Source organism: Brevundimonas pishanensis (assembly GCF_022750635.1).
GTDB classification, from domain to species: Bacteria; Pseudomonadota; Alphaproteobacteria; order Caulobacterales; family Caulobacteraceae; genus Brevundimonas; species Brevundimonas pishanensis.
Genome location: NZ_JAJKBG010000005.1, coordinates 223,389 through 281,059 on the forward strand (window position 1 = coordinate 223,389; position 57,671 = coordinate 281,059).

Consider the following 57,671-nt stretch of genomic DNA (forward strand, 5'->3'; position numbering starts at 1 on the left):
ACATGTCGTCCCACGACACATTGGTCAGCTGGTTGCCGAACCATTCGTGCGCCAGTTCGTGTTGCAGCAGCCAGTCATAGCCCTTGCCGTCCAGCTTATAGCCATTGCCATAGGCGTTGATGGTCTGGTGCTCCATGCCCAGATGGGGGGTCTCGACGACGCCCAGTTTCTCGTCGGCGAAGGGGTAGGGGCCGACCCATTCCTCGAAGAAGGCGAGCATGGACGGGAGTTGGTCGAACAACCCTTGGGCCTTTTCGGGCGGGACGGTGTTGAGTGCCCAGAAGTTCAACGGGATATTGTTGCCGTAACGGCTTTGATACTGGCCCGACAGTTCCTGATAGGGGCCGACGTTCAGCGTGATGGCATAGGTGTCGGGATCGCGCGTGGACCAGTGCCACGTCGTTGAGCCGTCGCCGTGTTCGGTCTTGTTAATCAGGCGGCCATTGGCGGGCGCGGACAGGCCCTTGGGCACGGTGATGTGCATATCCACGCGGGCAGGCTCGCCCATCGGGTGGTCGATGCAGGGCCAAATCAGGTCACAGCCTTCGCCCTGAACGGCGGTGGCGATCCACGGCTTGCCACCTGACTCGCTCCAGACCCAGCCGCCGTCCCACGGGGCGCGTTTTGCAGGGTGTGGCGAGCCGCCATAGGCAATGTTGACGATGACCGATTCTCCAGCGTCCAGCGATTCTGGAAGCGGGATGGTCAGGCGGCCCTCGGGGTTGGTCCAGTTATCGATGCTCTGGTCGCCGACCTGGATGCCGTCGATGGAGAATCGGGTGTCCAGTTCGAGCACGATGGACGCGACAGGCGCGGTGGCCGTGAAATCGAGGCGGGCGTGGGCCTGAACGGTCTTGGTGTCGGGCTTGATATCGAATGCCAGATTGGCAGCGTCGAACCGGACGGCTTCCTGTTCAGGTGTGCGCGGTGTGCCGCTGGACAGGGTGAAATCGGTTGTCGTGGCGCTCTGGGCCCACGCGCTTGCCGCCGATAGGGTCAACGCCGTCGCCATAACGGCACAGCAGGAGGAGGTGAGGCGGCGCAGGGTCATCGTCTAAGTCCACTGGAGGCTGGATAACGACGAGCTTTACGGGCGTATGGGCAAAAGAAAAAGGCCGGTGTTTCCACCGGCCTCTTCCAGAACTTCAAATCAGCAGGGCCGATTAGGCAGCGGCTTGTTCAGCCAGCTTGGCCTTGACCTGACGCTTGATGCGCAGGGCATCAGCCGACAGCTTTTCATCGCGAGCCTTCACGATGAAAGCGTCCAGACCACCCTTGTAGTCGAGCGTGCGCAGGGCAGCGTTCGAGATACGCAGGGAGAAGGTTTGGCCCAGAGCGTCCGAGGTCACCTTGACCGTCTTCAGGGACGGCAGGAAACGACGCTTGGTCTTGATGTTCGAGTGGCTCACATTGTGGCCGACCATCGGGCCGATACCCGTGAGTTCGCAACGACGCGACATCTTAAGATCCTCAAGGTCACATCCGCGCAAACATTGCGGACGCATGAAAACAGGTTGCGCGTCAGGCTTGGAGGCCCACGCGAGAGGGGGCCGTATAGAGGAAGGACTCACTTCCCGTCAACCCGAGTCTGGGCCGGAGTCGGACTTGAAAGCAGAATCTGGCGATAAATATGAGGGATCGAACCCGTTCACCCGCCGTTCAAACCCGTATCACTATATCGGAGCCTATGATGAGCCGTTCAAAAATCAAAACCGCTTCCATTGCTCCGGCCAAGGGATTTCGCCTGGCTGCCGTGACGCTGCCGCTTGTTGCGGGTGCTGTTCTGTTGGCGGCACCGGCTTCGTCGCCGCAGGCTCAGGGCTCGCAGAGCCAGGTGCTTCCCGGCTATTGGGAATACACCACTAGCGTGCTTGGTGTGCGCGATACCGAACAGAAGTGTGTGCGACCTTCCGAGATCAACCGCTTCTTCGGCGGCATGTCGACGCGCAAATGGCAGTGCACCTATTCGGTGCGCGAGGCGTCTGGCGGTAATGCGCGCTTCCAGGGCGTCTGCACCGACCGCAAGAACCGCCGCGTGAATGTGCGCCTGAGCGGCACCTATCAGCCGGAATCGTTCCGCTTTAACGGCGGAGCCCAGCTGACGCGCGGTACCCCCTATATTCCGGCTACCATCACGGCCCGCCGCCTGTCGGCACAGTGCCCCGCCAACGCCGAGTATTTCTGATCCACCGATCAGAGCGACATAAAGAAAGGCCCGCCGGATCGCTCCGGCGGGCCTTTTGCTTTTCGACGTTTGCGTCAGATCACATTGTGCTGTTGTCGATGACGAAGCGGTATTTGACGTCCGACTTCAGCATACGCTCATAGGCTTCTTCGATCTGCTCGGCGCGGATCAGTTCGATTTCGGAGGTGATGCCTTTTTCGGCACAGAAATCGAGCATCTCCTGCGTTTCCTTGATGCCGCCGATCAGCGAACCGGCGATCGAGCGGCGACCGCCGATCAGGACGCCGACGCTGGGCGACGGGTGGGCATGTTCCGGCACACCCACGAGACACATGGTGCCATTGACCTTCAGCAGCTTGGTGAAGGCATCCAGATCATGGCTGGCGGCGACAGTGTTCAGGATGAAGTCGAAGCTGCGGCTGTGGGCCTTCATCTGGTCCTTGTCCTTGGACACGACTACTTCGTCAGCCCCCAGATCGAGCGCGGCCTGAACCTTGGATTCGGAGGTGGTGAAGGCAACAACGTGTGCGCCCAGTGCGTGGGCCAGTTTGACGCCCATGTGGCCAAGGCCCCCGATACCGACCACGCCGACCTTTTGACCCGGACCGACCTTCCAGTGGCGCAGCGGCGACCACGTGGTCACGCCGGCGCACAGCAGCGGGGCTACGGCGGCCAGTTGCTCGGTCGGGTGGGTGATTTTCAGGACGAAGTCGTCCTTCACGACGATCCGTTGCGAATAGCCCCCCAAGGTGTGGCCCGGGGCATCGGCGGTCTTGGAATCGTAGGTGCCGACCATGCCGTTTTCGCAATACTGCTCCAAGCCGTCGTCGCACGAATGGCAATGCTTGCAGCTGTCGACCATGCAGCCGACGCCGACAACGTCGCCTTCTTTAAAGCGGCTGACCGAGGCACCGACAGCAGACACACGGCCAACGATTTCGTGGCCCGGCACGCAGGGGAATTTCACCGCACCCCATTCGCCGCGTACGGTGTGCAGGTCCGAGTGGCAGATGCCGCAGTATTCGATCTCGATCTGGACATCGTGGGCACCGACGTCGCGGCGCGGGATTTCGATGGCTTCGACCGGACGGTTGGCGGCAGTTGCGCCATAGGCTTTGACGTTCATGAACTTGTTCTCCGGCAGGGATACGCACGCGAGGGCACGTTGGATGTCGCCGCAGTCTAGTGCCGTTGATGGCTGTGACCCAAGCGGGAATGGCGCGGGGGCGCGACATCATGTGCACCTGCGCGTCGTTGCCAGACAAAACCCTGCGGTTGAATATCTGTTGTATCCGTACCTTGCAGGGGAGGGCGGGCCTTAAGTTCAACCCGATAAGGACTTCGTATGACGGACCCTCAGCCCGCGCCCGAACAGGCCGTTGCCAAGCGCAATGCCTTCACACGCTTTTTGGATACGGTGGAATGGCTGGGCAATCTGTTGCCTCATCCTGTGACGCTGTTCTTCTTGTTGGCGGCGGGCATGGTCCTGCTTTCCGGCCTGTTTGGATATCTGGGAGTGGCAGTTGAAGACCCTCGCCCTGCGGGGGCTTCGGGGCGTGCCGATGACGGCATGATCCGTGCGGTCTCGCTGCTAAGCGCCGATGGCGTTCGCCGAATCTTCAGCGGTCTGGTCACCAACTTCACCAGCTTCGCGCCGCTGGGTGTGGTGCTGACGGCCATGCTGGGGATCGGGGTAGCGGAAAAATCCGGTGTGCTGTCCGCAGCGGTGCGAGGCATGGTGCTGGGGGCGTCCAAGAATATGGTCACCGTCGTCATCGTGTTTGCGGGCGTGATGTCCAACACGGCATCGGAGTTGGGCTATGTGGTCCTGATCCCGCTGGCGGGCGTGGTCTATTATTCGCTCGGGCGTCACCCATTGGCGGGTATGGCGGCGGCGTTTGCCGGTGTTTCGGGTGGCTATTCCGCGAACCTGCTGATCGGGACCATCGATCCGCTGCTGGCCGGTATCACCGAAGAGGCGGCACGGCTGATCGATCCGACCTATTCGGTCACGGCGACTGCGAACTGGTACTTTATGGTGGTGTCGACCGTGATGGTGACGGTCGTGGGCTGGGCGGTCAGCACCTATATCGTCGAGCCGAAACTCGGGGCCTATAATGTCGAAGACGCAGACCCGACCGCGCTGGCCGGTGCGACTGCCGATCCCCTCACGCCGGTCGAGAAGAAGGGCCTGAAGGTTACTGGGCTGGTACTGATGGGCGTGCTGGCGGTGATGCTTTTGACGGTGGTGCCGTCGTGGGGTGTCCTTCGTGATCCCGAGACGGGGGACGCGATGCGTTCGCCGTTCTTCAGCGGGTTTGCCGTCTGGATTTTCCTCTTCTTCCTCGCCATGGGCTGGGCCTATGGCAAGGTCGTTGGAACGGTGAAGAACGACCGCGACGTCATCGACGGTATGGCCAAGGCCATGAGCTCGCTGGGCCTGTATCTGGTGATTATCTTCTTTGCCGCCCAGTTCGTGGCCTTCTTCAACTGGTCCAACATCGGCTCGATCACGGCGGTGAAGGGGGCGCAGACGCTTCAGGCCATGGGGCTGACCGGTCCCGTGATCTTCATCGGTTTCATCCTGATTTGCTGTCTTGTGAACCTGATGATCGGCTCGGCTTCGGCGCAGTGGGCGATGACGGCCCCGATCTTCGTGCCGATGCTGATGTTGCTGGGTTATTCGCCTGAGCTGATCCAAGCTGCTTACCGGATCGGCGATTCCACTACCAACATCATCACACCGATGATGAGCTATTTCGGCCTGATCCTCGCGTGGGCGGTTCGATACGATAAGAAGGTCGGGATCGGCACAATGATCGCGATGATGCTGCCGTATTCGATCTTCTTCACCATCGCCTGGACGATACTGTTCTTCGTCTGGGTGTTTGGTCTGGGTCTGCCGGTGGGACCGGGGGCTCCGACCTTCTACAGCGTCGGCTGAGAGTGACCGGACAAGAGAAAAGGGCCGCCCGGTGGGGTGGCCCTTTTTGTTGCGCCTTAATCCGTGCGGACCATTATCAAAGGCTCGGATGCAAAGCTTTCGTCGGCGTTCGGGTCGGCTTCAAGGGCAGCAGCCATCATGGCTTCGCCCTCGGCCTCCTGCCCGGTGTCTTTAAACATCTTACCCAAACCGTATCGGGCTATCTGGTTATCCGGGGCTAGTTCGATGGCTTTGCGATAGACGCCCATGGCCTCTTCCTCGCGGTTTAGGATGTAGAGGAGGTAGGCCCTGCGGACATGCAGACCGGCGTCGTTCGGCTTTTGGGCGACGGCCTTGTCGCAGACCTCAAGAGCCGCCTCGCGACTTTGGGCCATCAAGGCTTTGGAGACGCAGGCTGCGGACAGGTTATCCAGATCGATGCGGGTCAATTCCTCGAAGCGGGCGCGGTCTGCGGCCGCGCCGCGTGTGTTGCCGCGCAGTTCGCGAATGCTCGCCCGGTCTATCAGAAGGGACGGGAAGTCCGATTCCACGCTCAAAGCATCGGTCAGTATAGCTTCTGCCTTGGCAGGCTCTGCTGTTTTGAGCTCGGCAGCGGAAGTTCTGGCCATGGCGACGAAGAAGGATGTCGTGGCATCCGGATAGCCAACGGCTTCGGCAAAGGCGGCGGTTTGTGCCATCGCCTCTTGTGGTCGCCCTATGCGCAGGAGCAGGCCGGCCAACTCAGATTTGAGGCCACTCTCATCCGGCTTGATCGTGGCGATCCGCTCCAGATCGGCAAGGGCGCGCGCGTGCTGGCCCATCCGCTCATAGGCTGCCGACCGACGATAGAGGGCATGCGTGTTCTGCGGCCATTTGTTGAGCGCGCCGGTAAAGGCCAGAACAGCCTCCAGATCGTCCTTCTCGATTTCGGCCAGCCGTCCCTTGGCATGGAACAAGATCGTGTCGGTGGGATCGGCAGCTTCGGCGGCGGCGATATCTGCGCGCGCCTTGTCGAACTCTTCGAGCGCAAGATAGGCCAGGGCGCGGTTGGCCAGTGCATTGGCGTGGGGCGCAGAGAAGCCCGCGATAGCGGCGTCGAACTGGCCGATGGCACCAGTATAATCGGCCGCATTAAAGAGGGCGTAGCCGCGTCGCAGGGTTGCTTCCGGATTGTTGCCGTCGGCCGTGTTCAGCGTCTCGCGGTCCGAGGCGGTGAGGCTGTAGCCCGACCGCAGCCGCATGGTGGCCCTCATCTCCTTGAAGGTGTCCATATTGGCTTGTTCGCTTGCCCTTTCAGCGGGGGTCGCAAACGGACGCAAATTGATGGAGCCGCGGTCGGTTTCGAGACGGTTGCCGTTGCGCTCGACGGTGCGGAAGAACCGGGTGGCACCGGCGTCCACTTCATACGGCTCAACGGAAACGTCCAGCACATCGTGGTCTTCGGGCAGGATCAAGCTTGTGCGGAAGGAAGATGAACTGGGGAAGGAGACGGCGTAATCGGCATCTTTGAACCGCGGATTTGCGTGCGGCTCGATCCCCTTCCATGTGACGTGGGCCAGCGGGATGCTGACGGGGCCGTTGGTCCAGTCAAATGTGATGCGGGCCGTGGCTGTAGCGACGAACTCGTGGGTGTCCTCACGGTACTTCCACTGGCTCTTGAGGTCCGAAATCGTGCCGTATTCCTTGAGGAATTCGGTCCAGCGGTCGTCGTACCAGCGGGTCATCTCGGCTGCCGAGGCCATGCCGGTTGCCGCCTGCATCTCGGTGGCCCTGTCCCCGCGATCGGTATCCGTCAGCGTCAATCGGGCAGGGCTATAGATCCCGTCCGACAGGTCGATCTCCATTTGCATCAAGCTCATCGGGCGCGGCGGAAGCTGAAGGGGGATATGTTCGAGCTGGGCACGTTCCACCACCGGTAGAATGTATTCGTGCGCCAGCGGAACGTCCGGCCTCAGGCTGCGGTCTCCGATGCGGGTGCCGTCCAACAGGTGGGTTTCGCCGTTGATCCTGGCTTTGACGATGACGTGGTCAAAGGCACTGACCATCGGCAGGTATTTGTCGAGCGGCAGGTTTTCCGAACTAACAAGGGCGGGCACGGCGTCGATGCCCAGTTCCTTCAGGATGGCGACGAGCAGCACCGTCTTGCCCTTGCAGTCACCCTGTCGGCTGGCCCAAACCTCGCTGGCGGAGCTTGGCAGCCAGCCGCCCTCGCCCAGCGTTACAGCCAGATAGCGGACCTCGTCCTGAACCAGTCGCAGGGCGGCCACAGCGCGCGCTTGTGGCGTGGTGTGCTCGGCTCTGATCCGCGCAATATGGGCTGCCAGATCGGCGGCGTCCGGCAGGGTCGCCGCCTGCTGATAGGCCGGGCGGATATAGTCGGTAATGACGCTCCATTGTGGAATGCTGCTGATCTGCCAGGCGTAGTCGGGGATAGAGCGGGCGGCGAACCTTTCCGGATAGCTTTCGGCCTCGGCGTCGACAAGCCGTTCGGTGATGATCTTGAACCCGCCCTGCTCGGTGGTCGGCGGCACGGTGCTATAACGGCCCGCACGGGTTTGCACCCTCATTGAGGACGGCCAGCTTATCGTCGAGAGCGCCAGATCAATCGGCGCGGGCAACACCGGCACGGATAGGGACTCAATTGGATTGCCGAACACATCGAACTGGGTGCGGACCGAATAGGCAAAGTCGATGGTGTCGCCGATGCGAACGTCCGGGACAATGAGGACGCCGGTCAGGATGCCATTGATCTGTCGCGACTGTTCCAGCCCAGCCTCGCGCCTCAGGATGGTGAAGTCGCCCTTGTCGAGGATGTCCAGCGTCTCGCCGTTGCGGATCAGCTTGGCGGAGTGAACGGTGGGGCTTTGTAAAGCGGGATTCCAGTTGAGCGCGAGTTGTGACCCTGACTGGAGTCCCAGCGGCGACAGGATCTTTACCCTCGCCCGCAGATAGGTCTCGGTATGGGTGCCAAAAGCCCGCGTATGGCTTTCGATCCTTTCATACCTAACGTGCTGCGAGGGGACATCGGGGCGGTTCGACAGGTGCGGTGCATCGGCCGGAAGCCATTCGGGCGCGGGGGCGCGAAGGATGACCTCTCCCGCCATCGCTGAGGTGCTCAGCAGCCATGCTGCCGTCGCCAATGCCAGTTTCTTCACGCACACGCCCTTTGTCGATATTCTGCCATAATTCGATTAGCAGAGCGGCGGGGCGGAAAATAGGGGAAAACCCTTATCTGGGCGCGCGTTTGCGGATGAGGCCTTCCTGCGCGACGCTGGCGACAAGTTTGCCGTCGCGGGTGAAGATTTGGCCGCGGTTGAAGCCGCGTCCGCCCGAGGCAGAAGGGCTGTCCGTCACGTACAGCAGCCAGTCGTCGGCGCGGAAGTCGTTGTGGAACCAGATGGCGTGGTCGAGGCTGGCGATCTGGAAGTTCGGATCAAAGAAGCCGATCGCGTGTGGCAACCCGCAGGTGCTGAGCAGGGTCATGTCCGACGCATAGGCCAGCACAGCGCGATGCATGGCCGGATCGTCACCCAGGGGGCTTGAGGTGCGGAACCACGAAGCGTGGCGGGGTTCCTCCGGTGTCGGCGCAATCGGGTTGCGGACATAGACGTGTCGGAACTCGATCGAGCGAGGACGAAGAGCATAGTCGCGCAAGGCTTCGGGCAGGTGATCGACGACGGCGCGCCACAGGTCGATCTCGGGGATCAACGCCTCGGGCGGTGGCACGCTGGGCATGGTGTCCTGATGCTCGAGGCCGGTTTCGGGCACCTGGAACGACAGCAACATGTTCAGGATAGGCTCGCCGCCCTGCGAGGCGATGACGCGGCGGGTGGAGAAACTGCGCCCGTCATGGTCGCGGGCGACGCGGAAGATGATCGGGCGGCCTTCCTGACCGGGGCGCATGAAGTAGCAATGCAGCGAGTGGCAGGTCCCGCCCTCGACGGTTTGCTGCGCCGCTTGGAGGGCCTGTGCCACAACCTGCCCGCCATAGACCCGTCCCTTGCCGCCCGGCAGCGGGATGCCGCGGTAAAGATCGGTATCCAGCGTCTCGACCGTCAGTAGATCGACCAAACCGTCAACACGCGCTGGCGCGGAAGGAGAGGAGGGATCTTTGGGAGAGGGCAGTTCGGTCATGATGTCCGGTGATGCGTCTATCAGGGGAGGGCCATATCATCAGCCTTGGCGGGCACAGGTGCAAGCAAAAGCGCTTAGTTTGCCTAGGGTCAACGACCGTGCGCTTGTCTGTGATGCGCAACCTCTAGTAGCGGTCGGATTGAGCAAGAACTTTCCAATATCGAAAGCCGTGGTGCACTTGCGGTTGAGTTTTGCTTACGCACAACTCGTGCGCGACATTGCTGGAATATTTCTCCCATATGTCGGCCTTGGAGAGAATATTAAGCATTATATTCTTTTCGATTGGCGAAAATAGAAACCTTTTTGCTCTACTGGCTTGAATTTATCTGTTCGCTGAACGACCATTTTTCCCATGCGGCAGGCGAGGGGTTTGCCGCGAGTGCAATGCTGTTTGTCAGAGTTGTATGTGATGGGGGAGACGCGAATGCGCCTCGGTGGACGTTTTTCGACGGGCCGTTTGGCTCACCGCACCTTGCTGGCGGGGGCTTGTGCCTATGCCGCGCTTTCGGCAGGAGCGGCGCTTGCGCAAGAAGCGCCGGAGGGCGGCGAAGAGACAGTCGCGCAGGTGAGCGAAATCGTCGTCACCGGCTCGCGCATCGCGCGGCGCGACTATGCCTCCAACAGCCCGCTGACGTCTGTGACCGCCGAGGCGATTGAAAACACCGGTCAGGTCACCGTCGAAAAAGCCCTGACGCAGATGCCGCAGTTCGCAGGGGCCATGGGGCAGAGCACTTCGGGCTCGTCCTCGACCTCCCTGAACGGTGGTCAAGCCTATGCCAGCCTTCGTGGTCTCGGCTCCAAGCGCACGCTGCTGCTGCTGGACGGCAAGCGTCTGCAACCGTCGAACCCGGACGGTTCGGTAGATTTGAACATCATCCCCGAAGCGCTGATCGGCAATGTCGAGGTGATCACCGGCGGTGCCTCGACCGCCTATGGCTCCGACGCGACCGCTGGCGTGGTCAACTTCCGCCTGAAGCGTGATGTGCAGGGCGTGACTGTCGCATCGCAATACGGCATTTCCGACTATGGCGACGGCGAGAGCTTCCGCATTTCGGTGACCGCGGGCGACCGTTTTGCCGATGATCGCGGGCGGGCGGTGATCTCGCTGGACTATTCGATGCGCGATGTCGCGCTTCAGGCCGAGCGTGACTACTACTACCGCCGTAACCGCCAATCGAGCACGGCTATCATCGCGCAGGGCACGGCATGGTTCGGCACCAACCGTCCGAGCATCGCGGCGGTAAACGACCTGTTCGTGGGTCAGTATGGAACAGCACCGATTGTAGGTGCGGGCGGTTTCTATAATGGCCAGATCGGTTTCAATACTGGCGACCAGACCCTGTTCAATCTGGGTACCTCTTCGCCGGTTTCGAACCTCAAGGACCCCGAGACCGATGGCGCGTTCCTGAACGCTTCCGGCACCAACATGCTGTGGGGCTGGGCGCACAACAGCATCCAGAACGACAACGAGCGCTATTCGCTGTTCACGCGCGTCGACTATCAGCTGACCCCCAAGGTGGATTTCTTCCTGCAGGGAACGCTGACCAGCTATGAGTCCGAGGGTATCTACAACCCGACGCTGGCGGGTCTGGCCTATGCGCTGAGCGTGCCGGTCACCAACCCTTATATCGGCGCGGATTTCGCCAGCCTGCTGGCCTCGCGTCCCGATCCGACGGCCGATTTCTCGTTCTGGAAGGATCTGGATTTCGCGGGCACCCGTCTGCAGAAATATGCCTATGACGTCTATCAGTTCATCGGAGGCTTCTCGGGGCAGGTTGGCTACAAGGACTGGACGTGGGAAGCCTATGCCAGTGTGTCGCGTTCGGACTTCGAGAACGTTCAGGCCGGCGGCGTATCCCGCACGGCCATCAGCAAGCTTCTGTACAGCCCGACGGGCGGCAGCGACCTGTGCGCGGGCGGCTTCAACCCGTTCGGTGCCCACGCGCCCTCGCCGGAATGCGTGAACTACGTCACACGTCGTACCAAGAATACCAATGAACTGAGCCAGCGTATGGCCGAGGCCAGCGTAACCGGCGGCCTGTTCAACCTGCCTGCGGGCGAGGTGCGGTTCGCGGCGGGTGTCGGCTATCGCTACAACGACTTCGTTTTCGAGCCGGACTCGCTTCTGGCGCAGCCGGACGGCACCAGCGACATTCTGGGCTATTCGGAACTGCGTCCGTCGTCGGGCGATGTCGACTCGACCGAGATCTTCGCCGAGTTACTTGTTCCTCTGCTGAAGGACCTGCCGTTTATCAAGACGCTGGAAGTCGATCTGGGCTATCGCTACTCCAACTATAGCTCGGTCGGTGGCGTTCAGGCCTACAAGGCCGATGTGAACTGGGAAGTGAACGATCTGCTGCGTCTGCGCGGCGGCTATAACCGCGCCGTTCGTGCGCCGAGCGTGGGCGAGCTTTATGCTCCGGTCTCCACCGCGACGGTCAACGTCGGCACGGCCACCGCGGCCAATACCGACGGCGATCCGTGCGATACCCGCTCGTCTTTCCGTCAGGGCGCAAATGGCCAGCGGGTCGCCGATCTGTGTGTTGCGCTGGGCGTGCCGTCCAGCATCATCGACACCTACCAGTTCGGTGCCGCTCAAGTGTTCGCGCTGACCGGCGGTAACCCTGATCTTGAAGAAGAAACGGCCGACACCTATTCGATCGGCGGCGTGATCCAGTCGCAGTTCCAGTCGCCGTGGCTGAGCAATATCTCGGCCTCGCTGGACTGGTACCAGATCAAGGTGGCAGACGCGGTTGGTACTCTGGGTGTGGGCAATGCCATCCGCTACTGCTTCAATGACGGCGGCAACAACCCGACCTACGATCCGAACAACTACTATTGCCAGCTTCAGGACCGCAGCACGGTCGACGGCAATATGGTCAATCCGCTGCAGCCGCTGTTGAACCTCGGCGCGTTCAATGTGACGGGCGTGGACGTGCAGTTCGACTGGCGTCTGCATCTGGCCGATCTGGGCTTTGGCGACAGCGGTACGATCACGCTGGGCTCGGCCATCTCCTATCTGCAGAGCTTCGAGATCCAAGCGCTGCCGGGCGCGCCGGTTTATGACTATGCCGGCACCTGGGGCACGGCCATCGAGGCCAACGCCGGTCAGGCCCACCCCGAATGGAAGGCTGTCAGCAGCATCGGCTATTCGCGCGACAAGTGGAATGTCGGCCTGCGCTGGAGGCACACCTCCGAGATGATCAACTCGGCACGCGTGACCTCGCCGAACAGCACCACGCGCGGTGTGGACGCCTACGACGTGTTCGACCTGAACGCCCGTGTGGACCTGCCGTGGGAGACCTCGGTGCGGTTCACCGTCACCAACCTGTTCAATGAGGAACCCCCGCAGGTGGGCGACGTGCGCGGCACCTATGACCCGCAGAACTACGACGTTCTGGGTCGCTACTATTCGGTCGCCGTCACCAAGAAGTTCTGATGCCAATCGGGGGCCTCCTTCAAAGGAGGCTCCCTTCACGCTTTTCCGGTGGACGAAGCTTCACCGGCAAGGCGACAGTGAAAGCTCATGGGGCAGTGCCTTCGGCGCTGCGGAGGAGGAAAGCATGAAAGTATCGTTGAAGAAGGGTCTAGCCGCCGGTGTGGTCGCTGCCCTGCTGGCCTCGGCTGGCGCAGCCTTTGCGGGCGAAGTGTCGTACGTCCACGCCGGTCGCGTGCTGGCCGATCCGGCAACGGGCCGTGTCGCCGAGCGCCAGACGCTGGTGATCGAGGACGGCAAGGTCAAGGAAATCCGCGACGGTTTTGTTGGCGAGGGCAATGTTGTTGACTTGTCCAGCAAGTTCGTTCTGCCGGGCTTTATCGACAGCCACGTCCACCTGAGCAGCCAGCAAGGCGACGGTGACCGCGCTTCGCGATACACCAACACCTCGGCCGACGCGGCTCTGAATGCGGCCTATTATGCCCGCATCACGCTGGAAGCCGGTTTCACCACCGTCGCCGATCTGGGCGGGCCGGGCGAGTCGGCTGTGGCCCTGCGCCGCAGCATCCAGCAAGGCCGCACCGCAGGCCCGCGCATTCTGGCTGCCACCGGCATGGTGACCCCGCACGGCGGTCACGGCGATGCCAACGGCGTGGCCGAACAGTTCGTGCCGATCCTGCGCTCGACCGCGGTCTGTTCGGGGCCGGATGACTGCCGTCGTGCAGTGCGCGAGCGCGTTCGTAACGGCGCGGACATCATCAAGATCTCGGCCACCGGCGGCGTTCTGTCCGACACCGGTGCCGGCCTGAACCAGCAGTTTTCGGATGACGAACTGAAGGCCATCGTCGAGACTGCCCACTTCATGGGCCGTCAGGTCACCGCCCACGCCCACGGAACCGACGGTATCGCCAGCTTCCTGCGCGCCGGTGGTGACTCCATCGAGCACGGTACCTTCATCGACGAAGAAGGCATCCGTCTGCTGAAGCAAAACGGCCGCTATCTGGTACCGACCCTGCTGGCCGGTGACTTTGTCGCCCGCGAAGCTGTGCGTCCGGGCAACCAGTTCACCCCGTTCCAGCGTCAGAAGTCGCTGGAAGCCGGTCCGCTGATGCTGGACATGGCCCGCCGCGCCCACCGCGCCGGTGTGAAGATCGCCTTTGGCACCGACAACGGTGTGGCACCGCACGGCACCAATGCCCGCGAGTTCCAACTGCTTGTCGAGGCTGGCCTGACCCCGCTGCAAGCCATTCAGGCGGCGACCATCAATGCGGCTGACCACTTCCGTCTCGGTAACGAGATCGGCCGTATCACCGCAGGCTATAGCGCCGACATCATCGCTGTTGACGGCAACCCGCTGGAAGACGTCACGACCCTGATGGACGTCGACTTCGTCATGCGTGCCGGTAACGTCTACAAGAACAAGTAAGCCCTAACAGGCTTGGGGCAGGGGCCGTCCTCCGAAAGGAGGGCGGCCTTTTCCTTTTGGCGGGGGCGCAATCGCCCCCGATTTGCTGTAGGGGGAGCGCCCCCTGTTTCTGCCTGCCGGATCAAGCCTGTGACGCATCCCACCATCGGTATCGACTTTGGAACTACCAATACGGTGGTGGCCATCAGCCAGCCGGGGGGCGACACCCATGTCATGACGCTGGAAGGACCTGAGGGGCCGGAGAAGGGCTGGCGCTCGGCGCTGGGGTTCCAGCTGGTGCACAATGCGGGCGGCGTGGCCGAGCGCGTGATCACCGCAGGTCCGTGGGCCATCGAGGCTTACCTGGAAGACCCGATCGAGACCCGCTTTATCCAGTCGTTCAAGAATTTCGCTGCCAGCAGCGCCTTCACCGAGACGGTGATCGACAGCAAACGATACAAGTTCGAGGACCTGTTGGCCGCCTTCCTGAAACAGGTGAAGCAGTATGGCGGCGAGGCGATGCAGAACCTGCCGCCGCGCGTGATCGTGGGTCGTCCGGTGACGTTTGCAGGGGGCAATCCGAAGGAAGGTCTGGCGCTGGAACGCTATCAGGCAGCGTTCGAGCAGCTGGGCTTCGAAGACATTCGCTATGCCTATGAGCCGGTTGGTGCCGCGTTCTATTTCGCACGCAATCTGACGCAGGCGGCGACCGTGTTAGTGGCCGACTTTGGCGGCGGTACGTCGGACTTTTCCATCATCCGTTTCGAGCCGACGCCGGAAGGGCTGCGCTCGACCCCGCTGGGACGGGCGGGTGTGGGCATTGCAGGCGATGCCTTCGACTACCGTATCATCGACCAACTGGTGTCGCCGGAGCTGGGCAAGGGCACGGAATACACCAGCTTGGGCAAGGTCCTGCCGATCCCGCAGCGCTATTACACCGCCTTCGCCAAATGGGAGCAGCTGGCCCTGCTGAGAGCGTCGCGCGATATGAAGGATATCCGCTTGCTGGTGCGCGATGCCGAGGAGCCGGAAAAGGTCGAGCGTCTAGTCGAGGTGCTGGATGACAACCACGGCTATGCCCTTTACCGCGCCGTGTCGGACCTGAAGGTCGCGCTCTCATCGCAGGAATCAGCCGAGTTCGTTTTCGCTGTCGGCGATATCGATATTCGCGCCCATGTGACCCGCGCCGATTTCGAGGGCTGGATCGCAGCCGATCTGGAAGCAATGGAAAATGCCGTCGATCGTGCCTTGGACGAAGCGGCTATTGCAGCGGACGGTGTGGACCGCGTCTTCCTCACGGGCGGCACATCTTTTGTGCCTGCGGTTCGCGATATCTTCCTGCAGCGCTTCGGGGCGGAAAAGATCGAAAGTGGTAGCGAGTTCGAATCTATTGCCTCGGGTCTGGCTATGATCGGACAGGAAACGGACCTCGATCTGTGGAGCGAGAGTAAATCCTTCTAAGGATAAAACTTGCACCCAACGCTCCTTGCGGGATTTGATTTCCAAGATGGATTGCTAAATCCCGCTTTGGGGGTGGATTTTTGCGGTGCGGTATATTAGTGACCGCCCCCATGGTTGAGATGAAGTTCCAACTCGGACTCGCCCTTGGGCGACTTATGCGCGGCCGCCGGGGTTAACGGCTGCCTCGGTGGCGACGCGCTGTTCGCCGCACATCTCCCGATAAAAATCTGCACATCCAAGAGAGGCGCATCCCATGCTGCGCGACCCCTCGGTCAAATACCGTCCCTTCCCGCAAATCGACCTGCCGAACCGTCAGTGGCCGTCCAAGACGATCACCAAGGCTCCGCGCTGGCTGTCCACCGATCTGCGTGACGGGAACCAGTCGCTGATCGACCCGATGAATGCGGAAAAGAAGACCCGCTTCTACGAGATGCTGCTGAAGATCGGCGTGAAAGAGATCGAGGTTGGCTTCCCGTCGGCGGGCGCGACCGAGTTCGACTTCATCTCGGGTCTGGTGCGCGAAGACCGCATCCCCGAGGATGTGATGGTGCAGGTGCTGACCCAGTCGCGCCGTGACCTGATCCAGAAGACTTTTGAGTCGCTGGAAGGCGCGCGTACCGCGACCGTCCACCTGTATAATGCCGTCTCGCCCGCTTGGCGCGAAGTGGTGTTCAACATGGACCGCGCGGGTGTGAAGGCGCTGGCCATCGAAGGCGCAAAGATGCTGCGCGAAGAGGCCGAGAAACGTCCCGATACCGACTGGCGCTTTGAATATAGCCCCGAGACATTCTCCACTGCCGAACTGGATTTCAGTCTGGAAGTGGCCGAGGCCGTTCAGGACATTCTGGAGCCGACGGTCGAAAAGCCGATGATCCTGAACCTGCCGGCGACGGTCGAATGCTCGACGCCGAACATCTATGCCGACCAGATCGAATGGATGATCCGCAACCTGACGCGCCGCGAGGCGGTGATCGTTTCGCTGCACCCGCATAACGACCGTGGCACGGGCGTAGCGGCGGCGGAACTGGGCCTGATGGCCGGTGCAGACCGTATCGAGGGCTGCATCTTCGGTAACGGCGAGCGTACCGGCAACGTCGACTTGGTGACGCTGGCGCTGAATATGTACACCCAAGGCGTCTCGCCGGAGCTGGACTTCTCCAACATGGAGGAGATCGTCCAGACGGTGGAATACTGCAACCAGATCGACGTGCATCCGCGCCATCCCTACGCGGGCGAGTTGGTGTTCACAGCCTTCTCGGGCTCGCACCAGGATGCGATCAAGAAGGGCTTTGACGCTCAAGAGAAGCGCAACGACCAGATCTGGAACGTGCCCTATCTGCCGATCGATCCTGCCGATATCGGTGCCAGCTATGAGGCGGTCATTCGAGTCAACTCGCAGTCCGGTAAGGGCGGCATGGCGTGGGTGCTGCAACAGGACAAGGGCTTGAAACTGCCCAAGGCCATGCAGGCCGATTTCAGCCGCGCGGTCCAAAAACTGGCCGATCAGACCAGCCGCGAACTGACTAGTGCCGACATCTGGGATGCCTTCCAGAAGACCTATCGCACCGAAGGTCCGCAGCAGTTCGAGCTGATGACCTTTGCCGAGCACGGCATTGCCAAGAGCGACGGCCAGCGTGTCTTCACCGGCGATGTGAAAATCGGCCACAAGGTGCAACAGATCACGGGGCGCGGTAACGGCCTGATCTCTGCCCTGTTGGACGGTATGCGCGAAGCGGGCGGTCCGGCGTTCGAGATCGTCGACTATCAGGAACACGCCATCGGCGCGGGCTCGGACGCCAAGGCCGCCGCCTATGTCCAGTGCAGAATGGAGAATGGCCAGACGGTATTCGGCTTCGGCATGGATTCCGACGTGGCCACCGCCTCGGCCCGTGCGGTCATCAGCGCAGCCAACACCGCATCCATCCGTCAGGAACAGACGCTGGCGGCCTGATCAGTGCATCCTTTCGGGATGTTCAACACTTGAGAGTGACGTAGCGGACCTGTGTGCTAGGCATGGGTCCGCTTTCGTTTGCGCATGGGTGCCTGGTTGAAATCGAATTCTGCGAAGCGCCGCTGGGCGTGGGGAAGCCTGTTTGTCAGCGTGCCGTTTCTGGCTTGGACGTTTTTGGCCGTTCACTTCCAACTTGGGGCGTTGGGATGGTGGGTCTATGCGCTTCCGGTGCTGATTGCGGGGATGGTGCTGTGGGCCTCCACCATGGGTGCCAAGCGGGCGTGGGCGGTGCTCGGGATTATGGTGGTTATGGTCGCGGTCGGGTGGGCGCAGGTGCATCCGCTACAAAACCGTGACTGGGCACCGGAGCTGTCGCGCGGTGTGCAGGCGAACATAGACGGCTCGGTCGTGCAGTTGAAGAATGTGCGCGACTTCCGCTGGCGTACGCGTGATGATGGCAAGGCTCGCTGGATCACCAAGACCGTTGATCTGGACAAGTTGGAGCATGTGGATTTCATCCGAACCACTTGGGCCAGTGAAGCCATAGCCCACACCATGATCAGCTTTGGTTTTAGCGATGGGCAGTATGTGGTGTTTTCGGCGGAAATCCGCCGCGAGAAGCATGAGAAGTTTTCCGAACTAGGCGGCTTCTTCAAGAAGTTTGAACTGGTGCTGATCGGCGCGACCGAGGAGGACATCGTCAAACTGCGCACCCATGCGCGCAACGAGGATGTGTCCATCTATCGCCTGACTATGACGCCGGAACAGCGTCGCAGTCTGTTCCTGTCCTATGTGGGCTTGGGCAACGATCTGGCGGCTCAGCCGCGTTGGTACCAGACCATAACCACCAACTGCACGACCGTGATCTGGAAGCTGGCGCGGGCGGTGGCTCCGGGCTTGCCGATGGACTGGCGCATTCTGTTGTCGGGCTATACGCAGGACTATCTGTACGACCTCGGTGTCATCGCCCACGACCGTCCGCTGGACGAGATCAAGGCCAAGGCGCACGTGACCGAAAAAGCTCGCGCCCTGCCGGATGGCGCAGACTATTCGGTGGCAATCAGACAAGGGTTGTAGCGGGACCTAAAGGTCGGTGACCAGATCGGCGTGACCCTCGGTGCCGAGGTGTTCCAGACGCGGCTGTTTGCCCTTGGCCCACAGCGCGACGCGGTGGGCAATTCGATAGGATACCTCGATACCATCGGGTGTGGTGGCGGGGTGGTCAGGGCGAACTGTTCCAATGAACTCGACGCGTAGGTCATCGGGCGTGGCGGTCAGGATTGCAAAGCCGTGGCCGCCCTGATCCGCAAACGCGAGATGTGGGGCGACGTCCGGATTACGCACGGACTTGGCTGCTTCGATGTCGCCGGAGCGGGCATATTCCCGACAGGACTCGACGCCATAACGCACCGCCATGTTCATGGCGGGCAGGACTGGGCCTTCGCCGTTCTTGCGCGCCAGATAGAAGGGCGAGAGCGGGCGATCCAGCGGCAGGGCCGCCTCCGCCGCCTGAAACACGGATGGCGTGGAAATGGAGCCGACCACGAACTCCACGGCGACGGGCGCATAGTCCTGTGGCGGAAGGTCCGGCGACAGATAACCCGCGAAGAAGGCGTGGCGGTCACCTACCAGCGACACCAGATTGGTCACGCCCTGATCCTTGGCAAAGTTTAGCAGCTCGCGCCGCTCTGCGGGATAGCCGCACCAGTCGTCGGTTCCGGAAAGGGCATAGCCTGCCGATGGCCATTTCGGCTCGAAACCGTCGGGCAGGTTCCGGAAGTCGGTGCGGCGGTGCAGCATGCCGAACGAGTTGCCCCACAGCTTCCAGCGGGCCGTTGATCCGGCAAGGCGTTCCTTGAACCACTGTTTCTGACGCTGACCCAGAATGCTTCCGGCGGGCTTGTCGCGGGCCGGATTGGGGACCGCTTCGCCGTTATAGGTCAGGGTGTCGGGCGCACCGCCCGGATAGTCGCGGCCTGCGTCCAGCACCTCGATCACATCCTGCGGCGCATACCATGGGAAGCCGCGCGGCATGAATGGCGCGGCGATGTCCTGCTCGGCGACGGATTGAGACTTGAACGAGCGGTTGTCGGTCAGGATCAGTTCGACGTTCGCGCCCCAGCGTAGGGCGCGATAGACGCTCAGACTGTTGATGGCGGCCAGATTGTTCGGCTCGTGCGAGAGGCCGTGGTCGTCGATATCCACCAATGGCGTGTCGCTGACCTCTGGCGGCAGGAAGCGGCGAAGGCCGTCTGTCGTTCCGGTGACGCGCGCGGGGATGTACTCGAACCACGCCTGATTGGCCGCGACCTTTAGCGACTGCGCGGGGACTGGGTCGTCATAATTGATCTGGCTCTGGAAGCAGCGGTTCGAGAACTCGTGATTGTCCCAGATGCAGATGAAGGGCCAGCGCGCGCGGGCGTCCTGAATATCGCGGTCGGCCAGATAGGCGCGATAGACGTGGCGATAGTCTTCGATTGTGGTGGGGACCTGGATAGTGCCGACACGGCGGCCTGTTGGTAGTGGTCCGATTTCGTTAACCGTGCGGCCCTGCACCTGTGGCTGATCGGCGGGGGACCAGATCATCTCGTAGATGAAATCGCCCAGATGTAGGACGAACTGGAGTTGCTCGGCCTCGGGGCGTGCCATGTCCTCGACCAGCATGCGACGCAGAGGCGTGGCGTGCCCGATGTTGATGTTCTGGCAACTGACGAAGGCGAAGCGGACGGGGGCGGTGTCGCGCTCGTTAGGTGCAGTGAAGGTGCGGCCTGTGCGGCTGGCGTATCCGTCAGCGTCTATGAAGCGGTACCAGTAGGTTGTCGAAGGTTTCAATCCGCCGACCAGCACGCGCCATGTCCAGTCGGCCTCGGTCAGAGGCGTGACCTGATCGCGGGCGATGACGGTGCGGAAGTCGTCGTATTCGGACACCTCGACCTGAAGGTCGGCGGCGCGACCTGTGCGCGGCGGGCAGCGCGTCCAGAGCAGTACATTGTCCGGTTGAGGGTCGGCAGAGGCGACGCCCTCAGGAAAGCGGTCTCGAGCAATGCCGCGCACATTGGTGGCGGCACCGGCTGGACCGGTCATGACGAGGCTGGCCCCCACAGAGGCGGCTGCGGCAATCAGAAACTGACGGCGGTCGGGTGTGCTCATGGCGGGGTCTAGCGCAGTGAAATCTGCGCGCAGACTGGGGGCGTGCGCGATCTGCCGCCAAGTTAATACGGCGTAATCCGAAAAACCCTTTTCCTTGAACGATCAGCGTTGATGGGTTCAATGTAGTTACAACCTGTACCTGTATCCCTCCTGAGTACGCGTATTCGACGGCGGGGAAGACAGGCGCGGGGCGGATCGTTTCGGGGAGACCGGACGTTCCTCGCAGGGAGAAAATCGGAGGCGAGCGCCATGACCGTTGCCGAGACTGTAGTTGCCAAGCCTGTGGGCACGCCGAGAGTGTTCGGGCTGTTTCTCAAGCTGCTGTCGTCGAACTGGACGTGGGGACAGCTGGATATCGAACTGCCTAACGGGGCGCGGCACGAACTGGTTGGGCGCGACCCGGGTCATCGGGCGGTGCTCCAGATCAAAAGCTACAGAATGGCGGGGCGCGTGCTCAAGAGCGGCGATATCGGCTTTGCCGAGGCCTATATGGAGCGCGAGTTCGATACGCCGCAGCTGGCGGTCTTGCTCGAGACGCTGGCCAATAACTATGACGGGATACGCAGGCTGTTCGACGGCAACCGCATGGTGCGGATCGTCAACTGGTTTGCCCATCGGCTGAACCGGAACAGTCGCGAGGGTTCGCGCCGGAACATCCACGCCCACTATGATCTGGGCAACAGCTTCTATTCCAAATGGCTGGACCGCAGCATGACCTATTCGTCGGGTCGTTTTGGCGGGACGGCCAGAGCGCTGGAACAGGCGCAGGCGGCGAAATATCTTGCACTGACGCGCATGATGGATCTGCGGGCGGGCGAGAGCGTGCTGGAGATCGGTTGCGGTTGGGGCGGGTTTGCCGAGTTCGCGGCCAAGTCCGTCGGGGCCAAGGTAACCGGCATCACAATCTCCAAGGAACAGTATGACTTTGCCCGCGTACGGATCGCGCGGCAGGGCCTGAACGAACAGGTCGAGATCAAGCTGACCGACTATCGTGATGTGACCGGACAGTTCGACCGTGTGGCCTCTATCGAAATGTTCGAGGCCGTCGGACAGGAATACTGGCCAGCCTATTTCGGCAAAGTTCGCGAATGCCTGAAGCCCGGGGGACGGGCCGGACTACAGATCATCACCATTCGAAATGACCTGTTTGGCGGCTATAACAAGCGCACCGACTTCATACAGAAATACATCTTCCCCGGTGGGGTATTGCCATCGGAGGAAAGCCTTGCGCCGGTGATCAGCGAGGCAGGCCTGACCACACGAGCGGTTGAGCGGTTCGGCATCAGCTATGCCGATACTTTGGCGGCCTGGGCCCGAAGGTTCAGCGCAGCCTGGCCTGAAATCCAGCGTATGGATGCCAAGTTTGACGACCGTTTCCACCAGTTGTGGCTGTTCTATCTGGCCTATTGCGAGGCGGGGTTCCGGTCCAAACGGACGGACGTGATCCAGATGGCGCTGACCTAGGCGCGGGCAGGATCTGACAACGGGAGAGTGATGGCGAAGCGCGCGCCGTTCGTGCTGTCCACCAGATCCAGATCGGCGTGATTGGCCCTGAGTAGAGAGCGGGCGATGGACAGGCCGAGGCCTGCGCCGCCTTCGCTACGACGTGTGGTGAAGAAGGGCTCGAACAGGCGAAGCGCATCGCCCTCGGCCACGCCCGGACCGTCATCCTGTACCGTGAGGACGACGTGGTCGTGTTCGGTGCGGGCCCCGAGAGTGACGATCTTGGCCCCGACCTGACGGCTGTTTTCCAGCAGAATGGTCAGCACCATTTCCAGCGTGGCTTCGGGCACTGCGACCATGGGCAGCGGCGAGGGCAGGTCGGTACGGATATCCAGCGATACGCCCAAGCCGTCGGCGATGCGGCTCGTGACATCGGGGATAGCAGTGGCCACACCGGCTTCGGGACGGGCCATGTCGGCGCGGGCCAGTTCCATCAGGCGCGACACCAGATCGGACAGTCGCCGCGCGTCATCGCCGATGTTGGCGAGGAAGCGGTTGCGTTGCTGCGGGTCCATATCGTCGGCGTGGTCCCGAAGAAGTTCGACCGCGCCTCGGATGCCTGCCAGCGGTGTCTTGAACTCGTGGCTCACGGCGGCAGCGAAGTCGCGCAGATAGCGCGAGCGGCGGTCCACCGCCTCGGCCATGCGTCCGAAGTCTTCGTATAGGTCACGGATTTCCACCGCGGCGGTCGGCGGGGGCGGAGGCACCGTGCCGCCGCCATAACTGACATCGCGTGCGGCGTGGCGGAGGCGTTCAATGGGGCGGGCGATGCCGCGCGAAATCACCACACCCAGAACCGTCAGCAGGCCCAGCACGGCCACGATGCCAAAGGCGATCTTGCCCCGATCCTGATAGATGCCCTTGAACAAGGCGCGCGGGGACCGCGAAGTCAGGATCACGCCCTCGACCTTGCCGTACACGATGATTGGACGGGCATGGTGGATGCGAAGCGCGGACGCACGGCTAAGCCATTCGAACGAATAGCGCGGGTGATAGCCTGCATTGCGACGAAGCACGGTCGCGGGGCGGCCCTTCAACGCGGTCTGCACCTCTGGCAGGTCATGCCAGCTTCCGCCGCGCTCGACGCCGCGTACCACAATTCCATTGCGATCCAGCATGACGATCGAGGCCAGTGTCGTGCGCGAGGTTTCCTCGATGATGGGATCAAGTCGCTCGATAACCTCAAGCGCATCCGCAGCGGGCGGTGTCTGCGAGGTTCCCGCCTTGGGGCGAGGGGGCAGGACCGAATCGGAGCGTAGGTCTATGGTGGCGGGCTGGGGCGCATAGTAGCCGGGCTGGCGGCGCATTTCGGTGGTGACCACCATGGGAACCGCGCCCGGCCACATGGCCTCGGCGGTGGCAGAGATGGCGGCGGTCTGGGTGATCAGCTCGGCTTCGGTCTGGCGCACGAGGGTGTTCTCGTACACGCGAAGGAAGATGGCGCTCAGACCCGGAAGAAGGGCGGCGAACAGCAGAACCGACAGCAGGATGGTCCGCAGGCGCATGGCCGGCCAGTGTGACCGCACAAACTCCCGAAGCTGTTCGACCGCCCTTTTGATCACGCCTGTGCGCCGATACAGGGACCCATCTGATAGCCTACGCCCGCACGGGTATTGATGACGTCTGATGCGCCCAGGGCCGCGAACTTGGCCCGAAGATTACGGACGTGGCTGTCGATGGTGCGGTCGGTCAGGGCAAAGCCGGGGCCATGGATCCGGTCGATGATGGCGTCGCGGGTAAAGACCATCTGTGGCTTGGCCGCTAGGGTCTTCAGGATGCTGAACTCGGTCGCGGTCAGAGATACGTCCTGATTGTCCCAGCGGGCGGCCCAGCCGTCGGTGTCCAACGACAGGCGTCCGATCTTGACCCCGCCCGTTGGAACAGGCGGCGGCGACAGGACGGTGCGGCGCAGGATGGCGGCGACGCGGGCCACGACCTCGCGAGGGCTGAAGGGTTTGACGACGTAATCGTCGGCACCCAGTTCGATGCCGAGGATGCGGTCGATCTCGTCATCGCGTGAGGACAGGAACAGCACGGGCAGGTCGCTCTGCGCACGGATGCGGCGGCAGACCTCAAGCCCGTCCATGCGCGGCATGTTGATGTCGAGGATGACCAGATGCGGCTCATAGGTGTCGATGGCGGCAAGGGCGGCTTCGCCGTCGCCCGCTTCGCACGTGGCCAAACCCGCCTTGGCCAGCGCAAAGGCCAGAAGGTCGCGGATGTGCGGGTCGTCATCAACAATCAGGACTGTGCGCTGCATGATGCCCATGTTGAGTCTCCGCTCCAAAAGGTCAACGGGGCGCGTGGGCAGGACGGGAAATGCGGTGTGGGTGTGCATGTTCATCAGTCGATCCATTCAGCATCACAGTCGGGGGAGAAGGGCAGGGGACGCTTGGCACCGGCAGCGGGATTGATCGTCAACACCCGGTCCAGACGGCGGGCATCACGCCAGCGCCAGCTGTGCCAGTCAGATTGCTGGGTCTTTAGAGCTGCCGTCTGATAGGCGAGGGCACCGGCGATGCGCTCTTTGAACACGGGGTCTGTCGCGGCTTTTTCCAGTCGGGCTAGAGACACCGCGGAGGCACCGTGCAGACCGGCGAGATAGCAAAGGTCCAGCGAGGTCCCGCGACCACCCATTTCGCGGGCGTGGCGAACGTTCCAACTGGCGGCGACGGCACCCAGATCAGTGGCACTGATGGCGACCAGAACGACCCCTGCGGTCAGCGCATTGGCATTCACCAGCCAGCTTCCCGAGCGGTTCTTGAAAAGACGCCAGCAGATCAGCACCAGACCAATGCCAACCAGCACCATCCACACCAGAGCCGCGATCCGCAGGCGGGTAAGGGAATAGACGTCGATATAGTTGACGGTGCGAAGGATACTGGAAGCGACCAGGAACAGGTTCTGTCCGACCCAAAGCAAGACCAGTCTGCGCACCCACGGCTGTTGGGCGGTTGGCGAGGTAGGGCGCAGGCAGACGAGCACAAACAGACCGGCTAATAGCGCGGTGAATATCAGCGGATAGGCACCGCGGTGTGCGTATTGGGCGAGGGTAAAGCCTTCGGGTAGTGCTGCACCGCTCCAGAGGAAGGCGATGTCCATGCCGTTCTGGATGGCAAAGATCAGGTTGAACACAACCAGAGACAGCACGACGGAGGCGGCTGGAACGACGCTGGAATGGCCGCTGCGTTCCGGGAGGGCGAAGGTCTTGCGCGTCCAGCGCGGACGCAAGGTGCCATAGACTCCGATCAGAACCAGAACCCAGAAAACGAGGCGGGCAAACTGGTTTTCGCCCAGCGCCGGCATCCGAAGGCGTGCGGCCAGGTCCGCCAGCAAGGGATTGGCCATCAGGAACAGACCGCCGAACACCACCGCACCGATAAGGGGCAGGATCAGAATCCGCAGCACGGCGCGCACAGGCGTAGTTTTCCCGCCACGCGCCTTGAGCCGGCCGAGGCGGGCTAGGTCTAGCGCGGGGCCTGCGACCGCAGCGACGACATTGAAGAACAGCCGCTGGCCCCATCGGAATGCATCCTCGGCGCGACGAACACGGCTGGATTGCATGGCGATCATGATGGCGATGCCGAACAACACCCACCCGAGGAAGCTGGGACGGTCGATCAGGATGAGTGTCAGAATGGCGGCGCTCCCTGCCGCGACCTGCGCCCGCCTGTCGCCCTGCCAGACCCGACGGACGATGGCCAGGACCGCAAGCCAGCAAAGGCACAACACACCCAGCGTCGAGCCGGGAGCGTAGTCGAACAGGATGACATCGGCGGCCACGGTCAGCGCCAGTGCAGCACAGGCCTTTGACCAGAATGACAGCTTGGGCGGATTGAGTGTCACGGAGGTGTTCCTGCGAGTGAGGAACCCGTTCTGGACCCGCGCTATCGAGGCCGGATGACTGCGGCGAGGAGATGCAGCGCAGGAGATGTGCAGAAACCATGCACCCGGAGCCAACCTCAGCCCGCTGAAAGCTGCACGGTTAACCTAGTCCAAAATTGGACATTGCTGTTTTCGCACGACACCCACTGCTTGTCGCAGACATTTCGTCGTTAAAGCGCGGGTCGGCCGCCAAATTCTTCAATGAAAATAGTGAAGGTTCCAGCGTCTACTGCTCGGAGGCGTATTTTTTTCCTCCTAAGGCAGGTCCTTGTTTTGGTGAATGAATGACCTTGCCGAAAAATGATTCTCGGTGTGGGAACGGTTCAGCTTTGCATTGATTTACACATCACCAATCCGCCGATATTTCGCCATTCTCATGGCACTCACTCATTCTGTATTGGGAGCGCCTGTATGGGGTTTGCGACACAAAACTACGCTGTCAGTTCACAATCGCTACAAGCGGCACCGTCGCCACTTTGGCACCCGGTGGTGAGCCTGCTTCCTGACGCAGCTAAGAACTTCTGCATCGAGCGCGGGCAAATCATTACACTGGAACCCGACGAGGCTCCGCCTCGTGACCAGGTTTTCTTCTCAACGTTCGGCGCGCTGGGGGTCTTCATTCAGGACAGTCCGATCTGCATTGATACTGTCCTGCCCGGCAGTGTCTGGGGCTGGGACTACGCCATCGGACGCAACCCGTTCGAGGCCAAGGCGCTGACGGCGTGCGAGGGCTTCCTCGTCCCGGCTGGGGAACTGAAGCAGCGTATGGATGACCTTTGGTTGTCCCGCTTGATGAACGCCAATGGCACCTTGCGTGCAAAACGCTTGGCGTCAGAGGCAGCGTGCAATGCCATGCACACCTGCCTGCAACGCACCGCGAAATGGATTTCACGCCTTTGGCGCGCGGGTGCTGGCGGCAATGTCAAAATCACCCAGAGCGATATGGCCGAGATCACCGGCTTCCAGCGTACAAGCGTGAATGCCGCCTGTGGCGCGCTTCAGGATCGCGGCGCTCTGCGTATCCTGCGCGGACGGTTGCAGGTGTTGGACATTGACGCGCTGGCGGCGATTGCCTGCGGCTGTGACGGGCACCACCACGCGCCGGCTCCCAAGGCGGAGGAGAAACCCCGTGTGGTCGCAACGCACAAGCGTATGGACGAACGCGACCTGGTGCGGACCTAAGAGCTAACGAGGTCAGGTGCTGGACAGCCAGCGCCTGACCTCCGCCACTCGCGAACGCGCGACGGTGACCCAGATGTCACCTTGCAGCTGAAGCGCCAGATTGCGTCCATTAGCTTTGGTTGAGAGAACTTTGTCCTTGGCGACCCGCCATGAGCGATGAAAGCTCATCCCTGTGACGGGGTGAGCCTCTGCGACTGCGTCCGCCATGCGGATCAGTACCAGATGGCTGCCGTCCGTACGCGGATCGTCGTGCCGCAATCGGACGCCTCCACGTGGCTGGCGCAAGGACAATCCGGCTAAGGGCATCCGAGCGCTACATACAGACTCTGATGGCTTTCCTGCATGGTCAGAAGCAGAGATTGCGGCTTTTGAGGCTTATTGGGCCGTGGGGACTAAAGAGCGCTTAGCGTTCGACCTGCTGCTATATATGGCACAGCTCTCGGGTGATGTGCGCAACATGGGCTGGATAGACGTTAAGGACGGCAGGATCTTGGTTTGTCAGGAGAAGACGAGCGCCAAGCTGGCTTTGCCAATCCATCCGCGACTTAAGGCGTCGCTCGATCTCGCGCAGATAGACTATCCGACCTTCATCGCTACCCAGCATGGCCAGGCCTATACGGCAGCGGGGTTTGGTAACTGGTTCCGTGGGGCTGTGCAGGAAGCTGGGATCAAAGATCGATCGGCGCACGGCCTGCGCAAATCAGCAGCGACGCGATTGGCGGATGCGGGTTGTAGTGAGGCTCAGATCAAGGCCATCACTGGCCACGTCACCGCAAAGGAGGTCGAACGCTATACCAAGGCGCGGGATCAGCGGGTGCTGGCTGAAGCGGCGATGGCAAAATCTAAGACGAATACCAACTCGCTATTGTCTAACGGCATAGACTTGTTAGACAATAGTCTCCCGAAACGACTGAATTGTAAGGGTTTTAAAATGGTGGTGGCGGACAGAGAGGGATTCGAACCCTCGATAGAGTTGCCCCTATACACGCGTTCCAGGCGTGCGCCTTCAACCACTCGGCCACCTGTCCTAATCCACTGTGTGTCCGGATGCGTCCGGAGCAGATTCGCCGGGAGCGGTCCGGCGAGAGGGCGCTGATTAAATCAAACGTGACGGATGGGCAAGCGCCGTTGCAGTTCCCATATGATATTCTGCAAAAGAATCTGGAGTCCGCCCATGTTATTGAAAAAAGCCGATACCTTGCCGACCGCTGATGAGGCGCTGCCGGGGCGCGCCGAACCGTTGGCAACCGATACGACCCATTTCGTGCTGGGCACGCCGTTGAAGGGGCCGTGGCCGCAAGGTCTGGAAGTCGCTGTCTTCGGTATGGGCTGTTTCTGGGGCGTTGAGCGCGTGTTCTGGCAGCAGGAAGGCATTTACTCGTCGGCGGCCGGTTATGCGGGCGGGATTACGCCGAACCCGACCTATGAAGAGGTCTGCTCGGGCAAGACCGGTCACTCCGAGGTGGTGCAGGTCGTGTTTGATCCGGCCAAGCTGCCGTACGAAGAGCTGCTGAAGGTGTTCTGGGAGAACCATGACCCGACGCAGGGCATGCGTCAGGGCAATGACATCGGCACCCAGTACCGCTCGGCGATCTATTATAACGACGAAGCCCAGCGCGACGCGGCGCTGGCGTCCAAGGCGGCCTATCAGCAAGCGCTGCGCGCGGCGGGGCGTGGCGAGATCACCACCGAAATCCTGCCGGCGGGCGAGTTCTATTACGCCGAGGACTATCACCAAGGCTATCTGGCCAAGAACCCGGCCGGTTATTGCGGCATCGGCGGCACGGGGGTTGTCTGCCCGATCGGCCTTGGCGTGAATGCCTGAGTGATTAAAGGGGCGTGCGATGAAGCCGGCTGAGGTCGAGACATTTTGTCTGTCGCGCACAGCGGCCACGGTCGAGCGCCCCTTTGGCCCGAACTTTCAGACCTTCAAGGTTGGTGGCAAGATTTTCGCCATGCTGGGCGACGACGGGGGTCTGTGCTTCAAGGCCTCCGAGATTGCCTATGAACTGCTGAGGGAACAGGGGAGGGCCGAGCGGGCACCCTATCTGCCGCGCGGGGGTTGGCTGAAGGTGGCAGCCGTCGAGGATTGGGACGATGGGGAGCTATCCGATCTGATCGATCACTCGCACCAGCTTGTGACCAAGGGCCTAACGCGAAAGCTGCGACAGGAACTGGGTCTGTAGAAACAAATAAGGGGCGGCCGATGTTTGGCCGCCCCTTTTGTTTAGCGTTTGCAGCCCGCCATAAAACGTCGGGCGAGTTCGCGGGCAGATCCATCGCCGACAAGGCTCATCCAGCCGTCCTTGCCTGCCACGGCCATCCAGCCGTTCTGGCCAAAGGTCTGCATAACCGGATCGGCAGGCGTGGTCTGGCTGACGATGTTGTATCCGTCGAAGACCTGTGCCTCGGTGGCGCGCGCCGGATAGGTCGCCATCTGGCCACCCGAGGTCAGGGTCAGGCTGCGGGCGTGATTATCCTCGCTGGGCGTTGAGATCGTGATGTGACCAGAGCCGCTCGAGCAGGTCATTCCCAGCGGTATGTCGTCCGATTCCGCCATGCCGTAGAACAGTTGGAACTCGCCTTCATCCTGATCGAAAAACCAGTTGTAGCCCTGGTGGCGTGCGGGCGGCTCGGTGAGTGCGGTCAGGGTGGCGCTGCTGCCTACTGCACCGGGCTGCGTGGCGCAGGCTGCGGTGAACAGCAGGGCTGACAGAGCGCCCAGCAAGGGCAGGCGGGTGTTGTTACGGCACGCAATCGACATGGGGGAGCTCATTGGAAGCGACTTGGTGTCAGGAGGCGCAGGCTTCAGCGAAGCGGGCGAGTTTGGGCAGATGCGCGGCTTCGATGATGATTGGCAGGACACGCTCGCCGCTCTTTAGTTCCAGTCGCCCGCTTGCCTGAAACGCAAGGAAGACCGGATGGTCGACCGGAAGCGAGACGGCCAAACGATTGGACGCGGCGCGAAGCTCGCCCTCGCTGCTCTGGCGGCCGGATTTCAAGATGACGGGCCCTGCAGCTACGGCATCTGCGTCATAGAGGGATATCTGGACCTGCCGGGTGCCGGGCGCGCATTGCAGGGTGGTCTTCAGGCGTGGGGTGTCAGGGATTTCTTGCGCCAGGACGACAGGGGTGCTGTCGGCATACAATGTCCAAGTCCAGCCCGCGTTCTGGGCATATGCGGACGGCGTCACAGCGATAGTCAGCATGGCCGCTACCGTCCCTGTCAGAAGGCAGGCGAACCGGCTTGATGTTCTTTGGCGCAGGTCGCGCATAGGCGTGTCCTTCGTCTGTGGTCGTCTGATTAGATAGCCTTGGTCGGCAAGCGCAACCGTAATCGCACATAGATACGACCCCGCTCGTTAACGTGTACGAGCGGGGTTCGATGCGTGAAAACGGATAAGTCCGGTATTTTCAGCCGTTTAGAACGGGCTGAAACGCTCCATCAGGTTCTGGCCCGCAGGGGCGGCTTGCATGCGGCTGATGTCGCCACGACCGCCGTAAGAGATGCGGGCCTCGGCGATTTGGGTGTGGGCGATGGTGTTGGCGCTGGAAATATCTTCCGGGCGAACGATGCCAGCGACGGTCAGTTCGCGCACTTCGCGGTTGGTGCGCACTTCTTGCCGACCTTGGATGACCAGATTGCCGTTAGGCATCACGCCGGTGATGATCGCGGCCACCGTCAGGTTGACGCGTTCGGAGCGGTTTACGCTGCCCGTACCGTTGTGGCTGATCTCGCCCTCGGCACCGACCATGTTGGATGGATCAAAGGCACCCGGCAGGACTTTGCCGATGCTGCTTTCCAGACCGAACAGATTGCTGACGCCGCCGGAGACGTTGTTGCTGCGGCTGCGATTGGTGGTGTTCTGGGTCTGGGCGCGGTCGTTGATGTCGATGTTGACCGTCAGGATGTCGCCCACGCGGCGGGCGCGCTGGTCACCAAAGAAGCTGCGGGCACCGGTACGCCACAGGCTGTTGGCGCTGGCAGGGGTGGCTTCAGGCAAATAGGCCTGATCCATCGGGGCCAGTTGCGAGGGATAGCCGACCGGAGCCAGTTCCGGCCCGCGCAGGGCTTCAGTGGCGGTGGTGCAGGCAGCGAGGGGAATGCAGGCGGCGGCGAGGATCAGAAACTTGCGCATGGTACGGTCTTTCTGGCTCAACGAGCGGCGAACTGGAGTGAACGGGCAGGGGTGCTGCGCATGGCTTGTGCGGCGGGACCGGCAATGGCGCGGCCTGGCGATACAGCGACCGCCTCGATGGTGCGGTTGGATTGAGTATTCAGGATGGTGACGGCATCGCCCACGGCGGCCTGACGCTGGGCGCGGCCAGTGATGGTCAGTTCGATACCGCTGTCCTGATACTGGACCTCGACCATGTCATTACGGGCAATGACGACCGGCGACGTCAGGTCGCGCGTGTTGACCACCTGTCCGGCGCGCATGGCGCGGCGGGGGGACAGGCCGATAACATCGGCGGCGTCCTGCGGGCCGTTGGCGGGGGCAAGGTGGGCCTGAACCTGCGTCCACGCCACATCCTCGGGCTGTACCGGTTCGTTCGCGGCAAGGCTTCGGGTGAAGGTGAGGGCTTCGACCATCGCACCGGGGCGGGCGGCTGCCGACTGGGTATTGGCGGTACTAGCGGCGGTGGTGCCTTCGCGAACGACGATGCGGCGCAATCCGGTGGGGTTGTTCCATTCCAGACCGGCGCGGCGAGCAATCACTTGCACCTGACCGGCGTCCAGTACGGCGCTGCTGCCCGCGCGCTGACCCACCACGACGTGGGCGGCAGATCCTGCCCCCTCGAACAGTTCGCCAAGTGTGATCCGGCCGTCGGCATCCACCGGCGCCGCACGAAGCACGACCGAAGCGGCATGCGCGCTCGAGGCATAGGCCGACGCGGCGAGGGCGGCGGCACCCAACAAGACGGTGGCGGTTTGCAGGAGGCGCTTCATCGTTCAGTTCCCGCCTTAGTTCTTCAGCTGGGCCGAGACCGACAGCATTTCGTCGGCGGTGGTGATGACCTTGGAGTTCATCTCATACGCGCGCTGGGCCACGATCAGGGCGGTGATTTCCGACACCGAGTCCACGTTCGAGCTTTCGGTATAGCCTTGCAGCAGGTGACCAAAGCCGACCTCGTCCGGCACGCCGACATTGGGGGCACCCGAGGCTGCGGTCTCCAACAGCAGGTTGTCGCCGATGGCTTCAAGGCCCGCTTCATTCATGAAGGTCGCAATTTCCAGCTGGCCTACGACCTGAGGTTCGGTCTCGCCGTCCAGAACCACCTGCACCTGACCGGCACGTGATACGGCCACATCCACAGCGTTTTGCGGGATGGTGATGGCGGGCTCGATCAGATAGCCGTCCTTGGTGACAAGCTGGCCTTCGGCGTTGACCGAGAAATTGCCCGCGCGGGTGTAGGACGTCTCGCCCGAGGGCAGGGTGACCTGGAAATAGCCCTTGCCCTGAATGGCGATGTCATAGGTGTTGCCGGACTGGCTCGGCGTGCCTTGGGCCGTGATGCGGTAGACCGAGCCGGCCTTCACACCCATGCCCACCTGAATACCGGTCGGAACGACGGTGCCCTGCGTCGAGGACTGTGCGCCCATGCGCTCGACGTTCTGGTACAGCAGGTCCTGAAACTCGGCGCGTTGGCGCTTGTAGCCAACGGTGTTCATGTTGGCGATGTTGTTCGAGATGACCTCGACGTTCAGCTGCTGGGCAGCCATGCCGGAGGCGGCGGTACGAAGTGCGCGCATAGCTCAGGCTTCCTCTTACGCGACCTTGCCGAGGCGCTCGACGGCGCGACGGCTGAGGTCATTGGTGTTTTCGATCATCCGCGTCACGCTCTCGTAGGCGCGGTTGATTTCGACCAGATTGGTGATTTCGATCAGGGTGTTGACGTTAGAGCCCTCCAGCATCCCCTGACGGATGCGCGCGTCGGTCGCTTCGACCGGCTGGGCGTTGGAGGTGTTGCGGTAGAGGTTGTCGCCGCTCTTTTCCAACACCGACAGGGTGTCGAAGCGGACGACGTTGAGACGGCCGACGATCTGGCCGTCCTGTGTGATGGTGCCGTCCTGACCGACGGTAATCGGGCCCAGTTCCGGATTGACGATCAGCTCGCCCGCATCGGTGACAACGGGGTGGCCTTTCTGCGTGGTCAGGCGGCCTGTGTCGTCTATGGTGAAGGCGCCGTCACGGGTATAGGCCGGTCCGGTCGCCGTCTGGACGGTGAAGAAAACGCCTTCGCCCTCGATGCCAAAATCGAGATCGCGGCTGGTCTGTTGCAGAGCGCCCTGACCGAAATCACGGCCTACACCCTTGTCCAGTACGAAGCTGGCGGAAGGGCGAATGGCGTGGTTGCGGGCGCGCGCACCGAGTTCGGTACCGACCAGCATCTGCTCGACTTTAAAGCCGGTGGTGTCCGCATTGGCGATGTTGTTGGCCACGATATCCAGTTCGCGGCGCAGCGTCATCTGACGGGACAATCCGATGTAGGCGGCGTTTTCCAAAGCAGGGCTCCTTCGCCTCTGCTTTTCGCAACAGTCGTGCCAACTGCTCGTTACGAGCGATTTCAATGGTTTAGGTTTGCGGCAGCTTTATACGCCCGGCAGACTTTGCCGCATGGTTAACGCCCTGTTAACCAAACAGGCCCCACTTAGCTCTACTGTACGGTTGGGGTCGGTCCGCATGCTCAAATTTAACCTTGGCAAAAAGAAAAGTGCTGACGCTGTTCCGGCTGTGGTCGAGGGCGAGACCGCGCAGGACGTCGAGGGCGAAGGCTCCGGCAAGAAGAAGCCGCCGCTGCTGCTGATCATCATTGGCGCGGCTGTGCTGGTGGCCGGTGGCGGGGGCGCTGCGGCCTTCATGCTGATGAAGCCCAAGGCTCCGGCTGCCGAGGGCGAAGCCGACGCGCATGCAAAGCCCAAGGACGAGAAGAAGAAGGACGACGGTCACGGCGGGGGCGGGGATGCCGCTGCTGCCGGTGAAGCCACAGGCACGATTGCGGCCGGACCGGACGGCGTAACCTTCTACACCCTGCCGGATCTTATCGTGAATGTTCAGTCGGCAGAGGGCCGCACCAGCTATCTCAAGCTCAAGCTGACGCTAGAGATGAAGGATGCGGCGGTGGCCACCCAGCTTCAGGCACAGGCGCCGCGTTTGAACGATATGATGCAGAGCTTCCTGCGCGAACTGCGTCCGGATGATCTGGCAGGTTCGGCTGGCACCTACCAGCTTCGGGCTGAACTGTTGCGTCGCGTGAATCTGGTGGCCGCACCGGGCAAGGTGGATGCGGTCCTTATCGAAGAAATGCTGGTGCAATAATCGATGACCGACACCCTCGGCAGTGGTCTGGATGAAAATCCCTTCGGCGCTCCTGAAGCCGATAGCGGTATGTCCGAACGCGTCCTGAACCAGGACGAGATCGACAGCCTGCTCGGCTTTGAAATGGACGACGGCTCGGGCGATGAGCGCAGCGGCATCCGCGCCATCATCAACTCGGCGCTGGTGTCCTATGAGCGTCTGCCGATGCTCGAAATCGTCTTCGACCGCTTAGTGCGCTTGATGACGACCAGCCTTCGTAACTTCACCTCCGACAACGTCGAGGTGTCGCTGGACACCATCTCCTCGATCCGTTTCGGCGACTATCTGAACTCGATCCCGCTTCCGGCCATTCTGGCGGTGTTCCGCGCCGAGGAGCTGGACAACTACGGCCTGCTGACGGTCGACAGTAACCTGATCTATTCGATCGTGGACGTGCTGTTGGGTGGCCGTCGCGGCACGGCGGCGCTGCGGATCGAGGGCCGTCCCTACACCACCATCGAGCGCGCACTGGTGCAGCGGATGGTCGAGGTGATCCTGAACGATGCCCGCGCCGCGTTTGAGCCGCTGACGCCGGTGCATTTCAATCTGGACCGACTGGAAACCAATCCGCGCTTTGCCGCGATTGCGCGTCCGGCCAACGCCGCCATTCTGGTCAAGCTGCGCATCGACATGGAAGACCGTGGGGGCCGCGTCGAGCTGCTGCTGCCGTATTCGACGCTCGAGCCGATCCGCAAAATGCTGCTGCAGCAGTTCATGGGCGAGAAGTTCGGTCGCGACAACATCTGGGAAGGCCACTTGGCCACCGAGCTTTGGACCACGGACACCGAGGTGCGCTGCGTTCTGGATGAACAGCAGATGCCCCTGTCCAAGGTACTGGACCTGAAAGTCGGCGACACCCTGATGCTGAACGCGACGCCTGACAGCGATGTCACGGTCAAGGCTGGGGCGGTCAATCTGACCGTCGGTAAAATGGGACGACGCGGCCAGCACGTGGCTGTGCGCGTCGAGGCCCCGATTTCAACAGAAGCGGCCATGCGTGTGGCCGGGAGAGAGGGCTGGTGACGGGTATCATCCTCGATAGCATCCTGATGATGCTGCTGGTGGCAGCCATCGGTTACGGCGTGAAGCTGGAGCGCAAGCTCAAGGGTCTGCGCGAGGGCCAACTGGCCTTTGCGGGCGCGGTTAAGGAACTGAACAATGCGGCGGGCCGTGCTGAACAGGCGCTTGCGACCCTGCGCGCTTCGGGTGCGGAAACCGACCTGCTGCACGACCGCATCATCAAGGCGCGTCAGGTGAAGCAGGAACTCGAAGTCCTGATTTCGCGTGCGCCGAAACAGGCAGCCGCCGCTGCGACTGCTGCTGCGCGTGCGCCCGCTCCGGTCAAGGAAGAAGAGCCGCTGGAGTTGGTGTCGACCATGGCCTTGGTGACCGAAGAGTCAGAGCGCGCGCGTCGCATGGCCAGCCTGATGCAGCGCATCGAGCAAGCCAGCGCCGCTATGCCTGCGCAGGCTGCCAAACCGGTCAAGGAAGCCGAGAATGGCGGTCTGACCGGCATGCTTCAGGCACTGGCCGCTAACCAAGCTGCGCAACAAAGCCTAAACCGTGCCCGCCGTAGTCTCGACGAAGATCTGTTCGCTGCCTGAATGAAGCCGTGACCTTTAAAGGCAACGCTTTTAAAGGTCCGGTGCCCCTTCACTTTTTCCGGTTGTTGCCATGAGCAAGCTGCCCCGCCTTCTGCCCCTGATCGCTGTCGCCATTGGCGGCGTCGTTGCCGTGCGAGCGGCGGGCGTGGCACCGGAACTGTTCACCGGCGCGGTAGCGTGGGCGCAGGAAGGCGCTCCGGCGGCAGAGGATGCAGCCAAGGGAGCGGCTGCGACGACGGCGGCTCCGCCTGCGGTTTGCGCCCTGACGCCGGAACAACTGGCCCAACAGGCCGGCATTTCGCCCGCAGAACTGCGCATCATCCAGTCGCTGTCGAAGCGCCGCGAGCAGCTGGACGCCCGTGACGCCGACTTCGCCACCACCCTGCCACTAATGGTTGCCGCCGAGCAAAAGCTGGATGCCAAGCTTAAGGCGCTCGAAGACCTTAAGGGCGAGATCAGTTCGCTGGTCGGTCAGGTCGAGGCCAAGGAGCAGGAAGAGACCAACCGTCTGGTCGCCGTCTATTCCGCCATGCGCCCGCGTGAGGCTGCGGCGGTGTTCGCGACCCTGAAGGACGATGTGCGTCTTCCCGTAGCGCAGGGCATGCGTCCGCGCACACTGGCCGCCATCATGGCCCAGATGCAGCCTGCTGCCGCGCGCGAGCTGACGGAAAAGCTGGCTAAGAAATACGAGTCCAAGCCTCTGCTGGACCGCGCCTCTGCGGCCGCCGGAGAGCCAGTGGCGTCCAAGCCTGCGGCTGCTCCTGCTGCCGCCCCTGCGGCTCCGGCGGCGGCGAACTGATCGGGCCTTATACGCTGATTGGTTGGCACGGGCGGCAGTTGCCGCTATGCAGCCCCATCGATTTTTCCAAGGATGCCCGTCATGTCTGACGCTCTGCCCGACCGCCTGTCGGTTGACCCTGACAGCCCGTACCACAACGCCGAACTGCTGATGAAAGGCATCGGCATTCGCTTCAAGGGCGAAGAAAAAACCAACGTCGAAGAATACTGCGTTTCGGAAGGCTGGGTCCGTCTGGCCGTAGGCAACCGCGTTGACCGTCGCGGCAAGGCCCTGACCATCAAGCTTCAGGGCGAAGTCGAACCCTTCCTGAAGGGCGAGTAATTCTGCTGGCGGGTGGAGGAATTGTGACTTTCGGTCGCAGCCTCCGCCCGCTAGTTTCCTCTCATGTCATTTTGTCTGAGGGGACGTCCATGTCGCTGAAATCGTGTTTGCTGGCAGGCGTATTTGCTGCCGGTCTTCTTTCCACCACGGCATCGGCACAGGACGCGGCGACCGTCGCCGCCGCAGAGGCCCTGCGAGACAAGGCTCTTTCCGACAACATCGCATTCGACTTCACGCGCGAGATCACGACGCGCTTTGGCCCGCGCCCGGCAGGCTCCAAGTCCGAGCAGGATGCAGCCGCGTGGGCGGCGGACTGGATGCGCGCCAATGGCTTCCAGAATGTGCGGATTGAATCCTTCCCGCTGGTGGGCTGGGAACGGGGTGAGGAGAGCATCGAGATTGTCGGTGCCCACGCACAAAAGCTCGTCGGGGGCGCGCTGGGCCATTCTATCGCTACGCCCGCTGACGGCATCGAGGCCGAGGTGGTGCGTGTCGAGAGCATTGAAGACATTCAGGCCGCGCCGGCGGGTTCGCTCAGCGGCAAGATCGTTTACGTCGATCCGGGCCAGATGGTCGCCGACCGCCAAGGATCGGGTTATGGACCGCGCTCGCGCATCCGCACGCAGGGGCCCAAGGCCGCTGCCGATCAGGGCGCCGCGGCGTTTGTGATCCGCTCGGTGGGGTCAGATCACGACCGCATGCCGCACACGGGCACCACAGGATATCATGACGGCAAGGTGCCGCTGCCGTCCTTCTCGCTGGCGGCACCGGATGCCGACCAGTTGAACCGTCTGATCGAGATGGGCCAGCCTGTGCGTCTCAAGCTGTCATCGACGGCGCGGACCTATGAAACCCACAGCCAGAACGTCATCGGCGACATTACCGGCGCGACCCGCCCCGACGAGGTCATCGTGCTGGGCTCGCACCTCGACAGCTGGGACATCGGCACCGGCGCGTTCGATGATGCGGCGGGCGGTGGCATCACGATTGCAGCGGCCAAAATTATTGCCGAGGCTGGCCGTCCGGCGCGCACCATTCGTGTGATCCTGTACGGCTCGGAAGAGGTGAACCAGCCCGTCTCGCACGGCAATGGCGGCGGGGCCTATGTGCGCGGCATCGGCGAGGCTATCGAGAAGCACATTGTGGCGGGCGAGAGCGATCTTGGCGCGGACAATGTCTATGCCGTGGGTCTGCCTGTCGGCACTTTGAACAGCGACTTTGCAAAGATCGCCTATCGGGTGCTTGCCCCTCTGAATATCGAAGAGGGCGGCGAGGAGCGGTTTGGCGGTGCCGATGTCGGACCGTTGGCGCGCGGTGGCGTTCCGGTCTTTGGTCTGAAGCAGGATGCGACCCGCTATTTCGACCTGCACCATACGGCCAATGATACCCTGGATAAGATCGATCCCGCCCAACTTCGCCAGAATGTTGCGGCGTGGACGGCTCTTGTGAAGCTGATTGCAGATTCAGATGTAGACTTCCGGGCCATTGCTGCGGCACAGACGGGTTCTGCCCGCGAAGAGTGAATCGCGGAGGCAATCATCGTCGCGAGCGTGGCGAAACTGGTAGACGCAGCAGACTTAAAATCTGCCGACTTCGGTCTTGCGGGTTCGACCCCCGCCGCTCGCACCACGATGCATTGAAGCGTCACTACGACCGGAAATTACAGCCGCATCGTTCTCACGGTGCGGCTTTGTCGTGCATCCTTCACCGTCAGGGTTTATGCCGACCGGACTGCGATTGTGCCGATTACGGCTAAGGTTGAGTGAATGCTGTTTAAACGACTTCTTCTGTCCGCTGTCTCCGCCACTGTGGCGCTGGCTCCCATGGCCGCTACGGCGGCTCCGGTTGGTGCTGTGGTTGCGCAAGGCGCAAGCGACGAAGCAGAAGCGTATGCGGGGCCGCGTCTGGTCGTCACCGTCGTCGTCGACCAGTTGAGCGCCAACCTGTTCAACCAGTACCGCAGCCGCTTCACGGGCGGCTTCAAGCGCCTGATCGATGAAGGTCTGGTCCACGCCAACGGCTTCCAGACGCACGGCGTGACCGAGACCTGCCCCGGTCACTCGACCGTTCTGACGGGTATGCACCCCACCCACACCGGCATCGGCGTGAACTTCAGCGCCGATGACGCCACGGGCGAAGGCCGCTATTGCCTCGCATCCGAAGTGAATACGCTGGCGCACGGTCAAATCACCGACAACGGCAATGTCGGCACCGAGCTTCTGAAGGTCGACACGCTGGGCGACTGGCTGCAGGTGCAACGTCCGGACAGCCGAGTGTTCGCCGTGTCGGGCAAGGATCGCGGTGCCATGAACCTTGCGGGCCACAATGGTCGCGCCTTCTGGTTCACCAAAGGCTTTGGCCTGACCACCTTTGTGCGTCCAGGCGAAAGCGCCGAAGAGCGTCTGGCTCCGGTGGCACAGTACAACACCCGCTTCCCCGCCGCTGAACAGGGCCAGAACTGGAAGGCGAACAACGCCTACTGCCAGTCGCTGGCCGAGGACATCGAGGTCGTGGACGGCACGTTCAAGTCGGTCGTTCCGCCGCAGAACATCGGCTTTGACGGTTCTCCGACCCAGGACGAAGAAACCCTGAAGGCGGCAACCTATCTGCTGCAATCGCAACGTCTGGGTCAGGGCAAGGCCGTCGACATGCTGGGCGTGTCCCTGTCGGCTACCGACAAGATCGGCCACACCTACGGCACGCAAGGGCCCGAGATGTGCGAGCAACTGATGCGTCTGGATGCGGCGCTGGGCGACTTCCTGAGCGAGCTGGACAAGGTCGAGGGCGGGGTCGTTCTGGCCCTCACCGCAGACCATGGCGGTGCCGACATTATTGAACGCACCCACGCCCGCGGCTTCCCCTATGCCCACCGCGCCAGCTTTGCTGTGGTGGAGGAGGCCAACGCCGCCCTGCGCCAGCAGTTCAATCTTGACTTCGACCCGCTGCAACGGGGTTCGTCGGGCCTGCGCATCGTAGATACGCAGAAACGTGCTCTGGCTGAACCGCTGCGGAGCCAGATTGCCCGCGCGGCTGTTCCGATGCTGGACAGCAAGGGGGACTTTGCCATGGTCGTCTTCCGCGACGAGCTGCTGCAAGATCCCATCATGGAGACCATTCAGCCGGAAGAACTGACCGTGCGCGAGCGCATGCGTCTGTCGGCCGTGGATGGCGTCTCGGCCGATCTGATGACGGCGCTCAAGCCGGGTGTCGCGACGGGCGGTCGACTGGGTGGCAATATGTCGGCCCACGGACAGCCGTGGAACTATGACCGCAAGGTGCCGATTATCTTCTGGACCCCGCACGCTGCCGGTCAGGAACGTTTCATGCCGATCCGCACCATCGATATCGCCCCGACGCTGGCCAACATCATCGAGGTGGAAACGCCGAAGCTTGATGGTCGCTGCATCGATCTCAATCTGGGTGAAAGCCCGGTCTGTCCGGTCGAATAAGCGAAATCGACATAAACTCGTGTTTCTTGAAGCCGGGGGCGTCTTACGTCCCCGGCTTTTCATTGGCACAAAGGGGCAAAGGCCGCGTCAGATCGGCCAAGGCCCCCGGGCCGGATGAGGAAACAGATTGAATGAACCGCGCCCGTCGCAGCCGTATCGTCGCCACCTTGGGGCCTGCCAGTAACTCGCCCTCGATGGTCAGAGCCCTGGCCGAGGCAGGGGTCGACGTCTTCCGTTTGAACTTCAGCCATGGCAGTTATCAGGACCATGCTGCGGCGCTGAAGGCGGTGCGGGGGGCCGAAATGGCGGTGCAGCGACCGTTGGGTGTGCTTGCCGATCTACAGGGCCCTAAACTGCGGCTTGGAACCTTCACCGAGGGTACCATTGCGGTGGAGCGGGGGCACCGGATGCGGTTCGACCTTGATCCGACGCCCGGTGATGCGACGCGCGTGCAGATGCCGCATCCGGAAATTTTTGCGGCTTTGCGCGCCGGAATGGCGCTGCTGATCGATGATGGCCGTGTGCGCCTTCGTGTTTTGGAGGCCACGCCGCAGTGGGCCGATGTGGAGGTCGAGAGTGGCTCGGGCCTCTCCAACCGCAAGGGCGTGGCTGTGCCCGATGCGATCGTACCGGTGTCCGCCCTTACGCCGAAGGACCGGGACGACCTGAACTTCGCGCTGCGGATCGGCGTGGACTGGGTAGCTCTCAGTTTTGTGCAGAAGGCCGAGGACATGGCGGAGCTGCGCCGCATCGTGGGCGGACGCGCCGCCTGTCTGGCCAAGATCGAAAAGCCTCAGGCCCTGCAATCGCTCGATGCCATTCTGGACTATTGCGACGGTGTGATGGTGGCGCGCGGCGATCTGGGGGTGGAGATGCATCCCGAGGACGTTCCGGTGGCGCAGAAGCAGATTCTGCGTGCGGCGCGCCAGCGTGGCGTTCCCGCTATCGTGGCCACGCAGATGCTGGAGAGCATGACCTCGGCACCGGCACCGACGCGGGCCGAGGCGTCCGATGTGGCCAACGCCGTTTATGAAGGGGCTGATGCCCTGATGCTGTCTGCCGAGACGGCGGCGGGCATGTATCCCCTCGAAGCGGTGGGCATCATGAACCGCATCGCTGAGCGGGTCGAACGCGATCCGCTGTGGCCCGGCCTGATGGATGCCGAACACGCGGGCATGGAGATCGGGGACGTCGATGCCCTCGTCGCGGCTGCGCGCAAGGCGTCAGAAGCGGCTTCGTCGAGCTGTATCGTCACCTTCACCACCACGGGCAGTACCGCACGGCGTATGTCCCGGGAGCGGCCGTTACAGCCGGTTCTGGCGTTGACGCCCAATCCGGACACGGCGCGTCGTCTAGCGCTGGTGTGGGGATTGGAGCCGCGTTTGGGGCGTCAGCCTGAATCGCTGGAAGGCCTGACGGACGATGCGGTCACCGCCGCCGTTGAATACGGGCTGGCGAAGGCAGGCGACCGTATCCTGATCCTTGCCGGCACGCCGTTCGGGGCACCGGGTGCGGCGAACCTGCTACGTCTCGCCCGCGCGCCATCGGGACCTTCCGGCGTTTAAGAAACGCACTGAAGTCGGATGCTGAACAGGCGAACGGCCGCAATGCGAAGGGTATCGCTTTAGTTGGCTGCGCCCAATTGACCGTTAGGGGGTAGGACAGGCTACGATAGCGGCTATGAGTCGGTGTGCCGCATGATCAAATATATCGGCTCCAAACGTGCCCTTCTGGGGCAGGTGGGTATGGCTATTCAGGCCATTTTGCCGGATGGCGGTCGGGTTTGTGACCTGTTTTCCGGCTCTGCCCGCGTCGGGCATCACCTCAAGAAGATGGGCTATCAGGTCTGGTCGAACGACCACAACGCCTACGCCCATACGCTGGCTACCGCATATGTTCAGGCCGACCGAGAGCGCTGGCTGGAAAAGACAGGGACTGTTCTGGAGGAACTTCGACAGGTTACGCCCGAAGCTGGATGGTTCACGCGCAACTTCTGCGAGGAGGCCCGCTTTTTCCATCCAGAGAACGGGGCGCGCATCGACGCCATGCGCGAACGCATCGAGCGTATGGATCTGGAGCCGGAACTGAAGGCTGTCGTGCTGGTTGCCCTGATGGAAGCGGCGGACCGTGTGGATTCCACGGCCGGCCTGCAGATGGCCTATATGAAGCAGTGGGCTCCGCGCGCGCTAAAGCCTCTGCAGTTGCGATTGCCCGATATCCTGCCCGCAGTACCTTCGGGACCTTGTGTAGCGACCCACGCCGACGCCGTCGCCATTGCGTCCCAAATCGAAGCCGGTCTGGTTTATCTGGACCCGCCGTATAACCAGCACTCCTACCTTGCGAATTATCACTGCTGGGAAAGCCTCGTGCTGTGGGACAAGCCGGAGACTTACGGCGTTGCCCGCAAGCGTGTGGATGTGCGTAGCCGCAAGAGCGACTTCAACTCCAAGCCCCGCATCAAAGCCGCACTGGCTTCGGTGATCGACAATCTCCACGCCCCCAATCTCGTCATAAGTTTTAACGACGAGGGTTATCTGTCGCGCGAAGATATGGAGGCTCTATTGGGGCGTCGCGGTAATGTACAAGTGATTGAGATACCGCGACCTCGATATGTCGGTGCGCGTATAGGTATTCACAATCTAAAAGGCGAACGCGTCGGCGAAGTTGGAAGACTTCGGAATGTTGAGCGGCTGTTCATATCTACGGCAAAGCCTATAGACTTAAGTCACATAACGACGTCTGGTTAATGGTTTTGCCACAGATAGAGCCAAAATAAGGCAGCTTTGCCGTTTGGAACATCATGGTTTTGCGGTCGTTACCCGCATATGTCCGTACCCGTTTCAAACTATACTGCAGTATCCGAGGCTCGCGCACAGCGCGCTGCCGAGGCGTATCGTGCGGCCGAGCGTTTAGGACGGCCCCACAGACAGGCAACCGAATGGCGCAGGCTCTGCAAAGCCGATCAGGCTCGCAGAGATTTCTATGGCTTTGCCGATCTGCTTGATCGCAAAGACGACGTGGAAGACGCCGAATTCGAACCATTGGATGACTTTGAAACCGCCGATCAGGAAATCCGCTCTGCCTATTTTATGGGTGCAATAGCGGTCGGCAGCGCCTGCCTCCTACTCGGCGGGCTGTTCATCCTCTAAAGCCGTCAACAAGACTTTGATCGGCGCATAGGACCTGCGGTGTACGGCGCAAGGACCATACAATCTCAATGCCTCGCGGTGTTGGGGTGACCCGTACCCCTTATGGCTGGCAAAGCCATAGCCAGCGTTTTCGGCATCCAGAGCGATCATCAGGTGATCGCGGGTGGTTTTGGCTAGAATGGACGCTGCGGCGATAGAGAGCGAAAGCCCGTCGCCCTCGACTGCAGTATCGACCTGACACGGCAGTTTGAACTTGTAGTTACCATCAATCAGAGCACCCGCAGGCGTGACAGCCAGAGCGGCGACCGCACGCTGCATCGCCAGTTCGGTGGCGCGCAGAATATTGATGCGGTCGATTTCTTCGACGCTGGCGTGACCGATCCCCCAAGCGATGGCCTTTTCCTTGATGACAGGCATCAGGGCTTCGCGACGCTTTTCTGTGAGGGCTTTGGAGTCGTTCAATCCGTGCGGGATGTCCAGCGGGTTGAGGATGACCGCCGCGGCGGTGACCGGACCGGCCCAGGGACCGCGGCCTGCCTCGTCGATACCGCACACCGGACCCCCGCAAATTGCCGACAGCCGGTTTTCCAGTTCCATCGTCAATGGAGCTTTGGTGGGCTTTACGCGGGCGCGCTGGGTCGAGGTCGTCATGGATTCTGCTATCGCATTGTCCGGTCGTCGATGGCTAGGTCCCAAGCGCTTCATTCGAAGTAAAATTCGGGGATCGTTCTGGTTGTAAGGAATGTAGCTTTTCTAAAGAATGGCGAGCGGCATACGTGTTCGGGATTTTAGTCCGTTTTGGTTGCGCAACCTTTACTATAACATGAGTCTCAAACAGTTGAGACACAGGTGACAACGGTGCAGCCCTGTGTCGCCGGGTGGTCGGGTAAGCTTGACTATTAATGCCTCGTTAATAAATCGCCTCGTATCGGTTCTCGGGGTCTGATGATCTCGTCGACCCATTTGTATTTATCTTTAGATTTTGTGATCGATTGAACATGCCCTTGCGGCGTGCCTCGGTGTTGTGGGTTGGTGGATGGCAGTCGGTGTACGTGACCGCGAGGGTATAGATGGCGACGCGCGCATCGCGCGTTCCGTCCTCGACACCACGTTGCTACCGGAAAAATCGCGCATCGGAGTGTGGCAGGAGACAGCCGCTTCGGTATGGGAAATCTCTGCCATCACCGACGCGACGTTTTACGCCAAGGTTGATGCCTATCACGCCGGCGACCTGATGTTCGGCAGCGTGACCAGCTGCGCACAAAAGACCCAGCGTAACGCAGCTCTGATCGCCTCTGACGGTCTCGACTACTTCCTGATGCAGTTCTACGTCGATGGCCAGCGCGTGGCGCGCACCCGACGGTCGGAGCAGGTGCTGTCGAACGGCGACATGCTCATGGTCGACATGAGCCAGCAGATCGAGACGGACTCGACTGCCTATCGCTCGGTGGACCTAGTGATGCCGCGCCGTGTGCTGGAGCCGCTTTTGCTGGACTCCGACGCCCATGCGGGACAGCGGCTGGTGGCGGCAGACCCCCTGACGGCCCTTTTCCGCAAGCACCTGATGGCGCTGTACGAGGCGGCTCCGCATATGACCGAGGCGCAGGCTTTTTCAGTGCAGGGCGCGACTCTGGCACTGGCCGCTGCGGCCCTGAACGGCACGATCTCGCCTGAATATGCTTCCTCGGTTCGGGCAGCGGCGTGGCTGCCGGTACGCAAATACATCGAGCAGCACTTGTCCGACCTCTATTTGACGGCAGAACAGGTGGCGATGGCCTTTGGCATATCCCGCGCCACGATTTACCGGATGATGGAGCCGCGCGGCGGGTTCGTGAACTATCTGCGCCTGAGGCGATTGCATCGCTGCCGTGATGATCTAGTCGATCCCGGCCAGAGCCACCGGACGATTGCCGATATTGCCGCGCTGTGGGGGTTCAGCAATCCGTCGGCATTCAGCAGCGCCTTCAAGGCCTTGTTCGACATGTCGCCTCGCGATTTCCGCAACATTGCAAAGGGGAGGGCCCGACGATCAAGCGGCGCCGGATCCGAAAGCGACTGGAGTCGATGGTTGGCCGCGATGAGGTGACCGCCGGAAGGTTAACGGGCGAGAGCCTGAGACGTGCGGAACAGTCTATGAGACGTTCGGCAAAGTCTTTGAAATTAATATGAAACTATAAAGCGAGGGGCGTTGACCGTGTCCCCGCTGCGACTCTAGCAGCATCGCATGAAACTGTGCCGCCCCTGTGTCCGGGTGGCAGCGTCGCGTCGACTACTCCGGGAAACGGTGAGCGTCGCAGACTGCACTTTGGGGGAAGAGATGAAAATCACGTCGCGCGAGATGAACCGCATTGCAGCCATCGTCGACAAGGTCGTCGGTGAGCTGGATATCCATGCCGCAGACATGGAGCTGCGCCGCATCGTCCGCAGCGAGGCTGAGGCCGTTCGCGCGACACTGGGCGAGGCTTCGACCAAGGGTGCGGAGCGGCTGCGCGCCAGCCTTGATCGCCTGGTCGCCTTGATGGAAATGCCTGCGGCAGTCGAGGCCGAGCGCCCGCGCGGCCGCGACGTTCTCTTCTCGCTCAAGTCTCTGGCGCGGGCCTTTGCGGCGCTGACGGGTGGCGCGCTTCTGGCGCTGCCGGGGCTGGCTGCGGCGGCCGATGTGGGCGGTGCCATTGTACACCCGATTTCCAACGCCCAACTGACCATCACCGAAGTTGTGGCCATGGGTGTCGTCGCTATCGATGCGACGGGCACAGAATACTTCATCTTTAACGTCCCGACGGTGGGCACTTCGATAGCCGACCCGAACTCGGTTCCGGACGCTGACGGCAATCCCACCGGCACGACAACCGTCATCGGCTACAAGCTGATGGATGGCACCTCGGTTGACACCTATGTCCTCAACGCCAGCGGCGTTCCGGTCTATCGCGAGGCGGGCCAGCCCGATGTGCCGATCTACGAGATCGTCTACGGCACGCCTGCCAGCGGGACGGTCGGAAGCCCGGGCTATACCCCTCCTGTTGCCAGCGGTTCGCTTCAAACTGTGACGAGCCTGGCGGATGGCGGGATCGACGCCGTACGACCTGAAGACACCGCCGTGTCGGGCAGCGGTTCGGGCCGAATTACGGTCATCCAGCGCGGGTCGAACGGCAGTAACGGCCGTACGGGCGTCTTCTTTATCCCTGCATCGTCGGGCAGCGCCGGTAAGACCGGTCCTGCGGTCAATGTGACGCAGCAGGTCGATAACGCCATCACTGCAAACGGGGGTGCAGGGATCACCTACGCCAGCATCGGCGGTAACGGCGGCCATGGTGGCGGCTCCTACGTCAACCTGGCTGGCGGCGGTAAGTCGGGCGGGCAAGGCGGCTCGGGCGGCACCGTCAATGTCACGCTCAATGGTAACGGTAGCGTCACCACCAGCGGCAGCAATGCGCATGGCATCGTCATCCAGAGCCGTGCAGGCCGTGGTGGTAACGGCGGTGACAGCTGGGCGACGACCGGCAGTGCAGGCAATGGCGGCTCGTCAAACTCGGGCGGTTCGGTCACCGTCAACAACCGTCTGGACGTGACGACCACGGGGACGCGTTCCCACGGCATGCTGGTACAGTCGCTGGGCGGCGGTGCTGGTGACAGCGGCTCGTCCTATGGCCTGTTCGGCGCGGGCGGCGACGCGGGCTGGGGCGGTCACGGCGGTTCGGTCAGTGTGACCAACGGCGGCAACATCGCAACGTGGGGGCAAGGCTCCTTCGGCATTCTGGCCCAGTCCATTGGCGGTCAGGGCGGCGATAGCGGTAACGTCGGTGGTCTGGCCGCGCTGGGTGGTCACGCCGGTTCGGGCGGTAACGGCGGCGCGGTCAGCGTTACCACGCTCGAGGGCTCCTATATCTATACGGGCGGCAGCGGCTCGCACGGTATCGTGGCCCAGTCGATCGGCGGCGGTGGCGGTACGGGCGGTACGTCCGGCGGCCTCGTGGCCGTGGGCTCACGCGGTGGTGTGGGCGGTAACGGCGGCTCGGTCCAAGTCTATCATAACGCAGACCTCGAGACGCATGGCGCTGGTGCCTACGGCATTCTTGCGCAGTCGATCGGTGGCGGCGGCGGTACCGCAGGTACGACGGCGGGGGCTGTGGCTCTAGGCGTCGGCGGCAATATCGGCGGTAGCGCTTCGAGCGTCACGGTCAATGTCGGTGCCAGCGGCACCATCCACACTTCCGGCCTGACCTCGGCAGGTATTGTGGCCCAGTCGATTGGCGGTGGCGGCGGTGACGGCAGCAGCAGCGGCGGTTTCGTGTCGCTGGGCGGCGGCGGTGGCAGCGCAGGCCATGCCAATCAGGTCACTGTCACCAATCAGGGCGAAATCATCACGGGCGGGGCCGGCGCAGATGCGATCATCGCCCAGTCCATCGGCGGTGGCGGTGGCCGCGGCGGGGCAACCGGTGGCTTTGTCGCTCTGGGCGGCAAGGGTTCGGCCGGTGGTAACGCAAGCACGGCTTCGGTCACCAATACTGGGACCATCAGGACGTCCGGCGACCTGTCGCGCGGTATGCTGGTACAATCGATCGGCGGCGGTGGCGGTGCGGCCGGTGCCGCAGGCGGCGTGTTCGCATCAGGCGGTACTGGCGGCGTCGGCGGTAGCAGCGTAGCCCGCATCGGCGCGACCAGCTCCGCTGAGTCCAGCGGTGCTGCAGTCGCTGCCACCAACTCCGGTAGCATCGTCACCAGCGGCAAGATGTCGACCGCCATTCAAGCGCAGTCGATTGGCGGCGGCGGCGGTGACGGCGCGAATGCCGGCGGCTTCTTCATGGCTATCGGCGGTAACGGTGCCAAGGGCGGCGCTGCCGGCGCTGTAACCGTGACCAACAGCGGCAGCCTGATTACGACGGGCGATGACTCGCACGGCATTCTCGCTCAGTCGATTGGCGGGGGCGGCGGTAACGGCGGCTCGACCGTCTCGGCGGCGATCCTGACCTCGGTTTCCATCGGCGGCGACGGCGCTGGCGGCGGCAAGGGCGGTGTTGTCACCATCAACCAAAGCAACAATCCCGATGCTGCCAGCGTCATCACCACGAACGGTGATCGCTCCTATGGCGTGCTGGCGCAGTCGATCGGCGGGGGCGGCGGTAACGGCGGTTATGCCATTTCGACGGCTATCGGTGCGGGTGCAGGCGTAGCGGTTTCCATCGGCGGCGACGGCGCTGGCGGCGGCAATGGCGATGCCGTGAACTATACCGGCTTTGCCCGCATCAACACCGGCACTTTTGACGGCGAGACGCGCGGCGGCTCCAACTCGACCGGTCTGCTGCTGCAGTCCATCGGCGGAGGCGGCGGGAACGGCGGCTTCACCATCGCCAATAGTGTCACGGGCCTTGTCGGCGCTGCGGTCTCGGTCGCCATCGGCGGCTCGGGTGACGCCGGCGGCGACGGCGGCAACATCACCATGCGCGATGCAGGTGGCTCGATCACGACGCGCGGCGATTTCGCCTCGGGTCTGGTCGCCCAATCGATTGGCGGCGGCGGAGGTAACGGCGGCTTTAGCATCGGCACAAGCGTGCTGGGTGGTCTCGGCGCGGCCGTGACGGCGACCATCGGCGGCGACGGTGCCAATGGCGGCCGTGGCGGCGTTGTGGATATCAACTACACCGGCAACATCTCCACCTTGGGGATGGGCGCGACGGGTGTCCTCCTCCAGTCTATCTCGGGCGGTGGCGGCAACGGTGGCTTCAGCATTGCTACCGGCGTTGGCGGCATAGCGGCACCGGCCATCACGGTCGGTCTGGGCGGCAGCGGTGGTCAGGGACAGGCCGGTAATAGTGTCATCGGTGTGATCGACGGCAACATCTCCACCTATGGCATTCTGTCCAATGGCTTCGTAGCCCAGTCCATCGGCGGCGGTGGCGGCAGCGGCGGCTATAACGTTTCCGGCTCGGTTTCGGGTGGCATCGGCGGTCTGGGCATTGCCGTGGGCATTGGCGGCACCGGCGGTGGCGGCGGTGCCGGTGGCATGGTGGACGCAAGCGTTCTGGGACAAATCTACACCCAAGGCATGCTGTCGACGGCCTTCATCGCGCAGTCGATTGGCGGCGGCGGCGGCAGCGGCGGCTACAACATCTCGGGTGCCGTTGCAGGCGGTCTGGGCAGTGGCGCAATCACCGTCGGCCTGGGCGGTGCTGGCGGCAGCGGCGGCGACGCCGGTGCAGTCACGGCCTATGTCGGTGACGATATTCTGACCGAAGGCATGATGTCCGACGGTCTGGTCGCACAGTCGATCGGCGGCGGCGGCGGTAACGGCGGCTTCAATGTCTCCGGTTCCATCGCGGGCGGTCTGGGTGCGGGATCGATCTCGGTTGGTCTGGGTGGTTCGGGCGGCTCGGCTGGCGATGCGGGCGCAGTGGTTGCGACCGCTGACGGCCAGATCGGCACCAAGGGCGATTACTCGAACGCCTATGTGGCCCAGTCCATCGGCGGCGGTGGCGGCGCGGGCGGCTTCAATGTGTCCGGCTCGATTGCGGGCGGTCTGGGTTCGGGCAGCATTTCGGTCGGTCTCGGCGGCGGCGGCGGTGGGGCCGGTAACGGCGGCACTGTGACCGCGACGGCCAACGACACCATCATCACCGAAGGGCGCGGCTCGTTCGGTATGATCGCGCAGTCGATCGGCGGCGGCGGCGGTGCCGGTGCCTTCAACGTGTCGGGCGGTATCGGCGGCGCAGCGTTCGGCTCGGGCTCGATTAGCGTGGGTCTGGGCGGCTCGGGCGGCGGCGGCGGTAATGCCGCTGCGGTTATCGCCAAGGCCAAGTCCATCCAGACCAGCGGCGACAGCGCGACGGCCTTCCTCGCGCAGTCTGTCGGTGGTTCCGGCGGCGCGGGCGGCATGAATGTCTCCGGTGCAATCTCGGGTTCTGGCATGGGCGCAGGCTCGATCAGCGTCGGCCTCGGCGGCTCGGGCGCGGGCGGCGGCGACGGCAGCACGGTTGATGCCGAGGTCATCGGCAATGTGCTGACGCTGGGCAACTATTCCGAAGCCGTGGTGGCGCAGTCGATTGGCGGCGGCGGCGGTAACGGTGCCTTCAACGTGGCCTTCGACGCCAGCGGCGCGGGCATCGGTGCGGGCGGTCTGGCCTTTGGCATGGGCGGTTCAGGCGCAGGTGGCGGTCACGCGGCCCTGGTCGAACTGGATATCACCGGCAATGTGGAAACGCGTGGCAGCTATGCCAATGCTGTGGTCGCCCAGTCGGTGGGCGGCGGCGGCGGTGCCGGTGGATTCAACGTATCGGGCGGCATAGCAGGTGCGGGCACCGGTTCGGGCACGATTTCGATTGGTCTGGGCGGCTCGGCCGGGTCGGGCGGTAATGCCGGTGACGTCAATGTCACCCTGGAAGGTCTGACACGTACGGCGGGCACTGAATCCCGCGCTATCATCGCCCAGTCGCTGGGCGGTGGCGGTGGTGCCGGCGGCTTCAACGTGGCCGGTAGCGTGACGGGTGCGGGCACGGGCTCGGGCTCGATCAACTTTGGTCTGGGCGGCAGCGGCGGGGCTGGCGGTAATGCGGGCGCGGTGAACTTGTCGGTCACAGGCGCGCAGATTACGTCCGGTCAGTACGCAGCCATCACTGCCGGTAAGGGCGCTGTGGCGATCACGGCCCAGTCGGTTGGCGGGGGTGGCGGCGCTGGCGGCTTTAACGTCGCGGGCGGTATTTCCGCGGCGGGCACCGGAGCGGGCAACATCTCGGTCGGCCTTGGCGGCACGGGCGGCGACGGCGGCAATGCCGGTGCAGTTCTGGCCGACATCATCGGCAGCATCGACACCTCGGGCGAAGATGCGACAGGCCTGCTGGCCCAGTCGGTCGGCGGCGGCGGCGGCTCGGGCGGCTTTAACGTCACGGGCAACATCACGGCAGCCACTCAAGGTGCGGGTAACATCGGCGTCGGTGTGGGCGGCATGGGCGGCGGCGGCGGTGACGCCGGTACGGTGACGGCCAACCTCGAAGGTGACGTCGTCACCCGCATGGCTGGTGCCAACGCTATTGTCGTCCAGTCGATTGGCGGTGGCGGCGGTTCTGGCGGCCTGAATGTCAGCGGCGGTATCGCGGCGTCCTCGCAGAGCGGCGGGACCGTAACCGTCGGCGTCGGCGGATTTGGCGGCGACGGCGGTGATGCCTCGGACGTCAGCGGCCTGGTGCGCGGTGATATCGGTACCCAGATGGCCAACAGCGCAGGCCTGACCTATCAGTCCATCGGGGGCGGTGGCGGCTCGGGCGGTATGAACGTCTCGGGCAGCATCGCAGCGGGTCTGCAAGGCGCGGGGGCCATCTCGGTCGGCGTCGGCGGCTTTGGCGGCGCAGGCGGCGATGCGGGCAATGCATCGGTTGATTACGCAGGCGATATCTACACGCAGGGTCGCGGCTCCTACGCGGCATTGGTCCAGTCGATTGGCGGCGGCGGCGGTTCGGGCGGCATGAACGTCTCGGGCGTTATCGCCGGTTCGCAACAGACCGCAGGCGCGCTGGGCTTCGGTCTGGGCGGCTTCGGTGGAACTGGCGGTAACGCAGGTGACGTGCTGGGCACGTTAACCGGCAATGTCACGACGATGGGCGATGGCGCATGGGGCACCATGTTGCAGTCGGTCGGCGGTTCGGGTGGCTCGGGTGGCCTGAATGTCACCGGCTCCGTCGCTCTGACGGCAGGCTCGACCGGCGCATCCATCGGTCTGGGCGTCGGCGGCTTCGGCGGCGGCGGCGGCGATGCGGGTCGCGTCGAGGGCACGGTCACCGGAACCTATTACACCAAGGGCAAGGACGCCTTCGGTGCGGTGGCACAGTCCATCGGCGGCGGTGGCGGTGCAGGCGGTATCAATGTCACCGGTGCATTGTCCTTCAGCCAGGGCAACAGCGTCTCGGTCGGCATGGGTCTGGGCGGCTTTGGCGGCGCAGGCGGCTCGGCATCGGACGTGGACTTCACCCGCTTGGGTGACACCCAGACCATGGGCGAAAATGCCGACGGCGTGCTGATGCAATCGGTCGGTGGTTCCGGCGGTGCAGGAGCCATCAATGTCACCGGAGGCATGTCGTTCACCAACGGCAGCACGGCCACGGCCATCACCATCGGCGTCGGCGGCTTCGGCGGCGGCGGCGGTAACGCAGGCGATGTCACGGGCAATGTTCAGGGCAATGTCTGGGCCTCGGGTGCCGCAACAGATTTCGTCGAAACCTTTGTCAATGAAGAGGGCGAGACCACACAGCTGCGTCGTCGCGACAACGGTTCAAACGGCGTCGTCGCCCAGTCCATCGGCGGTGGCGGCGGCAATGGCGGCCTCAATGTTTCGGGGGGCATCGCCTTTGCGCCTCCGCAATCGGCAGATACGCGCACCGCGACCCTCGGTCTGGGGGGCTTTGGTGGTGCCGGCGGTGACGCAGGCCGTGTCGATCTGACGGTCGGTTCGGCGACGAATGCGGAGCGGATTCAGGTTCAGGCCAATGGTGACAACCGTTCGGCTGTTATGGCCCAGTCCATCGGTGGCGGCGGCGGTAACGGCGGCATTAACGTCGCTGGCGGTATCACCCTAGACGGACAACTCACGCTGGGTATGGGCGGCTTTGGCGGCGACGGCGGCATCGGCTCGACGGTCGATCTGGCCGTGGATGCCAACCTGTTCGCAGCCGGAAGTCTGGCCCGCGGTCTGCTGGCCCAATCGATTGGCGGTGGCGGCGGTGCCGGTGCCATCAATGTGGCCGGGGGCTTCCAGGCCGACCAATATACCTCCGAGCCGTCAGTGGTCTTCGGCATTGGTGGTTTTGGCGGTGCGGGCGGTCGCTCGGACGATGTCACGGTTCTCCATGCGGGTAACATCGTGGTCGAGGGCAAGGACACGGTCGGCGCTCTGGTCCAGTCCATCGCGGGCGGTGGCGGCTCGGGCGGCCTGAACGTCTCGGCGGCGGCCTCTATCGGCGACAAGAACTCGTTTGCAGTGTCTGCCGGCATCGGTGGCATGGGCGGCACGGGCGATGACGCCGGTGACGTGAACTTCACCAGCGTCGGCAACATCCTCGTCAACTCCAAGGTGGTCTCCACCACCGATGGCGGCACCGAGTTTGCCAGCACCGACTTCACCGGCGGTGGCGCAGGCGTGCTCGTTCAGTCAATTGGCGGCGGCGGCGGTAGCGGCGGCATCAATGTCGCCGGTGCGATCTCGCGTGCAGGCTCGCCCATCGCGCTGGGCATGGGCGGTTCGGGCGGTTCGGGCGGCAACGCCGGTTCCGTCACGGTCACCCGCGGCTGGACCGATGCAGGCGGTGTGCAAACCGCTGCCCCGGGCCTTATCCGTACCTTCGGCGAAGGCACCAGCGGTCTGGTCGCCCAGTCGATTGGCGGTGGCGGCGGTGACGCAGCCTATAACCTTGCGCTCGGCCTCAAGCCTACCGGCTCCGGCCAGCAGGGCAGCGAAGTCGGCATCCTTATGGCCATTGGTGGCTCGGGTGCAGGCGCAGGCTCGGGCGACGTCGTGGACGTCCGTCACAACGGCAACATCGTCACCCAAGGCAATCTGGCCAAGGGCATTGTCGCCCAGTCGATTGGCGGCGGCGGCGGTAACGCCACCTATAACGTCGCGGCAGGCCTGTTCCGTGATGCACGTGCTTCCATGACGGTTGCGCTGGGCGGTGGCACGGGGGCTGCCGGTCGCGGCGAGGCTGTCAGCGTCGAGCACATCGGCGACATCATCACCCAGGGGCGCGGTGCCACCGGTATTCTGGCCCAGTCCATCGGCGGTGGCGGTGGCAGCACCGGCAACGACATCTCGATGGCCGAAGGTGCCTCGGCTTCTGTCGACATCAGCATCGGCCGCAAGGGTGGTTCCGGTGGTGAGGGCGGTACTGTCGACGTTGACGCCGAAGGCCGTATTTACACGCTGGGCGACAATGCCGACGGCATTCTGGTCCAGTCGATTGGCGGCGGCGGTGGCGCGTCCAGCAACCACGAAATCGGCTTCGGCTATGAAACCGAGGACGAGCAGTCCTACGGCGGCTCGCTGGCAGTCGGTATCGAAGGTGGTCTGGGCGCAACCGCGGACGACGTCAGCGTCCGCTTTGCCGGTGAACTGGTCACCACGGGTCGTGAAGCCCGCGGTATCTTTGCCCAGTCGATCGGCGGCGGCGGCGGCGCGGCGGGTGAACTGTCCACCGGCCTGTCGGGTACGTCGGTAGCTGTGGCTATCGGTGCAACCGGCGGTCAGGGCGCACTGTCCGGCGACGTGAGCGCTTTCAACACGGGGGTCATCCAGACGGCGGGTGCCTATTCCGACGGTATCCTCGCACAGGCTATCGGCGGCGGTGGCGGCGCTGGCAGCAGCGTCCAGATCTCCAACAAAGCCATCAAGCCGCCCGCGAACGCCAGCCTGGCAACGGCATCTCTGGCCGTTGGCGGCAACGGCGGCGATGGCGCGCTGGGCGGTGACGTTCTGGTCGATAACGCAGGCCGTATCCTGACCTCGGGGGCCAATGCCTATGGCGTGCGCGCCCAGTCGATCGGCGGCGGCGGCGGTGTCGCGGGCAATGTCCTCAACTATACCTTGCAGGGTATGGCTGACAGCCAGTCCATCGAGCTGAACGTCGGCGGTTCGGGCGGCGTCGGTGCCGCTTCGGGCGATGTGGATGTGACCAACACGGGTCTGATCTACACCCGCGGCGCAGACGCCATCGGCGTTAGCGCCAACGCCATTGGCGGCGGCGGCGGTGACGCAGGGTCGGTCGTGTCGATTGCGGCCACCTTTGCGCCGGGTAACAGCAACAACCGCGTGGTCGCCAACATCGGCGGCTCGGGCGGTGAAGGCGGCGTGGGCGGTGATGTCACCGTGACTAACCGCGCTGTGTCGGGCGAGGAGTTCAGCGGGACCATCCTGACCGAAGGCGCACGCGCATACGGCATCCTCGCCCAATCGATCGGCGGCGGCGGCGGTAACGGTGCCACTGTGGTCAATATCCAGGCCGGTCTGAGCGGTAACGGCAGCTTCGGCGCAGGTCTCAGCCTTGGCGGTCGTGGTGGTGAAGGCGGCTATGCCGGCAGCGTCACTGTCGACAACTCGGGCCTGATCGGAACGCGTGGCGATGGCGCGCACGGTATCGTGGCCCAGTCGATTGGCGGCGGCGGCGGTAACGGCGGCCTGTCGCTGCTGGTCAATGCGCAACTGAACCCCAACACCACTGCACCGATGATCAACATTGGCGGCATGGGTGCCGATGGCGGCGACGGCGGCGTGGTTCGTGTCGACAACAGCGGCTCGATCATCACCGAAGGCGCGCGGGCTCACGGCATCGTGGCCCAGTCGATTGGCGGCGGCGGCGGTAATGCCAACTTCGGCATTTCGGCAGGCACCGACCTCGACGCCATGGCGATCAACAATACGCTGGCGTTCGCGCTGGGCCTGACAGGTGGCGGGGTCGGTGGTGCGGGCGGCAACGTCATCGTGAACCACACCGGCGACATCACGGTGCTGGGCGAGAACTCGGTGGCCATCAAGGCCGAGAGTATCAACGGCGGCGGCGGCACGCTGGCGCTGGATCTGGACGGCATTGTCGGCTTTATCGACGAGAAGCTCGGGAACGATCCTCTGGCTCCGGCACCGCTGGATCCGGCGGCGCTGGTTCAGATGGGCGCGGACGGCGCGTCGGGCATGAACGCCAACCGCGTAGATGTGACCACCACGGGCAGCTTCCAGATGGCGGGTGCGGGTGCCATTGGCGACCTGACCCAATCGATTGCCGGTGGCGGCGGTACGGTCGACCTCAAGGCCCGCGTCGCATCGGCTGCTCTGCAGGCGGGCGCGGTACCGGTCGAGTTCACCGTGGCTCTCGGTGGCCAGAATGGTTCGTCCAACTCTGCGGGTGACATCCTGACCGCGCACAGCGGCAACCTGACGGCAACGGGTGACATGGCCACGGCCATTCTGACCCAGGCCATCGGCGGCGGCGGCGGCGTAGCGCGCGTCAACCTTTCGGCGGATGCAGGCGGCCTTATCGGCCAATCGCAGATGCAACTGGGTGCGTCCCTGTCGCTGAACGAGCGGGGCGGCGCAATCAGCCGCACCCAGACCGGCGATGTCCTTACGGGCGGAGCTTTCGGTATCGGCACCCTGCTGCAATCCATCGGCGGTGGCGGCGGCTCGCTGACCGCTTCGTTCGATGGTGCGAATACTGGCAGCGCAATCCTGCTGGGTGCGACGAACGCAACGGGAGCGAGCGGCAACGACGTCACCGGCCTATTCAACGGCGGCACGCAGACCTTCGGCAACCACGCTGTCGGTCTGGTGCTGCAGTCGATTGGCGGCGGCGGCGGTACTGTCCGCGTTCAGGGCCAGTCTGCGGCTGATGTCGTGCTGGGCGGGCACTCGGGCACGTACGGCGATGCGGGTGGTGTCTCGCTGACGCATGGCGGCGGCGTTTATACTTCGGGCATCTTTGCCCACGGTCTGGTGCTGCAATCCATCGGTGGTGGCGGTGGTGCCGTCTTCGGTGATCTGGCGGGCGGTATGCTCGATCTGTCGGCCGATAACGGCGGCAACGGTCAGTCGATCTTCCTGCGCCAGAACGATGTCGTGGTGACCTCGGGCGACAATGCCTATGGCGCGATTGCCCAGTCTCTGGGCGGCGGCGGCGGTTGGGTCGATGGACTGTTCGCTGGCTCGGCCAATGGTGCCGGTGCGGGTGGACAGATCGACCTGGCGTTCGGCAACGCCGTCTATGCGGTGGGCCAGAACAGTGTCGCGGTCTTCGCCCAGAGCGCAGG

At 63.0% G+C, this 57,671-nt stretch carries 40 protein-coding genes, 2 tRNA genes and 1 pseudogene (2 of these 43 cut by a window edge); 25 read left to right on the forward strand and 18 right to left on the reverse strand.

Annotated elements, in window-relative coordinates:
* Positions 1–1,051 carry the 5' portion of a M1 family metallopeptidase gene (locus tag LOX95_RS11385; RefSeq protein WP_242914686.1) on the reverse strand. Its footprint begins 650 nt before the window's first position, so the window shows 1,051 of its 1,701 coding nt (coding positions 1–1,051); its start codon is at positions 1,049–1,051; its stop codon lies off the left edge, out of view.
* Positions 1,052–1,163: 112 nt separating this feature from the next.
* A complete protein-coding gene (gene rpmB / locus LOX95_RS11390) occupies positions 1,164–1,460 on the reverse strand; it encodes a 50S ribosomal protein L28 (RefSeq protein WP_242914687.1) in 297 nt (98 codons plus the stop codon).
* Between the two features lie 230 nt (positions 1,461–1,690).
* Here rpmB and LOX95_RS11395 point away from each other — a divergent pair, with 230 nt between their 5' ends.
* On the forward strand, positions 1,691–2,185 hold the full coding sequence (locus LOX95_RS11395) for a DUF3617 domain-containing protein (RefSeq protein ID WP_242914689.1): 495 nt from the start codon (positions 1,691–1,693) through the stop codon (positions 2,183–2,185).
* A gap of 79 nt (positions 2,186–2,264) precedes the next feature.
* Here LOX95_RS11395 and LOX95_RS11400 read toward each other — a convergent pair whose 3' ends face one another.
* The gene (locus tag LOX95_RS11400) at positions 2,265–3,311 is read right to left on the reverse strand and encodes an NAD(P)-dependent alcohol dehydrogenase (protein ID WP_242914691.1); all 1,047 of its coding nucleotides are present in this window, start codon (positions 3,309–3,311) and stop codon (positions 2,265–2,267) included.
* 219 nt (positions 3,312–3,530) lie between these two features.
* Here LOX95_RS11400 and LOX95_RS11405 point away from each other — a divergent pair, with 219 nt between their 5' ends.
* Complete coding sequence (locus LOX95_RS11405) at positions 3,531–5,129, forward strand: AbgT family transporter (RefSeq protein WP_242914693.1); 1,599 nt, start codon at positions 3,531–3,533, stop codon at positions 5,127–5,129.
* A 56-nt stretch (positions 5,130–5,185) separates the two neighbouring features.
* Here the strand turns inward: LOX95_RS11405 and LOX95_RS11410 are convergent, their stop codons facing one another.
* Positions 5,186–8,263, reverse strand: coding sequence for a DUF3857 domain-containing protein (locus LOX95_RS11410; protein ID WP_242914695.1), 3,078 nt, complete (start codon positions 8,261–8,263; stop codon positions 5,186–5,188).
* A gap of 73 nt (positions 8,264–8,336) precedes the next feature.
* Entirely contained in the window at positions 8,337–9,242 is a 906-nt protein-coding gene (locus LOX95_RS11415; protein WP_242914697.1) for an acyl-CoA thioesterase, read from the reverse strand.
* Positions 9,243–9,666: 424 nt separating this feature from the next.
* Between LOX95_RS11415 and LOX95_RS11420 the strand changes: the two genes are divergently transcribed.
* From LOX95_RS11420 to LOX95_RS11440, 5 genes are all read left to right on the forward strand, one after another.
* Complete coding sequence (locus LOX95_RS11420; protein ID WP_242914699.1) at positions 9,667–12,681, forward strand: TonB-dependent receptor domain-containing protein; 3,015 nt, start codon at positions 9,667–9,669, stop codon at positions 12,679–12,681.
* Between the two features lie 124 nt (positions 12,682–12,805).
* Positions 12,806–14,104: a metal-dependent hydrolase family protein gene (locus tag LOX95_RS11425; protein ID WP_242914700.1), complete on the forward strand. Its 1,299-nt coding sequence runs from the start codon at positions 12,806–12,808 to the stop codon at positions 14,102–14,104.
* Positions 14,105–14,224: 120 nt separating this feature from the next.
* The gene (locus LOX95_RS11430; RefSeq protein ID WP_242914861.1) at positions 14,225–15,544 is read left to right on the forward strand and encodes an Hsp70 family protein; all 1,320 of its coding nucleotides are present in this window, start codon (positions 14,225–14,227) and stop codon (positions 15,542–15,544) included.
* 253 nt (positions 15,545–15,797) lie between these two features.
* The gene (gene leuA / locus LOX95_RS11435; RefSeq protein WP_242914702.1) at positions 15,798–17,495 is read left to right on the forward strand and encodes a 2-isopropylmalate synthase; all 1,698 of its coding nucleotides are present in this window, start codon (positions 15,798–15,800) and stop codon (positions 17,493–17,495) included.
* Positions 17,496–17,591: 96 nt separating this feature from the next.
* Entirely contained in the window at positions 17,592–18,572 is a 981-nt protein-coding gene (locus LOX95_RS11440) for an Lnb N-terminal periplasmic domain-containing protein (protein ID WP_242914704.1), read from the forward strand.
* A 6-nt stretch (positions 18,573–18,578) separates the two neighbouring features.
* On the opposite strand, the gene LOX95_RS11445 is transcribed toward LOX95_RS11440, so the two are convergent.
* Positions 18,579–20,645: an alkaline phosphatase D family protein gene (locus LOX95_RS11445; RefSeq protein WP_242914706.1), complete on the reverse strand. Its 2,067-nt coding sequence runs from the start codon at positions 20,643–20,645 to the stop codon at positions 18,579–18,581.
* Between the two features lie 249 nt (positions 20,646–20,894).
* Here LOX95_RS11445 and LOX95_RS11450 point away from each other — a divergent pair, with 249 nt between their 5' ends.
* On the forward strand, positions 20,895–22,109 hold the full coding sequence (locus LOX95_RS11450; RefSeq protein ID WP_242914708.1) for an SAM-dependent methyltransferase: 1,215 nt from the start codon (positions 20,895–20,897) through the stop codon (positions 22,107–22,109).
* Here LOX95_RS11450 and LOX95_RS11455 read toward each other — a convergent pair.
* From LOX95_RS11455 to LOX95_RS14305, 3 genes are read right to left on the reverse strand one after another with little or no spacing between them, the layout of a single operon-like run.
* On the reverse strand, positions 22,106–23,653 hold the full coding sequence (locus tag LOX95_RS11455; RefSeq protein WP_242914710.1) for a sensor histidine kinase: 1,548 nt from the start codon (positions 23,651–23,653) through the stop codon (positions 22,106–22,108). The two genes, LOX95_RS11450 and LOX95_RS11455, sit on opposite strands and share 4 nt — an antisense overlap.
* Before the next feature lie 53 nt (positions 23,654–23,706).
* A complete protein-coding gene (locus tag LOX95_RS11460) occupies positions 23,707–24,492 on the reverse strand; it encodes a response regulator transcription factor (protein ID WP_242914712.1) in 786 nt (261 codons plus the stop codon).
* Positions 24,492–25,994: a DUF4153 domain-containing protein gene (locus tag LOX95_RS14305; protein WP_242914714.1), complete on the reverse strand. Its 1,503-nt coding sequence runs from the start codon at positions 25,992–25,994 to the stop codon at positions 24,492–24,494. Before LOX95_RS14305 ends, LOX95_RS11460 begins: the two co-directional genes overlap by 1 nt.
* Positions 25,995–26,522: 528 nt before the next feature.
* Here LOX95_RS14305 and LOX95_RS11470 point away from each other — a divergent pair.
* Positions 26,523–27,215 (forward strand): Crp/Fnr family transcriptional regulator, encoded by a 693-nt coding sequence (locus LOX95_RS11470; protein WP_242914716.1) that lies wholly within the window; start codon positions 26,523–26,525, stop codon positions 27,213–27,215.
* A gap of 12 nt (positions 27,216–27,227) precedes the next feature.
* On the opposite strand, the gene LOX95_RS11475 is transcribed toward LOX95_RS11470, so the two are convergent.
* On the reverse strand, positions 27,228–27,500 hold the full coding sequence (locus tag LOX95_RS11475; RefSeq protein ID WP_242914718.1) for a hypothetical protein: 273 nt from the start codon (positions 27,498–27,500) through the stop codon (positions 27,228–27,230).
* On the opposite strand from LOX95_RS11475, the pseudogene LOX95_RS14340 reads away from it, so the two are divergent.
* Positions 27,421–28,014 (forward strand): annotated as a pseudogene (locus LOX95_RS14340) (tyrosine-type recombinase/integrase); the annotation flags it as partial. The gene LOX95_RS11475 and the pseudogene LOX95_RS14340 sit on opposite strands and share 80 nt — an antisense overlap.
* A gap of 139 nt (positions 28,015–28,153) precedes the next feature.
* Here the strand turns inward: LOX95_RS14340 and LOX95_RS11480 are convergent.
* Positions 28,154–28,243, reverse strand: a tRNA-Ser gene (locus LOX95_RS11480).
* Between the two features lie 146 nt (positions 28,244–28,389).
* Between LOX95_RS11480 and msrA the strand changes: the two genes are divergently transcribed.
* Together msrA and LOX95_RS11490 are read left to right on the forward strand one after the other, a co-directional pair.
* Positions 28,390–29,040, forward strand: coding sequence for a peptide-methionine (S)-S-oxide reductase MsrA (msrA, locus tag LOX95_RS11485; protein ID WP_242914719.1), 651 nt, complete (start codon positions 28,390–28,392; stop codon positions 29,038–29,040).
* 19 nt (positions 29,041–29,059) lie between these two features.
* On the forward strand, positions 29,060–29,401 hold the full coding sequence (locus LOX95_RS11490; RefSeq protein ID WP_242914721.1) for an MmcQ/YjbR family DNA-binding protein: 342 nt from the start codon (positions 29,060–29,062) through the stop codon (positions 29,399–29,401).
* A 41-nt stretch (positions 29,402–29,442) separates the two neighbouring features.
* On the opposite strand, the gene LOX95_RS11495 is transcribed toward LOX95_RS11490, so the two are convergent.
* The 6 genes from LOX95_RS11495 to flgF all read right to left on the reverse strand — a co-directional run bounded on the left by LOX95_RS11495 (position 29,443) and on the right by flgF (position 33,723).
* Positions 29,443–29,991 carry a hypothetical protein gene (locus tag LOX95_RS11495; protein ID WP_242914723.1) on the reverse strand — a complete coding sequence of 183 codons (549 nt, stop codon included), beginning with the start codon at positions 29,989–29,991 and terminating at the stop codon, positions 29,443–29,445.
* Between the two features lie 16 nt (positions 29,992–30,007).
* Entirely contained in the window at positions 30,008–30,424 is a 417-nt protein-coding gene (locus tag LOX95_RS11500; protein WP_242914725.1) for a hypothetical protein, read from the reverse strand.
* A gap of 213 nt (positions 30,425–30,637) precedes the next feature.
* Positions 30,638–31,354 carry a flagellar basal body L-ring protein FlgH gene (gene flgH, locus LOX95_RS11505; RefSeq protein WP_242914727.1) on the reverse strand — a complete coding sequence of 239 codons (717 nt, stop codon included), beginning with the start codon at positions 31,352–31,354 and terminating at the stop codon, positions 30,638–30,640.
* Between the two features lie 17 nt (positions 31,355–31,371).
* The gene (gene flgA, locus LOX95_RS11510; protein ID WP_242914729.1) at positions 31,372–32,166 is read right to left on the reverse strand and encodes a flagellar basal body P-ring formation chaperone FlgA; all 795 of its coding nucleotides are present in this window, start codon (positions 32,164–32,166) and stop codon (positions 31,372–31,374) included.
* Between the two features lie 15 nt (positions 32,167–32,181).
* Complete coding sequence (gene flgG, locus LOX95_RS11515) at positions 32,182–32,970, reverse strand: flagellar basal-body rod protein FlgG (protein ID WP_242914731.1); 789 nt, start codon at positions 32,968–32,970, stop codon at positions 32,182–32,184.
* Positions 32,971–32,985: 15 nt separating this feature from the next.
* On the reverse strand, positions 32,986–33,723 hold the full coding sequence (flgF, locus tag LOX95_RS11520) for a flagellar basal-body rod protein FlgF (protein WP_242914733.1): 738 nt from the start codon (positions 33,721–33,723) through the stop codon (positions 32,986–32,988).
* 178 nt (positions 33,724–33,901) lie between these two features.
* Between flgF and LOX95_RS11525 the strand changes: the two genes are divergently transcribed.
* The 11 genes from LOX95_RS11525 (at position 33,902) to LOX95_RS11575 (ending at position 43,898) form a co-directional block, all read left to right on the forward strand.
* Entirely contained in the window at positions 33,902–34,537 is a 636-nt protein-coding gene (locus tag LOX95_RS11525; protein ID WP_242914735.1) for a flagellar basal body-associated FliL family protein, read from the forward strand.
* 69 nt (positions 34,538–34,606) lie between these two features.
* A complete protein-coding gene (gene fliM / locus LOX95_RS11530; RefSeq protein WP_242914863.1) occupies positions 34,607–35,599 on the forward strand; it encodes a flagellar motor switch protein FliM in 993 nt (330 codons plus the stop codon).
* Positions 35,596–36,180 (forward strand): DUF6468 domain-containing protein, encoded by a 585-nt coding sequence (locus LOX95_RS11535; RefSeq protein ID WP_242914737.1) that lies wholly within the window; start codon positions 35,596–35,598, stop codon positions 36,178–36,180. Before fliM ends, LOX95_RS11535 begins: the two co-directional genes overlap by 4 nt.
* 70 nt (positions 36,181–36,250) lie before the next feature.
* Complete coding sequence (locus LOX95_RS11540) at positions 36,251–36,979, forward strand: MotE family protein (protein WP_242914739.1); 729 nt, start codon at positions 36,251–36,253, stop codon at positions 36,977–36,979.
* Positions 36,980–37,060: 81 nt separating this feature from the next.
* On the forward strand, positions 37,061–37,300 hold the full coding sequence (locus LOX95_RS11545; protein WP_242914741.1) for a DUF3297 family protein: 240 nt from the start codon (positions 37,061–37,063) through the stop codon (positions 37,298–37,300).
* An 89-nt stretch (positions 37,301–37,389) separates the two neighbouring features.
* Positions 37,390–38,823, forward strand: a complete 1,434-nt coding sequence (locus LOX95_RS11550; RefSeq protein ID WP_242914743.1) for a M28 family peptidase — start codon at positions 37,390–37,392, stop codon at positions 38,821–38,823.
* Positions 38,824–38,844: 21 nt separating this feature from the next.
* Positions 38,845–38,929, forward strand: a tRNA-Leu gene (locus LOX95_RS11555).
* A gap of 137 nt (positions 38,930–39,066) precedes the next feature.
* Entirely contained in the window at positions 39,067–40,749 is a 1,683-nt protein-coding gene (locus tag LOX95_RS11560) for an alkaline phosphatase family protein (RefSeq protein ID WP_242914745.1), read from the forward strand.
* A 131-nt stretch (positions 40,750–40,880) separates the two neighbouring features.
* Positions 40,881–42,314, forward strand: coding sequence for a pyruvate kinase (pyk, locus tag LOX95_RS11565; RefSeq protein ID WP_242914747.1), 1,434 nt, complete (start codon positions 40,881–40,883; stop codon positions 42,312–42,314).
* Positions 42,315–42,446: 132 nt separating this feature from the next.
* Positions 42,447–43,496 carry a DNA adenine methylase gene (locus LOX95_RS11570; protein WP_242914749.1) on the forward strand — a complete coding sequence of 350 codons (1,050 nt, stop codon included), beginning with the start codon at positions 42,447–42,449 and terminating at the stop codon, positions 43,494–43,496.
* Between the two features lie 78 nt (positions 43,497–43,574).
* Positions 43,575–43,898 (forward strand): hypothetical protein, encoded by a 324-nt coding sequence (locus tag LOX95_RS11575; RefSeq protein ID WP_242914751.1) that lies wholly within the window; start codon positions 43,575–43,577, stop codon positions 43,896–43,898.
* Here LOX95_RS11575 and LOX95_RS11580 read toward each other — a convergent pair.
* Positions 43,872–44,495, reverse strand: a complete 624-nt coding sequence (locus LOX95_RS11580; RefSeq protein WP_242914865.1) for a ribonuclease HII — start codon at positions 44,493–44,495, stop codon at positions 43,872–43,874. The genes LOX95_RS11575 and LOX95_RS11580 overlap by 27 nt on opposite strands.
* Positions 44,496–44,934: 439 nt before the next feature.
* Between LOX95_RS11580 and LOX95_RS11585 the strand changes: the two genes are divergently transcribed.
* Positions 44,935–45,984, forward strand: coding sequence for a helix-turn-helix domain-containing protein (locus LOX95_RS11585; RefSeq protein ID WP_242914753.1), 1,050 nt, complete (start codon positions 44,935–44,937; stop codon positions 45,982–45,984).
* A 231-nt stretch (positions 45,985–46,215) separates the two neighbouring features.
* Positions 46,216–57,671: the 5' portion of an autotransporter outer membrane beta-barrel domain-containing protein gene (locus LOX95_RS11590; RefSeq protein ID WP_242914755.1), read on the forward strand. 1,882 nt of this gene lie beyond the right edge of the window; 11,456 of the gene's 13,338 nt are visible here — the first part of the coding sequence; the start codon lies at positions 46,216–46,218; the stop codon falls past the right edge of the window.

Bases quoted from the DNA above. Each gene is read 5' to 3' on its own strand.
- LOX95_RS11490 (WP_242914721.1), top strand. From the start codon at position 29,060: ATGAAGCCGGCTGAGGTCGAGACATTTTGTCTGTCGCGCACAGCGGCC.
- LOX95_RS11570 (WP_242914749.1), top strand. From the start codon at position 42,447: ATGATCAAATATATCGGCTCCAAACGTGCCCTTCTGGGGCAGGTGGGT.
- flgG (WP_242914731.1), bottom strand. From the start codon at position 32,970: ATGCGCGCACTTCGTACCGCCGCCTCCGGCATGGCTGCCCAGCAGCTG.
- LOX95_RS11525 (WP_242914735.1), top strand. From the start codon at position 33,902: ATGCTCAAATTTAACCTTGGCAAAAAGAAAAGTGCTGACGCTGTTCCG.
- LOX95_RS11405 (WP_242914693.1), top strand. From the start codon at position 3,531: ATGACGGACCCTCAGCCCGCGCCCGAACAGGCCGTTGCCAAGCGCAAT.
- LOX95_RS11575 (WP_242914751.1), top strand. From the start codon at position 43,575: ATGTCCGTACCCGTTTCAAACTATACTGCAGTATCCGAGGCTCGCGCA.
- flgA (WP_242914729.1), bottom strand. From the start codon at position 32,166: ATGAAGCGCCTCCTGCAAACCGCCACCGTCTTGTTGGGTGCCGCCGCC.
- msrA (WP_242914719.1), top strand. From the start codon at position 28,390: ATGTTATTGAAAAAAGCCGATACCTTGCCGACCGCTGATGAGGCGCTG.
- LOX95_RS11545 (WP_242914741.1), top strand. From the start codon at position 37,061: ATGTCTGACGCTCTGCCCGACCGCCTGTCGGTTGACCCTGACAGCCCG.
- LOX95_RS11540 (WP_242914739.1), top strand. From the start codon at position 36,251: ATGAGCAAGCTGCCCCGCCTTCTGCCCCTGATCGCTGTCGCCATTGGC.
- LOX95_RS11445 (WP_242914706.1), bottom strand. From the start codon at position 20,645: ATGAGCACACCCGACCGCCGTCAGTTTCTGATTGCCGCAGCCGCCTCT.
- pyk (WP_242914747.1), top strand. From the start codon at position 40,881: ATGAACCGCGCCCGTCGCAGCCGTATCGTCGCCACCTTGGGGCCTGCC.
- rpmB (WP_242914687.1), bottom strand. From the start codon at position 1,460: ATGTCGCGTCGTTGCGAACTCACGGGTATCGGCCCGATGGTCGGCCAC.
- LOX95_RS11585 (WP_242914753.1), top strand. From the start codon at position 44,935: ATGGCAGTCGGTGTACGTGACCGCGAGGGTATAGATGGCGACGCGCGC.
- flgH (WP_242914727.1), bottom strand. From the start codon at position 31,354: ATGCGCAAGTTTCTGATCCTCGCCGCCGCCTGCATTCCCCTCGCTGCC.
- LOX95_RS11450 (WP_242914708.1), top strand. From the start codon at position 20,895: ATGACCGTTGCCGAGACTGTAGTTGCCAAGCCTGTGGGCACGCCGAGA.
- LOX95_RS11420 (WP_242914699.1), top strand. From the start codon at position 9,667: ATGCGCCTCGGTGGACGTTTTTCGACGGGCCGTTTGGCTCACCGCACC.
- LOX95_RS11400 (WP_242914691.1), bottom strand. From the start codon at position 3,311: ATGAACGTCAAAGCCTATGGCGCAACTGCCGCCAACCGTCCGGTCGAA.
- fliM (WP_242914863.1), top strand. From the start codon at position 34,607: ATGTCCGAACGCGTCCTGAACCAGGACGAGATCGACAGCCTGCTCGGC.
- leuA (WP_242914702.1), top strand. From the start codon at position 15,798: ATGCTGCGCGACCCCTCGGTCAAATACCGTCCCTTCCCGCAAATCGAC.
- LOX95_RS11560 (WP_242914745.1), top strand. From the start codon at position 39,067: ATGCTGTTTAAACGACTTCTTCTGTCCGCTGTCTCCGCCACTGTGGCG.
- LOX95_RS11580 (WP_242914865.1), bottom strand. From the start codon at position 44,495: ATGGAACTGGAAAACCGGCTGTCGGCAATTTGCGGGGGTCCGGTGTGC.
- LOX95_RS11455 (WP_242914710.1), bottom strand. From the start codon at position 23,653: ATGCGCCTGCGGACCATCCTGCTGTCGGTTCTGCTGTTCGCCGCCCTT.
- LOX95_RS11415 (WP_242914697.1), bottom strand. From the start codon at position 9,242: ATGACCGAACTGCCCTCTCCCAAAGATCCCTCCTCTCCTTCCGCGCCA.
- LOX95_RS11550 (WP_242914743.1), top strand. From the start codon at position 37,390: ATGTCGCTGAAATCGTGTTTGCTGGCAGGCGTATTTGCTGCCGGTCTT.
- LOX95_RS11500 (WP_242914725.1), bottom strand. From the start codon at position 30,424: ATGCTGACTATCGCTGTGACGCCGTCCGCATATGCCCAGAACGCGGGC.
- LOX95_RS11395 (WP_242914689.1), top strand. From the start codon at position 1,691: ATGAGCCGTTCAAAAATCAAAACCGCTTCCATTGCTCCGGCCAAGGGA.
- LOX95_RS11495 (WP_242914723.1), bottom strand. From the start codon at position 29,991: ATGAGCTCCCCCATGTCGATTGCGTGCCGTAACAACACCCGCCTGCCC.
- LOX95_RS11425 (WP_242914700.1), top strand. From the start codon at position 12,806: ATGAAAGTATCGTTGAAGAAGGGTCTAGCCGCCGGTGTGGTCGCTGCC.
- LOX95_RS11460 (WP_242914712.1), bottom strand. From the start codon at position 24,492: ATGAACATGCACACCCACACCGCATTTCCCGTCCTGCCCACGCGCCCC.